The sequence below is a fragment of the Catenulispora sp. GP43 genome (assembly GCF_041260665.1).
In the GTDB taxonomy this organism is placed as follows: domain Bacteria; phylum Actinomycetota; class Actinomycetes; order Streptomycetales; family Catenulisporaceae; genus Catenulispora.
In genome coordinates, this window is record NZ_JBGCCT010000021.1 from 1 (window position 1) to 55567 (window position 55567).

55 protein-coding genes, 1 pseudogene and 1 riboswitch (1 of these 57 cut by a window edge) are annotated in these 55567 nt (G+C 71.0%); of the genes and pseudogenes, 16 read left to right on the forward strand and 40 right to left on the reverse strand.

Features of this window, described 5'->3' with window-relative positions; genetic code table 11:
* Nucleotides 1-170: 170 nt before the first annotated feature.
* From ABH926_RS34475 to ABH926_RS34490, 4 genes are all read right to left on the reverse strand, one after another.
* Nucleotides 171-974 (reverse strand): glycoside hydrolase family 75 protein, encoded by an 804-nt coding sequence (locus tag ABH926_RS34475; protein WP_370370156.1) that lies wholly within the window; start codon nucleotides 972-974, stop codon nucleotides 171-173.
* A gap of 167 nt (nucleotides 975-1141) precedes the next feature.
* Entirely contained in the window at nucleotides 1142-1573 is a 432-nt protein-coding gene (locus tag ABH926_RS34480) for a VOC family protein (RefSeq protein ID WP_370370157.1), read from the reverse strand.
* Nucleotides 1574-1607: 34 nt separating this feature from the next.
* Nucleotides 1608-2765, reverse strand: coding sequence for a 23S rRNA (adenine(2503)-C(2))-methyltransferase RlmN (rlmN, locus tag ABH926_RS34485; protein ID WP_370370158.1), 1158 nt, complete (start codon nucleotides 2763-2765; stop codon nucleotides 1608-1610).
* Between the two features lie 4 nt (nucleotides 2766-2769).
* Nucleotides 2770-3321 carry a PadR family transcriptional regulator gene (locus ABH926_RS34490; RefSeq protein WP_370370159.1) on the reverse strand — a complete coding sequence of 184 codons (552 nt, stop codon included), beginning with the start codon at nucleotides 3319-3321 and terminating at the stop codon, nucleotides 2770-2772.
* Nucleotides 3322-3410: 89 nt separating this feature from the next.
* Between ABH926_RS34490 and ABH926_RS34495 the strand changes: the two genes are divergently transcribed.
* Complete coding sequence (locus ABH926_RS34495; RefSeq protein WP_370370160.1) at nucleotides 3411-4193, forward strand: alpha/beta fold hydrolase; 783 nt, start codon at nucleotides 3411-3413, stop codon at nucleotides 4191-4193.
* Nucleotides 4194-4295: 102 nt separating this feature from the next.
* Here ABH926_RS34495 and ABH926_RS34500 read toward each other — a convergent pair whose 3' ends face one another.
* The 24 genes and pseudogenes from ABH926_RS34500 to ffh form a co-directional block, all read right to left on the reverse strand.
* The gene (locus ABH926_RS34500) at nucleotides 4296-5387 is read right to left on the reverse strand and encodes a phosphatidate cytidylyltransferase (RefSeq protein ID WP_370370161.1); all 1092 of its coding nucleotides are present in this window, start codon (nucleotides 5385-5387) and stop codon (nucleotides 4296-4298) included.
* Between the two features lie 158 nt (nucleotides 5388-5545).
* Nucleotides 5546-6067: a ribosome recycling factor gene (gene frr, locus ABH926_RS34505; protein ID WP_370370319.1), complete on the reverse strand. Its 522-nt coding sequence runs from the start codon at nucleotides 6065-6067 to the stop codon at nucleotides 5546-5548.
* A gap of 142 nt (nucleotides 6068-6209) precedes the next feature.
* Entirely contained in the window at nucleotides 6210-6974 is a 765-nt protein-coding gene (gene pyrH, locus ABH926_RS34510) for a UMP kinase (RefSeq protein WP_370370162.1), read from the reverse strand.
* Nucleotides 6975-7028: 54 nt separating this feature from the next.
* On the reverse strand, nucleotides 7029-7859 hold the full coding sequence (tsf, locus tag ABH926_RS34515) for a translation elongation factor Ts (protein ID WP_370370163.1): 831 nt from the start codon (nucleotides 7857-7859) through the stop codon (nucleotides 7029-7031).
* A 101-nt stretch (nucleotides 7860-7960) separates the two neighbouring features.
* Nucleotides 7961-8971: a 30S ribosomal protein S2 gene (gene rpsB, locus ABH926_RS34520; protein ID WP_370370164.1), complete on the reverse strand. Its 1011-nt coding sequence runs from the start codon at nucleotides 8969-8971 to the stop codon at nucleotides 7961-7963.
* Nucleotides 8972-9302: 331 nt separating this feature from the next.
* On the reverse strand, nucleotides 9303-9707 hold the full coding sequence (locus ABH926_RS34525; RefSeq protein WP_370370165.1) for a GPI anchored serine-threonine rich family protein: 405 nt from the start codon (nucleotides 9705-9707) through the stop codon (nucleotides 9303-9305).
* A gap of 125 nt (nucleotides 9708-9832) precedes the next feature.
* Entirely contained in the window at nucleotides 9833-10468 is a 636-nt protein-coding gene (locus tag ABH926_RS34530; protein WP_370370166.1) for a M23 family metallopeptidase, read from the reverse strand.
* Nucleotides 10469-10767: 299 nt separating this feature from the next.
* Nucleotides 10768-11340, reverse strand: a pseudogene (locus tag ABH926_RS34535) (TetR/AcrR family transcriptional regulator); the annotation flags it as partial.
* 113 nt (nucleotides 11341-11453) lie between these two features.
* Nucleotides 11454-12230 (reverse strand): RNA polymerase sigma factor WhiG, encoded by a 777-nt coding sequence (gene whiG, locus ABH926_RS34540; protein WP_370370320.1) that lies wholly within the window; start codon nucleotides 12228-12230, stop codon nucleotides 11454-11456.
* Between the two features lie 424 nt (nucleotides 12231-12654).
* The gene (locus ABH926_RS34545) at nucleotides 12655-13611 is read right to left on the reverse strand and encodes a tyrosine-type recombinase/integrase (RefSeq protein ID WP_370370167.1); all 957 of its coding nucleotides are present in this window, start codon (nucleotides 13609-13611) and stop codon (nucleotides 12655-12657) included.
* 276 nt (nucleotides 13612-13887) lie between these two features.
* Nucleotides 13888-15078 carry a DNA-processing protein DprA gene (gene dprA, locus ABH926_RS34550; protein WP_370370168.1) on the reverse strand — a complete coding sequence of 397 codons (1191 nt, stop codon included), beginning with the start codon at nucleotides 15076-15078 and terminating at the stop codon, nucleotides 13888-13890.
* Between the two features lie 616 nt (nucleotides 15079-15694).
* Nucleotides 15695-17248 carry a YifB family Mg chelatase-like AAA ATPase gene (locus ABH926_RS34555; protein WP_370370169.1) on the reverse strand — a complete coding sequence of 518 codons (1554 nt, stop codon included), beginning with the start codon at nucleotides 17246-17248 and terminating at the stop codon, nucleotides 15695-15697.
* Nucleotides 17245-17763: a hypothetical protein gene (locus ABH926_RS34560; protein ID WP_370370170.1), complete on the reverse strand. Its 519-nt coding sequence runs from the start codon at nucleotides 17761-17763 to the stop codon at nucleotides 17245-17247. Before ABH926_RS34560 ends, ABH926_RS34555 begins: the two co-directional genes overlap by 4 nt.
* Nucleotide 17764: 1 nt before the next feature.
* Nucleotides 17765-18238, reverse strand: coding sequence for a YraN family protein (locus ABH926_RS34565; protein WP_370370171.1), 474 nt, complete (start codon nucleotides 18236-18238; stop codon nucleotides 17765-17767).
* A 208-nt stretch (nucleotides 18239-18446) separates the two neighbouring features.
* Complete coding sequence (locus ABH926_RS34570) at nucleotides 18447-18755, reverse strand: DUF2469 domain-containing protein (protein WP_012785735.1); 309 nt, start codon at nucleotides 18753-18755, stop codon at nucleotides 18447-18449.
* 40 nt (nucleotides 18756-18795) lie between these two features.
* Nucleotides 18796-19470, reverse strand: coding sequence for a ribonuclease HII (locus tag ABH926_RS34575; protein ID WP_370370172.1), 675 nt, complete (start codon nucleotides 19468-19470; stop codon nucleotides 18796-18798).
* 115 nt (nucleotides 19471-19585) lie between these two features.
* On the reverse strand, nucleotides 19586-20941 hold the full coding sequence (gene lepB, locus ABH926_RS34580) for a signal peptidase I (protein WP_370370173.1): 1356 nt from the start codon (nucleotides 20939-20941) through the stop codon (nucleotides 19586-19588).
* 99 nt (nucleotides 20942-21040) lie between these two features.
* On the reverse strand, nucleotides 21041-21928 hold the full coding sequence (gene lepB, locus ABH926_RS34585; RefSeq protein ID WP_370370174.1) for a signal peptidase I: 888 nt from the start codon (nucleotides 21926-21928) through the stop codon (nucleotides 21041-21043).
* 191 nt (nucleotides 21929-22119) lie between these two features.
* Nucleotides 22120-22479 (reverse strand): 50S ribosomal protein L19, encoded by a 360-nt coding sequence (rplS, locus tag ABH926_RS34590; protein ID WP_370339614.1) that lies wholly within the window; start codon nucleotides 22477-22479, stop codon nucleotides 22120-22122.
* A gap of 160 nt (nucleotides 22480-22639) precedes the next feature.
* The gene (gene trmD / locus ABH926_RS34595; RefSeq protein ID WP_370370175.1) at nucleotides 22640-23458 is read right to left on the reverse strand and encodes a tRNA (guanosine(37)-N1)-methyltransferase TrmD; all 819 of its coding nucleotides are present in this window, start codon (nucleotides 23456-23458) and stop codon (nucleotides 22640-22642) included.
* A 24-nt stretch (nucleotides 23459-23482) separates the two neighbouring features.
* The gene (gene rimM, locus ABH926_RS34600) at nucleotides 23483-24004 is read right to left on the reverse strand and encodes a ribosome maturation factor RimM (RefSeq protein WP_370370321.1); all 522 of its coding nucleotides are present in this window, start codon (nucleotides 24002-24004) and stop codon (nucleotides 23483-23485) included.
* Between the two features lie 38 nt (nucleotides 24005-24042).
* A complete protein-coding gene (locus ABH926_RS34605; protein WP_012785728.1) occupies nucleotides 24043-24282 on the reverse strand; it encodes an RNA-binding protein in 240 nt (79 codons plus the stop codon).
* Nucleotides 24283-24284: 2 nt separating this feature from the next.
* Entirely contained in the window at nucleotides 24285-24764 is a 480-nt protein-coding gene (gene rpsP / locus ABH926_RS34610) for a 30S ribosomal protein S16 (RefSeq protein ID WP_370370176.1), read from the reverse strand.
* Between the two features lie 239 nt (nucleotides 24765-25003).
* Complete coding sequence (ffh, locus tag ABH926_RS34615) at nucleotides 25004-26560, reverse strand: signal recognition particle protein (RefSeq protein WP_370370177.1); 1557 nt, start codon at nucleotides 26558-26560, stop codon at nucleotides 25004-25006.
* 162 nt (nucleotides 26561-26722) lie between these two features.
* Here ffh and ABH926_RS34620 point away from each other — a divergent pair, with 162 nt between their 5' ends.
* From ABH926_RS34620 to ABH926_RS34630, 3 genes are all read left to right on the forward strand, one after another.
* A complete protein-coding gene (locus tag ABH926_RS34620; protein WP_370370178.1) occupies nucleotides 26723-27619 on the forward strand; it encodes an exonuclease domain-containing protein in 897 nt (298 codons plus the stop codon).
* A 628-nt stretch (nucleotides 27620-28247) separates the two neighbouring features.
* Nucleotides 28248-28416, forward strand: a riboswitch (cyclic di-AMP (ydaO/yuaA leader).
* A gap of 29 nt (nucleotides 28417-28445) precedes the next feature.
* The gene (locus tag ABH926_RS34625) at nucleotides 28446-29474 is read left to right on the forward strand and encodes an NlpC/P60 family protein (protein WP_370370179.1); all 1029 of its coding nucleotides are present in this window, start codon (nucleotides 28446-28448) and stop codon (nucleotides 29472-29474) included.
* 69 nt (nucleotides 29475-29543) lie between these two features.
* Nucleotides 29544-30503, forward strand: a complete 960-nt coding sequence (locus tag ABH926_RS34630) for a hypothetical protein (RefSeq protein ID WP_370370180.1) — start codon at nucleotides 29544-29546, stop codon at nucleotides 30501-30503.
* Between the two features lie 195 nt (nucleotides 30504-30698).
* Here ABH926_RS34630 and guaA read toward each other — a convergent pair whose 3' ends face one another.
* The 4 genes from guaA to ABH926_RS34650 form a co-directional block, all read right to left on the reverse strand.
* On the reverse strand, nucleotides 30699-32270 hold the full coding sequence (gene guaA, locus ABH926_RS34635) for a glutamine-hydrolyzing GMP synthase (RefSeq protein ID WP_370370181.1): 1572 nt from the start codon (nucleotides 32268-32270) through the stop codon (nucleotides 30699-30701).
* A gap of 67 nt (nucleotides 32271-32337) precedes the next feature.
* A complete protein-coding gene (locus tag ABH926_RS34640) occupies nucleotides 32338-33723 on the reverse strand; it encodes an amidase (RefSeq protein ID WP_370370182.1) in 1386 nt (461 codons plus the stop codon).
* A gap of 96 nt (nucleotides 33724-33819) precedes the next feature.
* Nucleotides 33820-34059, reverse strand: a complete 240-nt coding sequence (locus ABH926_RS34645) for a DUF397 domain-containing protein (protein ID WP_370370183.1) — start codon at nucleotides 34057-34059, stop codon at nucleotides 33820-33822.
* Between the two features lie 416 nt (nucleotides 34060-34475).
* The gene (locus tag ABH926_RS34650; protein WP_370370184.1) at nucleotides 34476-35054 is read right to left on the reverse strand and encodes an ATP-binding protein; all 579 of its coding nucleotides are present in this window, start codon (nucleotides 35052-35054) and stop codon (nucleotides 34476-34478) included.
* A gap of 303 nt (nucleotides 35055-35357) precedes the next feature.
* Here ABH926_RS34650 and ABH926_RS34655 point away from each other — a divergent pair, with 303 nt between their 5' ends.
* The 4 genes from ABH926_RS34655 to ABH926_RS34670 all read left to right on the forward strand — a co-directional run bounded on the left by ABH926_RS34655 (nucleotide 35358) and on the right by ABH926_RS34670 (nucleotide 39947).
* A complete protein-coding gene (locus tag ABH926_RS34655; RefSeq protein WP_370370185.1) occupies nucleotides 35358-36248 on the forward strand; it encodes a helix-turn-helix domain-containing protein in 891 nt (296 codons plus the stop codon).
* Between the two features lie 83 nt (nucleotides 36249-36331).
* Nucleotides 36332-38686: a hypothetical protein gene (locus ABH926_RS34660; protein WP_370370186.1), complete on the forward strand. Its 2355-nt coding sequence runs from the start codon at nucleotides 36332-36334 to the stop codon at nucleotides 38684-38686.
* A gap of 382 nt (nucleotides 38687-39068) precedes the next feature.
* Complete coding sequence (locus ABH926_RS34665) at nucleotides 39069-39308, forward strand: helix-turn-helix transcriptional regulator (RefSeq protein ID WP_370339588.1); 240 nt, start codon at nucleotides 39069-39071, stop codon at nucleotides 39306-39308.
* Between the two features lie 261 nt (nucleotides 39309-39569).
* A complete protein-coding gene (locus tag ABH926_RS34670) occupies nucleotides 39570-39947 on the forward strand; it encodes a hypothetical protein (RefSeq protein ID WP_370370187.1) in 378 nt (125 codons plus the stop codon).
* On the opposite strand, the gene ABH926_RS34675 is transcribed toward ABH926_RS34670, so the two are convergent.
* Entirely contained in the window at nucleotides 39929-41485 is a 1557-nt protein-coding gene (locus tag ABH926_RS34675; protein WP_370370188.1) for a flavin-containing monooxygenase, read from the reverse strand. The genes ABH926_RS34670 and ABH926_RS34675 overlap by 19 nt on opposite strands.
* Nucleotides 41482-42459, reverse strand: coding sequence for an alpha/beta fold hydrolase (locus ABH926_RS34680; protein ID WP_370370189.1), 978 nt, complete (start codon nucleotides 42457-42459; stop codon nucleotides 41482-41484). Before ABH926_RS34680 ends, ABH926_RS34675 begins: the two co-directional genes overlap by 4 nt.
* Nucleotides 42460-42540: 81 nt before the next feature.
* On the opposite strand from ABH926_RS34680, the gene ABH926_RS34685 reads away from it, so the two are divergent.
* On the forward strand, nucleotides 42541-43170 hold the full coding sequence (locus ABH926_RS34685; RefSeq protein WP_370370190.1) for a TetR/AcrR family transcriptional regulator: 630 nt from the start codon (nucleotides 42541-42543) through the stop codon (nucleotides 43168-43170).
* 150 nt (nucleotides 43171-43320) lie between these two features.
* Nucleotides 43321-44016: a DUF4262 domain-containing protein gene (locus ABH926_RS34690; protein ID WP_370370191.1), complete on the forward strand. Its 696-nt coding sequence runs from the start codon at nucleotides 43321-43323 to the stop codon at nucleotides 44014-44016.
* A 129-nt stretch (nucleotides 44017-44145) separates the two neighbouring features.
* On the opposite strand, the gene ABH926_RS34695 is transcribed toward ABH926_RS34690, so the two are convergent.
* Entirely contained in the window at nucleotides 44146-45012 is an 867-nt protein-coding gene (locus ABH926_RS34695) for a hypothetical protein (protein WP_370370192.1), read from the reverse strand.
* 270 nt (nucleotides 45013-45282) lie between these two features.
* On the opposite strand from ABH926_RS34695, the gene ABH926_RS34700 reads away from it, so the two are divergent.
* The gene (locus ABH926_RS34700; protein ID WP_370370193.1) at nucleotides 45283-47190 is read left to right on the forward strand and encodes a chaplin family protein; all 1908 of its coding nucleotides are present in this window, start codon (nucleotides 45283-45285) and stop codon (nucleotides 47188-47190) included.
* Between the two features lie 115 nt (nucleotides 47191-47305).
* Here ABH926_RS34700 and ABH926_RS34705 read toward each other — a convergent pair whose 3' ends face one another.
* The 3 genes from ABH926_RS34705 to clpS form a co-directional block, all read right to left on the reverse strand.
* Nucleotides 47306-47782 carry a hypothetical protein gene (locus ABH926_RS34705; RefSeq protein ID WP_370370194.1) on the reverse strand — a complete coding sequence of 159 codons (477 nt, stop codon included), beginning with the start codon at nucleotides 47780-47782 and terminating at the stop codon, nucleotides 47306-47308.
* 152 nt (nucleotides 47783-47934) lie between these two features.
* Nucleotides 47935-48489: a DUF2017 domain-containing protein gene (locus tag ABH926_RS34710; protein ID WP_370370195.1), complete on the reverse strand. Its 555-nt coding sequence runs from the start codon at nucleotides 48487-48489 to the stop codon at nucleotides 47935-47937.
* Nucleotides 48490-48513: 24 nt separating this feature from the next.
* Nucleotides 48514-48816 (reverse strand): ATP-dependent Clp protease adapter ClpS, encoded by a 303-nt coding sequence (gene clpS / locus ABH926_RS34715; RefSeq protein ID WP_370370196.1) that lies wholly within the window; start codon nucleotides 48814-48816, stop codon nucleotides 48514-48516.
* Between the two features lie 24 nt (nucleotides 48817-48840).
* Here clpS and ABH926_RS34720 point away from each other — a divergent pair, with 24 nt between their 5' ends.
* Both ABH926_RS34720 and ABH926_RS34725 read left to right on the forward strand, forming a co-directional pair.
* Nucleotides 48841-50142 (forward strand): nicotinate phosphoribosyltransferase, encoded by a 1302-nt coding sequence (locus ABH926_RS34720; RefSeq protein ID WP_370370197.1) that lies wholly within the window; start codon nucleotides 48841-48843, stop codon nucleotides 50140-50142.
* Between the two features lie 44 nt (nucleotides 50143-50186).
* Entirely contained in the window at nucleotides 50187-50762 is a 576-nt protein-coding gene (locus tag ABH926_RS34725) for a nicotinamidase (RefSeq protein WP_370370198.1), read from the forward strand.
* Nucleotides 50763-50835: 73 nt separating this feature from the next.
* Here ABH926_RS34725 and ABH926_RS34730 read toward each other — a convergent pair whose 3' ends face one another.
* Nucleotides 50836-51846, reverse strand: a complete 1011-nt coding sequence (locus ABH926_RS34730; RefSeq protein WP_370370199.1) for a DUF2510 domain-containing protein — start codon at nucleotides 51844-51846, stop codon at nucleotides 50836-50838.
* Nucleotides 51847-51979: 133 nt separating this feature from the next.
* Nucleotides 51980-53119 carry a 4-hydroxyphenylpyruvate dioxygenase gene (gene hppD, locus ABH926_RS34735; protein ID WP_370370200.1) on the reverse strand — a complete coding sequence of 380 codons (1140 nt, stop codon included), beginning with the start codon at nucleotides 53117-53119 and terminating at the stop codon, nucleotides 51980-51982.
* Nucleotides 53120-53301: 182 nt separating this feature from the next.
* On the opposite strand from hppD, the gene ABH926_RS34740 reads away from it, so the two are divergent.
* From ABH926_RS34740 to ABH926_RS34750, 3 genes are all read left to right on the forward strand, one after another.
* Nucleotides 53302-53781 carry an Lrp/AsnC family transcriptional regulator gene (locus ABH926_RS34740; RefSeq protein ID WP_370370322.1) on the forward strand — a complete coding sequence of 160 codons (480 nt, stop codon included), beginning with the start codon at nucleotides 53302-53304 and terminating at the stop codon, nucleotides 53779-53781.
* Between the two features lie 101 nt (nucleotides 53782-53882).
* Nucleotides 53883-54584 (forward strand): DUF5819 family protein, encoded by a 702-nt coding sequence (locus ABH926_RS34745; RefSeq protein ID WP_370370201.1) that lies wholly within the window; start codon nucleotides 53883-53885, stop codon nucleotides 54582-54584.
* Nucleotides 54581-55567 carry the 5' portion of an HTTM domain-containing protein gene (locus ABH926_RS34750; protein ID WP_370370202.1) on the forward strand. Its footprint extends 315 nt past the window's final position, so only the first 987 of its 1302 coding nucleotides appear in the window; its start codon is at nucleotides 54581-54583; its stop codon lies beyond the right edge, outside the window. Before ABH926_RS34745 ends, ABH926_RS34750 begins: the two co-directional genes overlap by 4 nt.

The following is a 55567-nucleotide window of genomic DNA, read 5'->3' on the forward strand; positions in this document are numbered from 1 at the left end:
GCGGGCCGGGGGGTCCTGGGTGTAGGTCTGGGGGGTGGGGGGCCGCTTCCGGGGGGGCGCGGGGGTTTCCCCCCGCGCCCCGGGGGGGGGGGGGCGGGGGGGGGGGGGGGCCCCCCCCCCCCCCGGCGCCGGGACGTGCTCGGACAGTGGGGGTTGTCCGGGACCGGCTGTCAGCCGGCCATCGCCGCGCCGAGCTGGTTCAGGGCCTTCTGGACCAGGGCCTGGGCGTTGTTGTTCAGCTGGGCGTTGGTGCCGTTCACGACCCAGCTCTTGCCGGACAGGATCACGACGGTCACGCCGTTGTCCACGCCGCCGGTGGTGCCGCTGCTCGGGATGCCGAGCAGCGAGGCCGCCTTCACGGACGCCTCGCCGAGCTCACGGGAGTCGTTGGACGAGGTGGTCTGGTCGTTGCCGGTCTGGGTGTCGCCGAAGATGGCACCGATGACCTTGCTCTTGTAGAAGACCAGCGCGAACTGCCGGCCCGATATGCCGTGCTCCTTGTAGAAGAAGTGCGGGCACGGGGTCTTCTTGTCCCAACAGTCGTCGCCGAGGACGAAGTACGGCACATGGTGCGCGGCCAACTGCTTGCCGGCGCTGTCCTGGAAGGTCGTGTCGCCCTGGTGGTCGGGATCCGGATCCGGGTCGCTGCCGTCGTCGTCGATGGCCATGCTCGAGGTGTACGTGAAGACGCCCGCCGTCGGCTGGTACACGTTGACGTTCATCGCCCGCGTCATGGTGTTGATGTGGGGCTTGGCGTTGACCTTGGTCGAGGTCGTCGAGTTCTTCTTGATGTCGGCCAGCACTTGGGCGGCCGTGTACGTGGTCGCCGGCGCGGCGGCCGCGTCCGCCGTCACGGCGTGCTGGGCCGCGGCGGCATGGGGCACCGCGGCGTGGGCGTTCGCGACGGCGAACTGGGTGGCGAGTGCGAGAGCTCCGACGGATCCCAGAGCTACGCGCATGCGGATCGATGGCATGGGGTGGGGGCCTCCATCTTTCGTCAGTAAACTTTCCTAACGAGAATCGAAGCATCCTTATCCCGGGAGCGCAATGACTTTGACAAGATCTTCTTTAGGAAATCTTCATTCAGGGCATTGACGCAGCTCAGATCCGGTGCGAGCGGTATCAAGCCGCTGAGGGAGGATCAACGCGATGAGCCAGGAGCCGCCGACCGGGCCGCCTCCGGCGCCACCACCTCGATCTCGAATCCCGCCGCGTCGGTCAGGTAGGCCGCGTAGTGCTCCGGTCCCCCGGCGTGCGGGTACACGTCGGCGAACAGCTGCTGCCAGCCGTGCGCCGGGCCCGCGGCCTGGATCCGGTCCACGGTCGTCTCGTCGGGCGCGTGCACGGCGAGGTGGTTCAGGCCGGGCCGCATCCGGTCGTACGGCAGCCCCGGCCGGACCGCAGAGGACTGCTCGATGACCAGGTACGAGTCGCCGATCCGCCAGCTGCGCCCCTCGGACCAGTTCTGGTAGAGCTCCCAGCCGAGCTCGCCGAGCAGCCAGGCCCAGGAGGCCTCGACCGCCCGCAGGTCCTCCACCCAGATCTCGACGTGATGGAATCCGATCGGCGGCATGGGCCCTCCCGGCGTTGGCGCGGTGTACGGCCCCCTACTTCACCGCTGCCGCGAGCTGGCCGCAAGCCCCGTCGATGTCCCGGCCCCGGGTGTCGCGCACCGTCACCGGCACGCCCCACTCGGTCAGCCGGCGGACGAACTCGGCCTCGTCCTGCGGCCGCGAGGCGGTCCACTTCGAGCCCGGGGTCGGGTTCAGCGGGATCAGGTTCACGTGCACCAGCTTGTTGCGGAGCATGCGGCCCAGGCGGTCGGCGCGCCAGGCCTGGTCGTTGATGTCCTTGATGAGCGCGTACTCGATGGAGACCCGGCGCTTGGTGACCGAGGCGTAGCGCCAGGCCGCGTCGAGCACCTCCGAGACGTTCCAGCGGGTGTTCACCGGGACCAGGGTGTCGCGCAGCTCGTCGTCCGGGGCGTGCAGGGAGACGGCCAGCGTCACCGGGATCGCCTCGGCGGTCAGCTTCTCGATCGCCGGGACCAGGCCGACGGTGGAGACCGTGATGTGCCGCGCGGACAGGCCCAGGCCGTCGGGCACCGGCTCGGTCAGCCGCCGCACGGCGCCGATCACCGCCTTGTAGTTGGCCAGCGGCTCGCCCATGCCCATGAACACGACGTTGGAGACCCGGCCCGGGCCGCCGGGGACCTCGCCGCGGGCCATCGCCCGGGCGCCGGCCACGACCTGCTCGACGATCTCGCCGGTGGACATGTTCCGGGTCAGGCCGGCCTGGCCGGTGGCGCAGAACGGGCAGTTCATGCCGCAGCCGGCCTGCGAGGACACGCACATCGTGGTGCGGTCGCGGTAGCGCATCAGCACCGACTCGACGGTCGCGCCGTCGAACAGGCGCCACAGGGTCTTGCGGGTGGTGCCGCTGTCGGCCGTCTGCTCACGGATCGGGGTCAGCAGCTTCGGGGTGAGGATGCCGGCCAGTTCCTCGCGCTTGGCGGCCGGGACGTCGGTCCACTCGGCCGGGTCGTCGGCGAGGTGGCCGAAGTAGTGCTTGGAGATCTGCGCCGCCCGGAAGCCCTGGTGGCCGAGGTCGGCCAGCGCCTTCTTGCGCTCGGCCGAGGTGAGGTCGGCCAGGTGGCGCGGCGGCTTGGCCCGGCGCGGGGAGGTGAACGTCAGCTCGCCGGGGCGCGGCGGCTTCGGCGCGATCGTGACGTCGACGGCGGGCGTTTCGGGAGCTTCTGCAGACATAGTTTTATAAGTTTCCCACGTTCTCGTGCCCGCTCTTGACATCCAGCTCCCCGATCGTCGCGTTCAGCCACTCCAGCTCGGTGATGCTGGTCGCACGTGCGATGCGCAGCATGCCCCGGCGGAAGGGGTCCTCGACGTCCTCGGCGCTCAGTGCGTGGTCGCCTTCGTAGAAGAAGCTGGCCGGGGCGCTCAGGAACTCCAGACGGCGGCGCAGGACCACCGCCTGCGCCGCGGGGTCGTCGAGGTGGCGCAGGAACGCCAGCAGGCAGAACCAGTGGTTCTCATCGGTGATGAAGACGTCCCCGGGCGCGGCCAGCAGACGCAGCAGCTTGGCCCGGCCGGCGTCGGTCAGCTCCAGCATGTGCCGGGGCGCGGCGACCCCGGACTCCAGCTCCTTGGTCAGCAGGCCGGCTTCCAGGAGGCGCTTGATCGCGGGGTAGAGCGTGCCGTCGGCGATCGGCCGGATGTGGCCGGTGAGCGCGGCCAGGCGCTTGCGCAGCTCGTAGCCGTGCAAGCGGGACTCGAACAGGAAACCGAGGATGGCGAACTCCAACACGGGTTGAGGATACCTCGGTGCCGATGTATCTTCATGCCCCGACACCGATATATCTCGGAGCCGATGTATTCACAGGAGAGGGCATCCCCATGACGCTGCACGCTGCCGAAGTCCGCGCCGACGGCTCCGCGATCCGCTGGACCGAACTGCCCGGGGCCGAGCCGGCCCGCGTCTACCTCCACGGCCTCGGTGGCAGCTCCAGCCACTGCTTCGCCGAGGTCGCGAGCAGCGACGGCTTGCGCGGCCGCCGTTCCCTGCTGCTGGACCTGCTCGGCCACGGCATCAGCGACCGGCCGGCCGACGCCGACTACACCGTCGAGGACCACGCCGACTGGATCGCGACCGCGCTTCGGGCGGCCGGCGTGTCCGGCGCGCAGGTCATCGCGCACAGCATGGGCGGCTCGATAGCGACCGTGCTGGCCCTCAGGCACCCGGACGTGGTGGCGAGCCTGGTCCTGATCGATTCGAACCTCGATCCGGCCCCGGAGATCCCGCGTCCCGGCTCCTCCCAGATCGCGCGTTACGGCGAGACCGTGTTCCTGCACGGAGGCGGCTATGCGGAGACGCTGGAGCGCGTGAACCCGGGATGGCGCGCGACGATGCGGCTGGCCGGCCCGGTGGCGCTGTACCGCAGCGCGGCCAGCCTGGCGAAGTTCGAGGGACGCGCGATTCTGAAGAACCTGGACATCCCGCGGGCCTACCTGTACCCGCAGGCCGACGGCCCGCTGAAGGGCGCCGACGGACTGATCGCCGCGGGGGTTCACGTCATAGCGCTGCCGGATTGCGGACACAACATCACGCTGGACAATCCGGCCGGCTTTGTTGAGGCGGTTCTCGCGGTCGAGGCGGCTTCAGCAGTACTCGCTGCTTAATAGAGATCTTCTCTAATAGCCGGCGGCCCTGTGCGATATCCCTAAAGGGAATCGCACAGGGCCGCCGCGCTACGCCGCTCTATGTAGCTCCGTATCAGAGCTCTACTTCCATCCCAGGAACAAACTCAGTAACAGCCAGGCCACCGGCACCGTGGCCAGCATCGAGTCCAGCCGGTCCATGATGCCGCCGTGGCCGGGGAGCAGGTTCCCCATGTCCTTGATCCCGAGGTCCCGCTTGATCACCGACTCGATCAGGTCGCCGAGCGTGGCCGCGGCGACCCCGGCGATGCCCAGCAGGACGCCCTGCCAGACCTTGCCGTCCAGCATCTGCGTGATGCCCACGGCGCCCACCGCGGCGGTCACGATCAGCGAGCCGGCCAGGCCCTCCCAGGTCTTCCCGGGCGAGATCTTCGGCGCCAGCTTGTGCTTGCCGAAGAAGACGCCGGTGGCGTACCCGCCGGTGTCGTTGGCGATCGGGAGCGTCAGGAACAGGATCACGCGCTTGTAGCCGTTGTCCTGGGCCAGCATCAGCACCGCGAACGAGGCCAGCATCGGGACGTAGACCAGGGTGAACAGGCCCGCGGTGGCGTCGCGCAGGAAGCCGTCCGCGCCCTCGGCCATCCGCCAGACCAGCACCGCCAGCGCGGTCATCGCCAGCACCGCGACCATCGCGGTCGGGCCGCCGAACCAGGAGCCGGCGATCATGCCCAGCCCGCCGACGGCGATCGGCGGCCAGGGCACCCGGACGTCCCGGGTGGCCATCGCCTGCGCCAGCTCGCGGACGCCTATCACCACCGCGATCGCGACGACCACCGCGAACGCGCCGCGCAGGAACAGCGTGCCGAGCAGGACGGCGCCCAGGCCCACGCCGACGCCGATGGCGGCCGGCAGGTTGCGCCCGGCCCGGCCGGAGGGCTTGCCCGGGGCGGCGCCGGCGTTGCCGGGGGTGCCGCCGCCCGCGCCACGCGCTCCGGCGCCGGAGGGGCCGGGACTGCCGGGACCGCCGGGACCACCGTCGCCGGGGCCGCCCGCGCCGGGACCGGGGCCGCCGGGACCGCCGGGACCACCAGGGCCACCAGGGCCACCAGGACCGCCGGAGCCTCGCGCACCGGCGCCGGAGCGCCCGGCGCCGCCGCCTCCCGGCCCGCCGCCGGGGGCCTGGGCCTCACCGCGCCTGGTCTGCGTGGATGCCATGCGCCCGCACCATCCCCTACTCGCCCCTCGTGAACTCCTCCGCACTCCCCGCGTGAACTCGGTGAGAAAACGCGACGGACCGGCAGCGATCATAGCCGCCGGTCCGTGCTGTACGTCGGAGCGCCTGCCTGGCTGCCAGGTGAGAGCCCTGGAAGGGCTCAGACCTCCAGCAGCTCGGATTCCTTGTGCTTGAGCATCTCGTCGATCTGCGCGGTGTGCTTCTGCGTCAGCTCGTCCAGGTGCTTCTCGGCGCGGCGCACGTCGTCCTCGCCGGCCTCGCCGTCCTTGGCCAGCTTGTCCAGGGTCTCCTTGGCGTGCCGGCGGATGTTGCGGATGGAGATCTTGGCGTCCTCGCCCTTGGCGCGGGCCACCTTGATGTACTCCTTGCGGCGCTCCTCGGTGAGCTGCGGGAACACCACGCGGATGATCTGACCGTCGTTGGTCGGGTTCACGCCCAGGTCGCTGTCCCGGATCGAGCGCTCGATGGCCCCCAGCGCCGTCTTGTCGTACGGCGAGATGACCACCATGCGCGCGTCCTGCACCTGGAAGGACGCCATCTGGCTCAGCGGCGTGGCGGCACCGTAGTACTCGGCGGTCAGCTTGCTGAACATCGCCGGGTTGGCGCGGCCGGTGCGGACCCCCGACAGATCGTCCTTGGCGACCTCGACGGCCTTGTCCATCTTCTCCTCTGCGTCGAGGAGGGTCTCATCGATCACTTGGGGGCTCCCTAGAAGTCTTCGCGCTCTGCTGTGTCCATGACAAAGCTCAAGCGCAGCTTAGTGCGTTCGCGGCCGGCGGTACCGAAACGGTGCGGGGTCGGGCTCAGTGCGCCGGTCCGATGACGGTCCCGAGCTTCTCCCCGCGGATCGCCCGCGCGATGTTGCCCGGCTGCAGGCCGAACACCACGATCGGCATGCCGTTGTCCCGGCACAGGGAGACCGAGGTGGCGTCCGCGATCTTCAGATTGCGCGCCAGGAACTCGTCGTAGGACAGCGTGTCGTACTTGACTGCGTCCGGGTTCTTGTTCGGATCGGAGTCGTACACGCCGTCGGTCCCCTGCTTGGCCATCAGGATGGACTCGGCGTGGATCTCCAGCGCGCGCTGCGCGGCGGTGGTGTCGGTGGAGAAGTACGGCATGCCGGCGCCCGCGCCGAAGATCACGACGCGGCCCTTCTCCAGATGCCGGATCGCACGGCGCGGGATGTAGGGCTCGGCGACCTGGCTCATGGTGATCGCGCTCTGCACCCGGGTGGGGATGCCGACCTTCTCCAGGAAGTCCTGCAGCGCCAGACAGTTCATGACCGTGCCCAGCATGCCCATGTAGTCCGCGCGGGAGCGCTCCATGCCGTGCTGGGACAGCTCCGCGCCGCGGAAGAAGTTGCCGCCGCCGACCACGACCGCGACCTCGACGCCGCCCTCGGAGACGACGTCCGCGATCTCCTTGGCGATGCTCTTGACGACTTCCGGGTCCACGCCGATCTGCCCGCCGCCGAATACCTCGCCGGAGAGCTTGAGCAGAACCCTGCGGTTCTTTTCGGTACGCGAAGGAACCGCCGCCGTGTCGGTTTCCTGATTGGTTTCCTTCACAGCAGCGGCTCCTTCGACGTAGCTATTCGGTGCTCTTTAGTTTTTCAGATTCCGTCAGCTACCGACGCGGAAGCGCGCGAATCGCTTGAGCGAAACGCCGGCCTCGTCGAGAACCTTGGCGACGGTCTTCTTCGGGTCCTTGGCGAAGGCCTGCTCCAGGACGACGTTCTCCTTGAAGAAGCCGTTGACGCGACCCTCGACGATCTTCGGCAGCGCGGCCTCCGGCTTGCCCTCCTCGCGGGAGGTCTCCTCGGCCAGACGGCGCTCGTTCTCCACGACGTCGGCCGGGACCTCGTCGCGGGTCAGGTAGGACGGCGAGAACGCGGCGATGTGCTGCGCGACGTCCTTGGCGACCTCGGCGTTCTCCTTGTCGAGCTCGACCAGGACGCCGATCTGGGCCGGGATGTCCGGGGAGGTCTTGTGCAGGTAGGAGGCGACGTAGCCGTCGTGGAACTGCGCGAAGCGGCGCAGCTCGATCTTCTCACCCAGCGTGGCGTTGGCCTCGTCCAGGTAGACCTGCACGGTCTTGCCCGGCTCCAGCTCGGAGGCCAGCAGCGCGGTGACGTCGGCCGGCTTGGCGTTCACGACGTGCGCGAGCACGGTGGCCGCGACGGTCTGGAACGCCTCGCCCTTGGCGACGAAGTCGGTCTCGCAGTTCAGCTCGATCAGGGTGCCGGCCACGCCGTCCACGGCGCTGGCGACCAGGCCGTTGGAGGCCGAGCGGCCCTCGCGCTTGGTGACGCCCTTCAGGCCCTTGACGCGCAGGAACTCGACAGCCTTGTCGAGGTCGCCGTCGGTCTCCTCCAGCGCCTTCTTGCAGTCCATCATGCCGGCGGCCGTCAGCTCGCGGAGCTTCTTGACGTCGGCGGCGGTGTAGTTCGCCATTGTTAGTCGTCCTTAAGTGGATCGGCGTGGATCGGCTTCTCCGGTGCGCCGGGCGGGGTCACCGCCCGGCGCACCGCGGAAATCAAACCAGTCGGACCGGTTCAGCCCTGGGCGTCCTCGGCCGGGGCGGCCGGGGTCTCCTCGGCCGGGGCCTCGGCGGCGGCCGGAGCCTCGGTCGCGGCCTCGGCAGCCGGAGCCTCAGTCGCGGCCTCGGCAGCCGGAGCCTCGGCAGCCGGAGCCTCAGCGGCGGCAGCCTCGGCAGCCGGGGCCTCGGCGGCAGCAACCGGAGCCTCGACCGGCGGCACCGTCGCGGCGTCGGCGGCCTTGGCGTCGTCCACGGCCAGCAGGTCGCGCTCCCAGTCGGCCAGCGGCTCGTCGACGGCCACGGTGCCGGCCTGCTCGCCCTCGGCGGCCTTGTTGCCGGCGCGGGACATCAGACCGTCGGCGACGGCGTCGGCGACCACGCGGGTCAGCAGGGCGACGGAGCGGATCGCGTCGTCGTTGCCCGGGATCTTGTAGTCGACCTCGTCCGGGTCGCAGTTGGTGTCCAGGATCGCCACGACCGGGATGCGAAGCTTGCGAGCCTCGCCGACGGCGATGTGCTCCTTCTTGGTGTCCACGATCCACACCGCGGACGGGACGCGGGTCATGTCCCGGATGCCGCCCAGCGTGCGCTCGAGCTTCTCCTTCTCACGGCGCATGACCAGCAGTTCCTTCTTGGTCATGCCGGAGGACGCGACGTCCTCGAAGTCGATCTCCTCCAGCTCCCGCAGGCGCTGGATACGCTTGTAGACGGTGCTGAAGTTGGTCAGCATGCCGCCCAGCCAGCGGTGGTTCACGTACGGCATGCCCACGCGCGTCGCCTGCTCGGCGATGGCTTCCTGGGCCTGCTTCTTGGTGCCGATGAACATCACCGTGCCGCCGTGCGCGACGGTCTGCTTGACGAACTCGTAGGCGCGGTCGATGTACGACAGCGACTGCTGCAGGTCGATGATGTAGATGCTGTTGCGCTCGGTGAGGATGAAACGCTTCATCTTCGGGTTCCAGCGCCGGGTCTGATGCCCGAAGTGCACGCCGCTCTCGAGGAGCTGACGCATCGTGACGACGGCCATGCCGTGTCCTCCTTGGTCGGTCTCGGTTGTCCCTGGTGACCGGCATTCACGGCGGCAAGTGCGATGACCTGTCGCCGAGCAGACCCGCGGCGCTGTACCGCTCGCCGGGCTTGCGCGGGGAGGGCGGACCGAGGCGCCTCGGGGCCGTCTCGCCTTGCGGTTGGACGGCTGCCGGACACGCGAAGTCAGCCAGAGGGGACTCCAGCTGCTGGGAGCAGTCTACCGGGCCGCGGGGAGGAGTTTTCCCACGCGACCCGGAGCCGAGCGGACACGGTGCGTGCTATTTCCCCTAAAGAGGGTCCGCTAAGGGCAGTCCGTTAGGGGCAGTCCGCTAAGAGGGCTCGGCGATGGTGAGCGCGTGACTGTAGACGGTCAGCGGATCCGCGCTGGAGATGCTGATGGCGTAGTCGCCCCCGGGCGGCACATCCGGCACCTCTATGGTGACCTTCTTCTTGGCCGGGTCCACACCACTGGCCAACGTGAAGAACGCCAGCTGCCCGAAGTTCGGCCCCGACTGGTCCCCGGTCTGCCGCACCAGCGCCACATCCAACGGCTGCCGCACGTCGCCGCGCAGATCCCAGGTCACATCGATCTCCTCGGCGGGCACCCACACCGCGTCGTCGCCGGGATAGGTGATCTCCAGCCGGTCGGCGTTCGGGAAAGCGGGCGAGGTCGGATGCATCAGCACCTCATCGACCTCGGCGTCCAACTTCCCCAGCTTCTTGCCCAGGCTCATCGGCTCAGCCTCACTTCTCGCTCACTAGCGGATCGGAATCCCGGACCGGCGTTCTCGGCCCGCGATCGACGCTAGGCGGGGCGATAGAGGAGCGCTCACCCGAATTGCGCCTTGTGAGTCTGCGCCTACCTCACCCCCCACACCGGCAACAACCGCACCGGCCCACGCTCCAGCAACCTGACGGGATCGAGGTAGCGCTCAGCGTGCCCGAACCCCCGCACCAGACCCCAGTGCAGACACGTCCGCGGTGCACAGTGACCGGCGGGCGAGTCGACGAGATGGCCGATGAGCTGACCGGCCCGCACCTTGTCCCCGACCCTCACCGCGGGATCGACCGGCTCGTAGGTGGTCCGCAACGTGTCCCGCCCCGGCGCGGTGTGGTCGATGGCGACGACGGGACGACCGAAGAGCGTCCCGGCGTAGCTGACGGTGCCCTCCCCCGCCGCCAGCACCTCCTGCCCGGGACCGCCGAGGAGGTCGACGCCACGATGACCCGCCTGCCAGCGCTTGGCCGGCGGCTGGAAGGGATGGACGATGACGGGACGGCGGGCGCCGGGAGGCGGGGTGAGCGGCCAGGTCCAGGTGCGGGCGGGGTTGGCACTGGCGCCGACGCCGGCGGAAGCAGCGGGCGGCCCCGAGGCTTTGGCGACCGGAGCGGATGCTGCGGAGAGCAGCCGCGGACCGGAATACGCGAGCGCCGGCAGCGCGACGGAGAGCGCGGTGGCGACGGCGGCGAGCGCCAGGGTTCTGCGGAGGCGCATGCGGACAGGATGGTCAGGGACGGGGGTGGTGTCACGCTGTTTGGGTGCTTTCGGGGGATTTGCGCGATAGTCAGAGCATTGGGATGCGAGCCCTGAGCTTTCTGCCCTCCGCCCTCCGCTCCCCGCTCTATGCCCGCCGCTCCCCGCTCTATGCCCGCCGCTCCCCGCTCTCCCCGCCCTTTGCTTCCTCGCCCGCGGTATCAGGTCGCCGATGTCGCGCGGCGCCGCGTGGACCCCCCGGGTTGCGGTCGCGTCTGGCCCGCCTGGGCGTTCATCGCCTGGGTGTGCCGCCGTGCCGAGCCCAGCCCGCCGAACAGGACCATCGACACAGCGGTCTCGGTGACCTCGCCGGGGTCGGCCCCGAGGCTGATGCGCTTGGCGGCGGCGTCGACCGTGCCCTGGATCAGCGACGCGGCCAGGCGCGGCTCGGGGTGGCCCAGCGCCCGCAGTACGCCGATGCCCAGGTCGAGCAGCCAGCCGTGGGCGGCCCGGATGCGGTCGCGGGCGTCGCCGTCGAGTTCCTGGCCCGACAGCGCCAGCAGCGCGCGGTGCCCCGGCTCGGAGACCAGGCCCAGCTGGCGCCGCACGTAGGCGGCGAGCTGCCGTTCGGCCGTCGTCTCGGCCGCCATCGCCGCCCGCACCTCGCCGATCCAGGCCGGGAACTCGTGCGCGACCAGCGCCTCGATCACATCGGCCCGCGATTTGAAGTACTCGTACACACTCGAGCGCGCCAAGCCGGTCGCCTTGGCCAGCGCCGGGAACGTCAACGCGGCGACCCCGCCCTCCGCCACCAGATCGCGCGCCGCCTCCAACAGGGCGCGGCGTTGCATCTCCCGGTGCTCGACGACAGTGGCGGCACGGATCCTGGGCATGCGAACTAAGGTGCCGCGTCCATACACATGTACACAACCCGGCGTTGAGCACGGTCCGACGAAGGTCCTGCTCCCGCTCCGATGCCGGCTCTACTCAGCTCTACTTTCCGGCTCTACTCCTTGGCCGACAACTTGCCCCGCAGCGTCAGCACCGCCTTGGTGTGAATCTGGCACACCCGACTCTCACTGACCCCGAGCACCTCGCCGATCTGCGCGAGCGTCATCCCCTCGAAGTAGTAGAGCGTGACAACCGTCTTGTCCCGGTCCGGCAACGAGTTCACCGCCCGTGCCAGCAAAGCCCGCGTCTCCTGCACCTCGAACAGCGCGACCGGGTCGGGCGCGTCGCCGTCCTCGAGCGTCTCCATCAGCGGAATCCGGTCCCCGGACTGCGTCGGCAGCGCCAGCAACTCGTCGAGCGCCGCGACGTTCACCAAAGACAGCTTGCTGAAGATCTGCCGCAACTCCCCCAGCCCGATCCCCAGCTCCCGCGCGATCTCGGCCTCACTCGGCGTCCGCCCGAACTCCTGCTCCAAACGCACGGAGGCCTGCTCGATCTCCCGCGCCTTCTGCCGCAACGACCGCGGAATCCAGTCGAGCGCCCGCAACTCGTCGATGATGGCGCCGCGGATCCGCGCGATGGCGTAGGTCTCGAACTTGACGTGCCGATGCGGCTCGAAACGCTCGATCGCATCGATGAGCCCGAAGATGCCGGAGGAGACGAAGTCGGCGGAGTCCAGCGCCCCGGGCAGGCCGACGCGAACGCGGCCGGCGACGTACTTCACCAGCGGGGAGTAGTGGAGGATGAGGCGCTCGCGCAGGCCCGGGTCGCCGGTGCGCTTGAAGTCGTCCCAGAGGGTGTCGAGGGCGGTGTCGGGGGTGGGTTTGGCGATGGGTGGGCTGCCGGCTGGCTCGGCGGTGGAGTTGTCGGCTGGCTTTTCGGCTGGCTTTTCGACTGGCTTGTCGGCAGGTTTGTCGGCGGCCCGGGGTTCCTGTGCTGCGGGGCGGTCTGCTTCGGTGGCGCGGGCCGGGTGGTCGGCAGGCTCGGCGCGGCCGGACCCGTCGGCTCGCTCGGCACGGTCGGCACGGTCGGCAGGTTCAGCGTGGCAGGCCCGGTCGGCATGGCTGGCACAGTCTGCGCGGTCCGTGTGCTCGCCGAGGGGGCGGTTGCCGTCGCTCGGCGGCGGCACCGTCATGCCCATGGCCCGTTCGCCCGGCGGGTGACCGGCGCGGGGCCGCGGGGCAGCCGCGTCCTGCGGCGCCGCGTCGGCGGCGCCGGGGGCCGCTGCGGGCTGCGCCTGGTCGAGGACGCTGTCCTCACGCCCGCGGGTGGGACTGGGCATACCGTGCCTTGATCCGCTCTGCCGTCACATGGGTGTAGATCTGGGTTGTTGCGAGCGTAGCGTGACCGAGGAGCTCTTGAACGTCACGAAGATCCGCGCCCCCCTCGATCAGGTGAGTCGCGGCGGTGTGGCGGAAACCGTGGGGGCCGGTGTCCGGGGTGTTGGGGGTCGCGCGCAGGCGTGCGTGGACGAGGCGGCGGACCACGGCGGGGTCGATGCGGGAGCCGCGGGCGCCGAGGAAGACCGCTTCGGTGGTGGTGTTAGTTGTGGTAGCGGCGGTGGTGACAGTTTTCTGGTTTCCCCCATTGGCCCGGGCAGCGGCCAGCACGGCGCCGCGAGCGCCGGCGGCGAGCCACGCGCGCAGCGCACGCTCCGCGGGCACGCCGAAGGGCACCGTCCGGTCGCGGCCGCCCTTGCCCGACAGGCGGGCGGTGCGCCGGGCGAAGTCCACGTCGTCCAGGTTCAGGGCGCACACCTCGGAGACGCGGGCCGCCGTGGCGTACAGGAACTCCAGGATGGCCACGTCGCGGAGTGCCAGCGGGTCCTGTGGGTGCGTCGCGGCGTCGTCGGCTGCCGTCGCCAGGGCGTCGGACATCTGGCGCTGTGAGAGCACGGCCGGCAGCGGGGAGCGCGGTTTCGGCGTCACCAGGCGGACCAGGCCGGGCGCTGAGGCCTGGCGGCCCCACGCTCGGGCTGCTGCGGTGCGGCGTGCGAGCGTTGCGCGGGCGGCTCCTGATGCCGCCGTCTCGGCGAGCCAGGACCTTGCGACGTCCAGGCCGATGCGCTCCGGTTCGGGGACGCCGGCGCGCTCGGCGAATCCGAACAGGTCCACGAGGTCGGCGATGTAGCCGCGCACCGTGTGCGGGGACAACCTGCGCGCCCGCAGATCCTCCTCGAAGCGGTCCAGGGCCGCCCGGTACGCGTCGTCCACGTCACCAGCCTACGTCGGATGACGCTCGAGGAGCAGGTCGGCAGCCCGGGCAATCGCTACGGGATCCGGCCCGCGCCAGGTGACGGCTCCGCCGCGGCGGTTCCGTCCCCGGGCGCGGCGCGCGGACGTGCGCGGTGCCGAGGTGGCGGGGTCGGGGTGTGGTCGATCGCGGCTCCTTTCTCGATGCGGGATCAGGTTCGGGTTCGGGATCGGGTTCGGGTGCTGAGTCGGTGGCGAGGTTCGTGACGAGGTTCGTGGCGAAGCCGAGAGTTGCGTTCAGGGAAGCAGGCGGGCGCACCACCCCCTCTCGTCCCGATCCACCCAGCCGGCGGCGGCAAGACGGCCCAGCGCCGCGTGCACGGCGCGTGGTTCGAGGCCGGCGGCCAGGGCGACCTCGACGGTGTCGAGCGTGCCGCGGCCGGCGATCGGCAGGGCGTCCAGCGCACGCGCCGCGATCGGGTCGAGGGAATCGCGGGGACGGCGGCGGCTGGCGTGGCTTGCCTTGGTGGGCTCGGCCAGGTCGGCACCGAGGTCGCCGAGGTGTTCGATGACTTCGGCGGCCCGGGTGACGAGCAGGGCGCCGTCGCGGATCAGCTGGTGGGTGCCTTCGGAGGCTTCGGAGGTGACCGGGCCCGGCACCGCCAGCACAGGACGGCCGAGTTCGTCGGCGAGGCGCGCCGTGACGAGGGATCCGCTGCGGGCCGCCGCTTCCACGACGACGGTTCCGAGCCCCAGCGCGGCGATCACGCGATTGCGGTCCAGGAATCGGAAGCGGCTGACGGCGGTACCCGGCGGCAGCTCGGAGAGCACCAGGCCGTCGGAGGCGATCGCGCCGATCAGCGCCTCGTGACCGGCGGGATAGACCAGGTCGATGCCGCAGGCCAGGGCCGCGACCGTCACGCCGCGGGCGGCCAGTGCGCCGCGGTGCGCTGCTCCGTCAATACCCCGCGCGGCACCTGAGATGACAGCCCAACCGCGTTCGGCCAGGCCGGCCGCGATCTCGCCCGCGACGTGCATGCCGTAGCCGGTGGCGATGCGGGCCCCGACGATCGACACCCCGCGTTTCGCGGCCGCGACCAGGTCGGCCGTGCCCAGGAACCACATGCCGAGCGGTGCCGTGTCGCCGAGGTCGTCGAGCGCCGCCGGCCACTGCTCGTCGACGGGGATGACGTACCGGGCGCCGGTCTTCTCGCCGACCGCGAGATCGGCGTCGGGATCGGCGCGGTAGCAGCGGGTCTGGAGGGTGTGGGCGCGGCTGATGAGGGCCGCACGGTCGGCGGCCGACTCCTCGTCGTGCGGCGGGAGGAGATCGGCGGCGCTCCCGGCGAGGATCGCCGAGGCGACGGTCGGGGCGCCGAAGCGCGCGACGAGGCGGCAGAGCAGGGCGTCGCCGGGCTCGGAGGCGTGATGGAGGACGAGGCGGGCACGGCGGTCGGCGGCGGTGGGGTCGTGGGGCTCGGACGTCACGAGGACGGGTTCGGGTGCGCGGCGGGAGGCGAGGGTTGCCGTGGGCTGAGGGGGTGGTGGCGGCTCGGCGACCGATTCCGGGCTGGGTTGCTCAGACGGCGCGTGGGCGGGTTCCGGCGCTGCGCTGGGCGAGCGGTTAGTGGCTGCGTAGAAGAGCGATGTCGGCGAGAGGAGGGGCTTGCTGGAGGAGGTATCCGGGGGTGGCGATGCTGCGGGCGCGTAGTAGAGCGAGGTCGGTGACAGGAGTGGGGATTCCGGGCTGTCGGAGGGTGTTGAGGTGTCGGAGGGTGTTTGGTCTGTCTGGGGTGTCGTGCTCGCGGAGAAGAGCGAGTCGGGGGCGAGAAGCGAAGGCTCGGGAGCGGATGAAGGCGCTGAGTCAGGTGGGTCAGTCGCGTCAGTCGCGTTGGCGCTCGCAGGGAACTGTGGTGCCAGCGCTAAGGGCGACGGCGAGGGCGGTGGGGCGGGTTCGGGTAGAGCTGCCGGCTCGACTACCGGCCAGGAGGGCAGGGTCGCGGTGACCGTCAGGTCGGGGCTCGCCATCGGGTTGGGGTTCGGGGCGTCGGGTGAGGCCAGGAGGGAGGTCATGGTGGGCTCCGGGGTGTCGGGGGCGGATGGATCAGGCTGCGAGTTGGCCGGGGAGGCCTTGGCGGAAGGCGAGGGCGGTGGCTACTTCGTCGGGGCCTGGGCGGGGGCGGCCGGTGAGGTCGGCGAGCGTCCAGGCCACGCGTAGGAGGCGGTCGTAGCCGCGGGCGGTGAGCGTGCCGGCTTGGTAGCGGGCTTCGATGTCGGTGAGGCTTGCGGGGGCGGGGGCGAAATCGGCGCGCAGGGCGCTGCCGGGTATTTGGGCGTTGGTGGTCCAGGGGCGGTCCGTGTAGCGGTGGACGGCTCGGGCCCGGGCTTCGAGGACGCGGTCGCGGACGTCGGCGCTGGATTCGCCGGGGAGGGCGCCGAAGAGTTCGGCGCGTCCGACGGGGTGGATGGCCAGGCGGAGGTCGATGCGGTCGAGGAACGGACCGGAGAGCTTCTGGGTGTAGCGGCGGCGGGCTTCGGGGGTGCAGGTGCAGTGGCCGCCCGCGGTCCCGGCGCGGCCGCAGGGACACGGGTTCATGGCCGCGACCAGCAGAAATCTGGCGGGGAAGACGACGGTGCCGGACGCCCGGGCGATCACGATCTCGCCGGCTTCCAGGGGTTCGCGCAGGGCTTCCAGGACGGCGCGCTGCATTTCGGCGATCTCGTCGGCGAACAGGACGCCGCGGTGGGCCCGGCTGATGGCGCCGGGGACGATGCGGCCGCTGCCTCCGCCGACCATGCCGGCGACGGTGCAGGTGTGGTGGATGCTTTGGTACGGCGGGTCGGTGATCAGGGGCTTGTCATAGGGCAGGGTGCCGGCGATCGAGTGGAGTGAGGACACCTCCAGGGCCTCGGCCTCGGCCAACGGAGGCAGGATCGAGGGCAGGCGTTCGGCCAGGAGGGTCTTGCCGGCTCCGGGCGCGCCGGCCAGGAGCAGGTGGTGCCCGCCGGCCGCGGCGACTTCGAGGGCGCGGCGGGCGTCGTGCTGGCCCAGGACGTCGGCCATGTCGGGCAGGGGACGCTGCGGGCGGAGGGGGCCGGTGCGCGGGGCGGTGTCCATCGGCAGGGGCTCGGCGTCGGGGACCTCGGTGCCTTGGAGGAACGCGACGACCTGCGCCAGGGAGCGCAGACCGTGGACTTCGAGGCCGGATATCTGGGAGGCCTCCAGCGCGTTGGGCTCCGCGACGACGACCCTGCTCAGACCGTGGTCCCGGGCGGCGAGCGCGGCGGGGAGCACGCCGCGGACCGGGCGCAGGCGGCCGTCGAGGCAGAGCTCGGCCAGGAACATGGCGCCGTCCAGGGCCAGCTGGCTGATGGTGCCGGCGGCGGCCAGGGCGGCGGCGGAGACGGCCAGGTCGAACGCCGAGCCCTGCTTGCGGACCCAGGCCGGCGACAGGCCGACCATGACGTTGCCGTCGGGCCAGTGGTGGCCGGAGTTGTAGGTGGCGGCGCGGGCCCGGTCGCGGCACTCGGACAGGACGGTGTCGCGCAGGCCGAGGATCTGGGTCTTGGTGGCGCCCCGGGTGACGTTGACCTCGACCTCGACGACGATGCCCTGGGTGCCGTTGAGGGCCACCGCGTGGGTGCGCGCGACGCTCATGGCCGGGCCGCCTGGAGACGGGCGCCGGGACAGGTGGCGATGCTGCGGCGGTGGCGGCCACGGTAGGCGGGGAGGGCGGAGGGCCCCGAGAGGGTCGGGGCCAGGCGGATCGCGGCGGCGACGAAGGCTTGGGCGACACGGTGCTGGTCGGAGGGTACGGAAGGGTCGGCGAGGCACGGGGGCGGGGGCGGGGGCGGGGTGGCGATGCAGGCGGCGATGGCGAGGTTGGTTCCGGGCCCGATGGTGATGGCGGCGGCCTCGGAAATGGAGGTGGCGGTGGAGGTCGCGAAGGCGACGGCGATGCCGGTATCGAAAGTGGCGGCGGTGGCGCTCGGGGACGAAGCGGCAGCGCTGGAACAGGCGAGCGGCGGCGTGGCGATGGCATTGGCAGTGGCGGCAGCGCTGGAGCAGACGAGCGGCGGCATGTGGGTGGCAGCGGCCGCGACCGTGGCCGTGCAAGCCGCAGCGCCGCCGGAGCAGCCGCCAGACGTCGCCGCGAAGCCGATGGCGCGCATCTCACACCGCCTGCAGGTGGTCGATGAGGGGCTCGGTGCGGCCGTCGGCGGGGAACAGGAGGCCGATGACGTCCAGGCGGATGCCGCGGACGCCGCGGGGCAGGTGCTGGCGTACTGCGGGGTCGAGGCGGTGTTCGGCCAGCCAGCGGTTGGTCAGTTTCCACAGGCGGGCTCTTTTGGCGTCGGTGACGGCGTCGAAGGGGCGGCCGCCGGTGCCGGCGCGGCGGGCTTTGACCTCGACGGTGATCAGGAGGTCGGAGGCCAGGGCGATGATGTCGAGTTCGCCGCGGACGTCGGGGCCGCGCCAGCGCCAGTTGCGGTCCAGGACGCGGTAGCCGCAGGCGGACAGGTAGGCGGCCGCCAGGTCTTCGCCCTCGCGGCCGAGTTGGCCCGGCGACAGGGTGCTGTGGTCGGCCGCTGACGGGAAGTCCGTCAGGTAGTGCTCGACCTCCAGGAATGGGGTTGTCCCGGCCACGGCTGCGCTCCTCCCGGTCTTTGGCCGGCCCGCTTTCGGGCCGCTCGTGATCGAGGGTCGCCCGGGGCGGGGGTGCTGGGCCAATGGCGGGTCGGGGGCTGTGGATAAGTCGGGGGGAAAGGGGACGCCCGTCACTCGTGTGGCCCAATGGGCCCGCGTGACGGGCGGTTTTGTTGCTTGTTCAATTAGATGTGCGGCCGGCGGTCTCTCAGTCGGTCGGGACTTCCAGGTCGCTCTTGGCCAGTTCCTCGACGTTCACGTCCTTGAAGGTGACCACCTTCACGTTCTTCACGAACCGCGCCGGCCGGTACATGTCCCACACCCAGGCGTCGGCCATGGTCACCTCGAAGTACACCTCGCCGTCGGCGGAGCGCACGGCCAGGTCGACCTGGTTGGTCAGGTAGAAGCGGCGCTCGGTCTCGACCACGTACTTGAACAGGCCGACCACGTCGCGGTACTCGCGATAGAGCTGGAGCTCCATCTCGGTCTCGTACTTCTCGAGGTCCTCAGCGCTCATGCCCACGCTCCCCTTGGTCGGTCTTCAATCACAGTCATTGTCACCCACAACGCGGGGAAACGTTCGCCACGTTGGCATATGTGAACCGGTGCTCCGCACAGGGCCCGTGCTCGGTCAACGCTGCCTGGTGGGCGGGCGTGGAGTAGCCCTTGTGGACCTCGAAGCCGTACGCCGGATAGCGCTGGGCCAACTCGGTCATCATGCCGTCCCGCACCGTCTTGGCCAGCACCGAGGCGGCGGCCACGCAGGCGGCCACCTGGTCCCCCTTCCACATGGCCAGGCTGGGGCAGGGAAGTCCGTCGACGCGGAATCCGTCGGAGAGCACATAGGCCGGGGAGACGTCCAAGCGGGCCACGGCGCGGCGCAGCGCTTCGATGTTCGCCTGGTGCAGGCCCAGGCGGTCCACCTCCGGGGCCGGTATGGCGACCCACGCATAGGACAGCGCGCGCTTCTCGATCTCCACGCGGACCCGGTCGCGGGCCTTCTCGGTGAGCAGCTTGGAGTCGGACAAGCCGGGGATGCGGCCGCCTGCCCCGGGGCGGAGGATCACAGCACCGGCCACCAGCGGCCCGGCACAGGCGCCCCGGCCGGCTTCGTCAGCGCCGGCGACCTGAGCGAACCCGGCACGCGCCAGAGCGCGCTCGTAGCCGTAGATTCCCGCGTCGGAGCGGATGGCTACGCCGCGCGGCATCGAGAGTGTGGGCGTAGTGGTCATCGTCTATAACGTACAGCGCCCCGGGGACGACAATGGCGGCCGCAGCGGGAAGTCCGTGCCGCGACCGCCATTGACCATGAGGTCAAATCACTACAAAAGTAGTGAAACTACAGCTCTAGTTGGACAGCAGGTCCAGCTTCTTCAACTTGCGACGGCGCCGCACCACGGTGATCGGGACCGCCATGGCGAAGGCCGCCACCGGCACCGCGCCGGGCGTCTCCAGCGCCTGGAAGCTCTTCTTGAACGTCGAGGGCACCGGCAGCGTGCCGAAGTGCGACGGCGGCCAGACCTTCAGCACCGCCACGCCGACCACGTTGCCCAGCGGGACGAAGCCGCCGGTCGGGCCGTTGATGTGGGCGCGGGAGTCCACGGACACCTCGCGGTGGTCGCCCATGACCCAGATCTTGCCCTGGGGCACGTGCACCTCGAAGGGCTCCATCGACGGCAGGTTGCCCGGGTACAGGTACCCCGACTCCTGCAGCGGGACGCCGTTGACGGTGACCGGCGCGCCGTTGCCGGCGCACTTGACGTCGTCGCCGCCGACGCCGATGACCCGCTTGATCAGGTCGCCGTTGTCCTCCGGCAGCAGGCCGACCGCGGTCAGGGCCTTGCTGAAGACGTTCTTCGGCTTCACCGGCTCGCTGTCCAGCCAGCCGCCCGGGTCCTGGAAGACCACGATGTCGCCGCGGTTGGGCTCGTGGCCCATCCAGTTCGTGAACCGGTTCACCAGCACGCGGTCGTTGATCTCCAGCGTGTTCTGCATCGAGCCGGAGGGGATGACGAACGCCTGGACCAGGAAAGTCTTGATGATGAAGGCCAGCACCAGGGCGATGGCCAGCAGGAACGGCAGTTCGACGATGAACGGCCGCGGCTTCTTCGGGAACGCGAAGTGCCACACCGCCACGAACGGCAGCAGGACCCACTGCCACCACGTGCGGGGCCCGGCCGGCGCGGCCGGCTCGGGGGCCGGCTGCTCGTCCTCGGGGGACGGCGAGACGCCCTCGGAGCCGCCCTGGGAGTCGGGACCCTCGGGGCCGCCGAAGCCCGAAGGACCGGAAGGACCGCCCGGACCGCCGGGATCCTCGGAACCGCCGCCGGGGCCGCCGGAACCGCCGGGACCGCTGTGCCCCGCGTAGTCCCCGTAGCCGCCTTGCCCGGCGTAGCCGCCCTGACCACTCTGACCGCTCTGGCCGTCGTAGCTACCTGGCGCGGGGTATCCGCCCTGCGCGGGGTAACCCTGACCGGCATAGCCGCCCTGCGCGGGGTATCCGCCCTGGCCCGCGTAGCCGCCGGCCGCACCGGACTGGTCGTAGCCCGACGACGGCGCGTACCCGGAGGACGCCGCGTAGCCGGCCCCCTGGTCGTGCGCCCCGTAGCCGGCACCCTGGTCGTGTGCCGCCTGGTCGGGGCGCGGGACCCCGGCCTCGCCGCGGCCGACCGGGTTGTCGGCGGTCTCCGAGCTCTCGTCCACTGTCACAGTCTGCCCTTCCGCTGACCCGCCAGGCCCGCTCCGCTTCGCTTCCGCCTGGTCCATGTCGCTGTTTCCTTCGCAGTCCCTCGAAAGTTCGGCTCAGCCAAGCGGCCGCTCCGTACCCAACCGCCTCCGTAGCCGATTGGTTACGCCCACAGGGCCCGGAAGAAGAGTGCCGCCGCGGCGACGGCGCCGCTGCAAGCCCGCCCGCAACGGCACCGCGAGCGTGAAGCCCCACAGCAGAGGCGGCGCGGTGGTCGCGCTCTGCATGGCCTGCGCAGGGTTCTTCAAGGAGAACGTAGAAGGAGTCCCCAGGCCGCTCATGCGAGTCAGCGGCCATATCCGCACGAACGCATGACCCTGCATGTCCGAATACGGCACCAGCCCCTGGGAGGGCTCCTGCAGGTGGACCCGCGAGTCCCCGGAGTCGCTCCGGTGGTCGCCGAGCACGAACACCGTGTGCGGCTGGACGGTGATCGGCCCGAACGGGGTCTGCGAGGGGTCGTCCAACTGCCCGTCGGCGCCGCGGTAGAGATAGGAGTGCTCGTCCAGCGGCACGCCGTTCACCGTCACCGGCTCTCCGACGCCCTTGCACTGCACCACGTCGCCGGGCACCCCGACCACGCGCTTGATGAGGTCCTGCTCGTTGCCCTCGGGCAGCAGTCCGACGAAGGAGAAGACCTTCTTGATCCCGCCGACGACGGCGTTGTCCTTCTTGATCTCCGAGGGGTCCAGCCAGCCGCCGGGGTCCTTGAACACCACGATCTGGCCGCGCTGCGGGGTCCAGCCGAACCACGGGGTCAGCTTGTTCACCAGGACTCGGTCGCCGGGTTCGATGGTGTGCTGCATGGACTGGGAGGGGATGAAGTAGGCCTGGACGAAGAAGGTCTTGATCACCAGGGCGAGCAACAACGCGACCCCGAAGAGGATCGGCAGTTCCTTCCACAGCTTCACCGGTTTCAGCCGGCGCCTTTGCCCCTTGGCCACCGGCCGCACCCTAGCCTGTTCGTCGTCGAGTCCGCGGGACCCGGGTCAGCACATTTGGACAGACAGGAACAGCCGTTCCCAGTCGAACAAGTTATAGGACTTGCCTGAGGATTGTGTAAACGGCTCCGGGCCACGTCCTCGTGGTGAGGACGTGGCCCGGAGCCGTGGAAGACCGTGCGGTGCGACGGGGCTCAGTGGCCCGCGACAGCCTCGCGCTTCTCCTTGATCTTCGCCTTCTTGCCGCGCAGGTCGCGCAGGTAGTACAGCTTCGCCCGACGGACGTCACCGCGGGTCACGACCTCGATCTTCTCGATGATCGGGGTGTGCAGCGGGAAGGTGCGCTCCACGCCGACGCTGAAGCTGACCTTGCGGACGGTGAAGGTCTCGCGCACGCCCGAGCCCTGGCGGCGGATGACGACGCCCTTGAACTGCTGGATGCGGGAGCGGTTGCCCTCGACGACCTTGACGTGCACGTTGACGGTGTCACCGGGACGGAACGCCGGGACGTCGATGCGCATCGACAGCTCGTCGATGGTGGACAGCTTGTCCATGATCTCTCCTCGTGGACGCCACAGGTCGGCCACGGCTTAGGTGGTGTAACCAGATTCCGGCTTGAAGACGCCGTGGGCGGGTCCCCCTGTGGCAGGGCGCGTCCGGCGGGCAGGTGGCTGTGTCTAATGAAAGGCGGGCACCTGCTCAAGCAGTACCGGCCTAGTCTGACACAGCGTCGGCGTCGAAACGAAATCCGTCGGGCGTCCACGACCAGCCCAAAGCCTCCAGCCGGGCCCGGTCCTTCTTGTCCAGCGCCGCCGGGTCCAAGGCCGCGATCAGGTCCGGGCGCATCGCAGCGGTGCGTTCCAGCGCCTGGTCCCGCCGCCAGCGCGCGATCAGCGCGTGGTTGCCGGACAGCAGCACAGGCGGAACCTCGCGGCCGTCCCAGCTTGCGGGCTTCGTATATACGGGACCCTCCAGGAGTCCCGCCATACCGCCCTCAGAGGAATGTCCAAAGGAGTCGTCCTTGGCAGACTCCGCATTGCCCAGCACCCCGGGCAGCAGCCGGCCCACCGCCTCGACCATCACCAGCACCGCGACCTCGCCGCCGGCCAGCACGTAGTCGCCGATGGAGAGCTCCTCCACGGGCATCCGCTCCGCGGCGGCCTCGATGAACCGCCGGTCGATGCCCTCATAGCGAGCCGGGGCGAACACCAGGTGCGAGGCGGTCGCGAGGTCCTCGGCGACCCGCTGGGTGAACGGCCGGCCCGACGGCGTCGGCACGATCAGCCGCGCCCCGGCCTCCCGGCCGGGCGGCACGATCTGGGTCAGGGCCTCCGACCACGGCTCGGGCTTCATCACCATGCCCGGACCGCCGCCGCACGGCGAGTCGTCCACCGTGTTGTGCCGGTCGTGGGTCCAGGTTCGCAGCTCGTGCACGCGCACGTCGAGGATCCCGGCGGCCGCCGCCTTGCCGATCAGCGAGACGTCCAGCGGCGCCAGGTACTCGGGGAAGATGGTGACGATGTCGATGCGCATATGAGATGACCGCTCTGCAGGCGGCTATTCGACGCTGTCCAGGTCCAGCAGCCCGGCCGGCGGATCGACCACGACCCGGTGCCCGGCGATGTCCACGGTCGGGACGAACTGCTTGATGAACGGGATCAGCACCTCCGGCGCGTCCGGCCGCTTGACCGCCAGCACGTCCTGCCCCGGCAGGTGCAGCAGGTCGGCGATCTCCCCCAGCACGGTCCCGTCGGCCAGCTCGACGGCCAGCCCGACCAGCTGGTGGTCGTAGAACTCCTCGGGGTCCTCGGGGGTCTCGTCCGGGTCGGCCTCGACCACCAGGATGGTGTTGCGCAGCGCCTCGACCGCGTTCCGGTCGGCCACGCCCTCGAAGGACAGCAGCAGGATGCCGCTGTGGAAGCGCATGTCGGATACCACGAGCGGACCGCGCTCGGCCGGCTCGGTCAGCAGGCGCGAGCCCGGCGCGAAGCGCAACTCGGGGTCGTCGGTGCGGACCTCGACCGTGGCCTGGCCGCGGATGCCGTGCGCACGACCGATCCGGCCGACCACGAGGCGCAGCGCCTCGGGCCGGCCGGAACCGCTCTCAGTGTCGGGGCTCACCGGTAGCCGGCCGCCTCGACCAGGTCGACGCGCAGCGAGCGGCCGCCGAGGGCGGCCATCACGGTGCGCAGCGCCCGCGCGGTGCGCCCGCCGCGGCCGATGACCTTGCCCAGGTCGTCCGGGTGCACCCGGACTTCCAGGACCTTGCCGCGGCGCTGGTCGCGCTCGCGGACCCGGACCTCATCGGGGTGCTCGACGATGCCCTTGACCAGGTGCTCCAGGGCCTCTTCCAGCATGCTCAGCCCTCGGAAGCGATCTCAGCCTCGACGGCCGGGGCCGGGGTCTCCACCGGAGCCTCGGTCGCCGGGGTCTCGTCGGCCTTCTTCTCGGCCTTGTCGGCCTTCTTCTTCGGCGTGGTGGCGCCGGTCTTCGGCTCGTCGGCGGCCTCCTTGGCGGCGGCCTCGAAGACGGCCTTGCGGTCGGCCTTGGGGGCCGCGACCTTCATCGGCGCCGGGGCGTCCAGGCCCTTGAACTTCTGCCAGTCGCCGGTGACCTTCAGGATGGCCTCGACGGCCTCGGTCGGCTGCGCGCCGACGCCCAGCCAGTACTGCGCGCGCTCGGAGGTGACCTCGATGTACGAGGGGTCCTCCTTCGGGTGGTACTTCCCGATCTCCTCGATCGCCCGGCCGTCGCGCTTGGTGCGGGCGTCGGCCACGATGATCCGGTACTGCGGGTTCCGGATCTTGCCCATGCGCTTGAGCTTGATCTTGACTGCCACGGTGTGGTGTCTCCTGCTTTGGTTGACTGCGGGTGGTGCCGCCGCGCCGCCACGTGGGGACATGGCATCGGCAGCAGCCGGATGGACTCGGCGTTGCGCAGGAGAGAGGGCCATGCGCGACCGGTACAAGCTTCCATTGTGCCAGAACGTTCCGGCTGGTTGGGACGCCCCCGGCGCCGAGGAGCACCGGGGAGTCCCGAGGCGGCGTCGCCGAGCGTGCCGGCCCCACCGCGAGGCGGTTACTGCGGCGGGAGCAGGTTCTTGAACTCGTCCGGCAGCTCGAACTGGCCGCCGCCGGCGTCGCCGCCGAACGGAGAGCCGTTGCCGTCCTTGCGGGCCTGCCGCGCGGCCTCCTCGGCCTTGGCCTTGGCGGGGTTGCCCGAGCGCGAGCGGCCCTTGGACTTGGACCGCTGGTCGGCGGCCTTGGCCTTGGCCGACTTGCGCTTGGTGCCGCCCAGGCCGCCGGCCCCGGGCAGGCCCGGCATGCCGGGCATCCCGCCCTTGGCCATCTGCGACATCATCTTCTTGGCCTCGAGGAAGCGGTCGATGAGGTTGTTGACCTCCTGGACCGTGGTGCCCGAGCCCCGGGCGATGCGCTGCCGGCGGGAGCCGTTGATGATCTTGACGTCCTCGCGCTCGCCGGGGGTCATCGACTTGATGATGGCCGCGATCCGGTCGACGTCCTTGTCGTCGATCTCGTTCAGCTGCTGCTTGATGTCCCCGACACCCGGGAGCATGCCGAGCAGCTTCTTCATGGAGCCGAGCTTCTTCAGCTGCTCCATCTGCTTCAGGAAGTCGTCGAGGGTGAACTCGTTGCGGGCCAGCTTGTTGGCCATCGCCTCGGCCTCGCGGGCGTCGAACGCCTGCTCGGCCTTCTCGATCAGGGTGAGCATGTCGCCCATGTCGAGGATGCGGCCGGCCATCCGCTCGGGGTGGAAGACGTCGAACTCGTCGAGCTTCTCCCCGGAGGAGGCGAACATCACCGGCTTGCCGGTGACCTGGCGCACCGACAGGGCGGCACCGCCGCGGGCGTCGCCGTCGAGCTTGGTCAGCACCACGCCGTCGAACCCGACGCCGTCCATGAAGGCCTGCGCGGTGGTCACCGCGTCCTGACCGATCATGGCGTCGACCACGAACAGGACCTCGTCGGGCCGGACCGCGTCGCGGATGTCGGCGGCCTGCTTCATCAGGTCGGCGTCGATGCCCAGCCGGCCCGCGGTGTCGACGATGACCACGTCGTGCAGCTTGGCCTTGGCGAACTCGATCGAGTCCTGCGCGACCTTCACCGGGTTCCCGACGCCGTTGCCGGGCTCGGGGGCGAAGACCGGCACGCCGGCGCGCTCGCCGACCACCTGGAGCTGGGTGACCGCGTTCGGCCGCTGCAGGTCCGCGGCGACCAGGATCGGGGTGTGGCCCTGGTCCTTCACCCAGCGGGCCAGCTTGCCGGCCAGCGTGGTCTTGCCGGCGCCCTGGAGGCCGGCGAGCATGATCACCGTCGGCGGGTTCTTGGCGAAGCGCAGCCGCCGGGTCTCACCGCCCAGGATGGCGATGAGCTCCTCGTTGACGATCTTGACGATCTGCTGCGCCGGGTTCAGCGCCTTGGAGACCTCGGCACCCTCGGCCCGTTCCCGGACCGCGGCGATGAACGGGCGTACGGCCTGCAGCGAGACGTCGGCCTCGAGCAGCGCCTGCCGGATCGCGCGCAGCGTGTCGTCGATGTCCTGCTGCGAGAGCCGACCCTTGCCGCGCAGGTTCTTGAACGTCGTGGCCAAACGATCGGAGAGCGTGTCGAACACGTCGTAGTCATCCTTCGCGCGGAAATCAACAGATCGGGCGGATTAGAAAAACCGCCGTAGTCCACCAGAGTAGCCGCTGACGTCGCCCAACCCGAGTCTGGCCATGTTTGTCAGAACGGTGCGCCACCATGGTGGCAACACGAGGTGAGGGAGAACAACACAGTGACTCTGGTCAACAAGTACGCGGGGACGTGCGCCGCGTGCAAGGGTCGGGTGGAAGCCGAGGCCGGTACGCGCGCCAACGTGGACGGTGCGTGGCTGACCTATCACCATGAGTGCGCCCCGGCCTGGGAGCCCCGGCCCGCCGGCCAGAGCGGCCGGAGCGAGGCCCCGGCCGTCGTCCCGCCGCAGCGCGGGTCGCACGACGGCTGGCACCGCCGCCGGCTGGCCGGCTTCGACACCGAGACCACCGGCCGCGACCCGAGGACCGTGCGCATCGTCTCGGCGGCCATCGTCACCTCCGACGGCGCCGAGAAGACCTTCCTCATCGACCCCGGCGTGGAGATCCCCGCCGAGGCCACCGCGATCCACGGCATCACCACCGCCCACGCCCGCGAGCACGGCACGGAGCCGCGCCGCACGCTCGACGAGATCGCCGACGCGCTGGCCACCGAGCTGCGCGCCGGCACCCCGCTGGTGGTGTTCAACGCCCCCTACGACCTGACGCTGCTGGAGGCCGAGCTGGCCCGCAACGGCCTGACCCCGCTGGCCTCCCGCGCCCCGGTGGCCCCGGTGATCGACCCGCTGGTCATCGACCGGCAGATGGACAAGTTCCGCAAGGGCGCGCGCACGCTGGAGGCGCAGTGCCAGTTCTACGGCGTGACCATCACCCACGCCCACGACGCGGCGGCCGACGCGCTGGCCGCGATGAACCTGGCACAGGTGATCGGCGCCAGCTACCCGGCGGTGGGGACGCTGGACGCGGTGCGGCTGCACGAGGCGCAGGCGCGCTGGAAGGCCGAGCAGGAGGCGGACCGGGCGGCGTTCCGCGAGCGGCGCGGGGAGAAGTCGTACGCCGAGCCGGAGTGGCCGACCCGGCCGCTGGCCACCTCGGCGTGACACAGAACACACCCCCACAGCAGTAGAGGCAAGCGGCGGGGGGGCCCGGGCCCCGGGGGCCCCCCCCGGGCGGGGATTAAGGCCCCGTACCAAAGCCCCGATCGCCCCCCCGCGGGCCCGCGGGCGCCGCCCCCCCCGCCCCCGCCCCCCGCCCCCCAACCCCCCCCCCCCCCCCCCCCCCCCCCCCCCCCCGGGGGGGCCCCCCCCCCCCCGCCCCCCCCCGCCGCTGTCGTCTAAACAGGCCACTGACATTCGCCGCATAGCGCCGCCGCGATCCCGGCCGGCCGCGCCGCCGAGCCGGCGAAATGCCGGACCAGCAGGCACTCTTACAGCACTTTCGCGCTTTGCACCCGTGATCCCGATCGATGATGCCGACAACACGTCGGAAAGAACCACGCGATCGACCCAGTCCGAACCAGGACAGCCCGGACTGAATCAGGACCACTAAACGCCTGGCGAAGTAAAATCCTGGTATAGCGTCCTGGGCCGATCCCTTTTGTCGTTCGGGGTCTCGCTAGGGTTACGGCCGGACCCCCGTAACCACGCCGCCCAACCTGGACGGTGGCGGGAGTTCACGCCGAATCCGGCGAAGCGCGACCCGCCGTTTCCACGGACTCCCACACGGTCCGAGGGCGGAGCGCCGATCTGGAACCGGGGACCCACAAGTCCCACCGGCCCGCATGCACTGGGGCCAAGGGGTGAATCGGTCCGCTGCGTACCCCCGCGCGGCGGCCTGCAGGGCACGCTTCTCAGCCCGAACCCGACAGCTAACCCGGTAGGCGGCAGGGAGAGAAGGAGAGTCGCCCTAGTGGCGTCCCACAAAACCGTGACCACTCACCGCGCGTCCAAGAAGACGATCACCGCCCCCCGTACCGCGGTGACGCTGGCGACCGCCACGGTCGGTTCCATCGCCCTGGTTCCGGGTCTGGCCCACGCCGACCCGACGCCGAACCTGAACGATGTCAAGAACCAGGTCAACAACCTCCACCAGCAGGCCGAGCAGGCCTCGGAGGCGTACGACCAGGCGGCCACCAACCTGGCCGCGCTGCAGAACAAGGTCAACCAGATCCAGGCCCGCATCACCGCGGAGCAGTCGCAGCTGACCAACGCGCAGTCCTCGCTGGGCAGCCTGGCCGCCGCGCAGTACCGCGCCGGCGGCGTGGACGACTCGCTGCAGCTGATGCTGTCGGCCTCCCCGGACAACTTCCTCCAGCAGGCCACCGCGAACTCCGAGGTGTCCACCCGCTCTGCCGCCTCGATGCAGACCGCGCAGGAGATCAAGCGCCAGCTGGACCAGGACAAGACCGAGGCCTCCTCGGACCTTCAGCAGCTGCAGAAGACCCGCGACGAGATGGCCCAGAACAAGACCGACATCGACGCCAAGGAAAAGCAGGCGCAGGCCCTGCTGGACTCGCTGACGCCGACCCAGCGCACCGAGTACCAGCAGCAGCAGACGCAGGCCAACCAGCAGAACGTCAAGACGCCGGCCAACCTGCCGCCGGCGCCGAACGCCCGCGCCGGGATAGCGGTCGCGTTCGCCAAGGCGCAGCTCGGCAAGCCCTACGTCTACGGCGCCGACGGCCCGAGCAGCTTCGACTGCTCCGGCCTGACGATGGCCGCCTGGGGCGCCGCCGGGGTGTCGATGTCGCACTCCTCCTCGGCGCAGGCCTATGAGTTCCCCCAGGTCAGCGAGGCCAACATCGCCGTCGGCGACCTGGTCATCTACTACGGGAGCCTGCACCACGTCGGGATATACGTCGGCAACGGCATGATCATCCACGCCGCGATGCCGGGCACGGTGATCCAGTACGCCCCGCTCCACTCGATGCCTGTGGCGATGATCGTGCGGCCGTAGTATCGTGCCGAGCCAGCCGCGGGGCGCCGACGTCACGTCGGCGCCCTTCGACGTTGTCAGGGGGACGGAATGTCAGAGTACGAAATCGGCCGGGAGGCCGAGGAGTTCCAGGAGCCGGCGACCGCCGGGGAGCAGGCCCGGGAATCGGCCGACGAGCGGGCGGACGAGCCGGCTGAGGTAGCGGCCGAGGCACTGGTCGAGGAGCCGGCCGACGAGCCGGTCGAGGAATACACCGAGCCCTACGCCGACCCGCAGGAGTGGATCAGCGAACTGGTCGCCAAGCTGGAACGCGCCGAGCAGGGCATCGGCTCCGGGCCGCGCGACGCGCTGATGGCGCGGATCAAGCTGGCGCAGGCCTATTCGGAGCTGGGCGACTCGGTGCAGGCCGCGCCGCTGGCGGTGGCGAACGTGGCGCAGGCCAGGCGGCTGTTCCCGTCGAGCGAGGGGATGCTGCGGCAGCTGCGGGAGTTCCGGGACGCGGCGTGCGAGGCCGCGGGCTGGACGGCCGCGATGATGCGGGAGTCGGACGAGGATCTGGACGCCGAGGAGCCGAGCGAGTTGGTGGCGCGGCCGGACGCGGTGCAGGCCGCCGCGCAGGCCGAGGCCGCCGAGGCCGCAGAAGCCGCCGAAGCCACAGAAACCCCGGACGACATCACGGCGGAGTACGAGATGCCGGCGCGGGAGAGTCAGACCACTGAGCCCGAGTCGGCCGGGGCGGTGATCCACGAGTTCGTACGCCGGGCTCCTGAACCGGACGCGCTGCAGTGGGCCGCCGAGGTGCAGGCCGCGCTCACGCAGCCGGCCGAGCTCGCGATCCCGACGCCGCCGGAACCGGAGTACGCCGAGGAGGTCGAGCCCGCGCTGGCCTCGGCGGACCTGGCGGATCTGAGCGACCTGGCGGATCTGGCGGCGATCGAGGAGATCATCAAGCTGCGGTACGAGTTGCGCGAGGCGCACCGGACCATCGAGCGGCTGCGGCATGTGAACCGGAAGCTGCGCGAGGCGCTGGAGTTCGACGAGGCCCCCTAGGCAGGGCCGGGCGAGACCGGCAGGGCCCAGACAGGGCCCAGACGGGGCCAAGCGGCTCGCGCGCAGCCGCACCCGAAGCCGCCGCAGCCTCAGCCTCGCCGACCCCACAGCAGCACCAGCACCGGCACCACCACACAGCCCGAAAAAGCGAGAGCCGGGTCCGAAGACCCGGCCCCGGGCGCCACCCTCAGGCGCCTACTCCCACTCGATCGTCCCCGGCGGCTTGCTGGTCACGTCCAGCACCACCCGGTTGACCTCGGCGACCTCGTTGGTGATCCGCGTGGAGATCCGCGCCAGCACCTCGTACGGCAGCCGCGACCAGTCGGCGGTCATCGCGTCCTCGCTGGAGACCGGGCGCAGCACGATCGGGTGGCCGTAGGTCCGGCCGTCGCCCTGCACGCCCACCGAGCGCACGTCGGCCAGCAGCACCACCGGGCACTGCCAGATCTCGGTGTCCAGGCCGGCCGCGGTCAGCTCCTCGCGGGCGATGGCGTCGGCCTCGCGCAGCAGGTCCAGCCGCTCCTTGGTGACCTCGCCGACGATGCGGATGCCCAGGCCCGGGCCCGGGAACGGCTGCCGGCCGACGATCCCCTCGGGCAGTCCCAGCTCCCGGCCGACCTGGCGGACTTCGTCCTTGAACAGCTTGCGCAGCGGCTCGATCAGTTCGAACAGCAGGTCCTCGGGGAGCCCGCCGACGTTGTGGTGGCTCTTGATGTTGGCCGCGCCGGTACCGCCGCCGGACTCCACGACGTCCGGGTAGAGCGTGCCCTGCACCAGGAACCGCACCGGCTCGCCGGCGTCCGCCGAGGCCTCGACGATCTCGCGCTCGGCCTGCTCGAAGACCCGGATGAACTCGCGGCCGATGATCTTGCGCTTCTCCTCGGGGTCGGACACCCCGGCCAGCGCCGACAGGAAGCGCTCCTCGGCGTCGACGACCTTCAGCTGCACGCCGGTGGCCGCCACGAAGTCCTTCTCGACCTGCTCGGCCTCGCCCTTGCGCAGCAGGCCGTGGTCGACGAACACACAGGTGAGCTGCTCGCCGATGGCCTTCTGCACGATCGCCGCGGCCACTGCGGAGTCCACGCCGCCGGACAGGCCGCAGATCGCGCGCTTGGTCCCGACCTGCTCGCGGATCGAGGCGACCTGCTCCTCGACGATGTTGCCGGTGGTCCAGTCCGGCTCGATGCCGGCGCCCTTGTAGAGGAAGTTCTCCAGCAGCAGCTGCCCGAACTGCGAGTGCAGGACCTCGGGGTGGTGCTGGACGCCGTAGAGCCGCTTCTCGTCGTCCTCGAACGCGGCGACCGGGGTCTTGGCCGTGGTGCCGGTCACGCGGAAGCCCTCGGGGGCGGCCACGACCGCGTCTCCGTGCGACATCCACACCGGCTGCTCGGCGTGCGAGCCCTGGAACAGCGTGGAGTCGGTGTCGGTGACCGCCAGCGCGGTGCGGCCGTACTCCCGGCCGCCGGTCTGCTCGACCACGCCGCCCAGCGCGCGCGCCATCGCCTGGAAGCCGTAGCAGATGCCCAGGGTCGGAACCCCGGCGCGGAACAGTTCCGCACCGACGTTCGGCGCGCCCTCGGCGTAGACCGAGGACGGCCCGCCGGAGAGGATCACCGCCTTGGGCTTCTTGGCCAGGATCTCGGCGACCGTCGCGGTGTGCGGCACGATCTCGCTGTAGACGTGGGCTTCGCGGACCCGGCGCGCGATGAGCTGCGCGTACTGGGCCCCGAAGTCGATGACAAGAACGGTGTCGGCAGGCTGCTCCATGATGGGCCAAGTCTATCGGGCGGGGACGACCGCTCAGGTCACGCCGGTGATCACGCGCGAGGCACCGTCAGCCGCCGACGACCCCCGCCGGCGCCGTGCGCGGCCAGGGCCGCACCGCCTCCAGGTGCGCCGCGAGCCCCAGCAGCAGCGCCTCCCGCCCCGGACGCGCGGCGAACTGCACGCCGATCGGCAGCCCGCAGCTGTGCGTCGCGGCCGGGACGTTCATCGCCGGCCATCCGGCCAGGTTCCACGGCGGGCACAGCCCGGCGTAGGAGGTGTTCGCCACAAAGGTGGACAGCAGCCCGCGCCGGCCCCATCGAAGCGCTTCCGGCGGCGGCCTGAGCAAGGTCGGGGTCAGCACCACGTCCGCCTCACCGAGGAACCGGTCGGCGTCGCGGTCCCGCCACTTGCGCCGGGTCCGGGCCCCGGTCAGCCCGACCTTGGCCAGGGTCCGGCCGGCCGAGGCCATCCGGCGGGTGGCGCGGTCCAGGGCGTGCCGGTCGTACTCCTCGGCGTCCATGGCGGCGGCCGCGTACCAGGTCTGCACCGCGCCGAAGCCGAGGTACTGCGGGTAGCCGCGGGCTTCGACGATCGTGTGCCCGGCCTCCTCCAGCACCTTGGCCACGCTTTCGACGGTGTCCTTGTGCTCCCGGTCGACGCGGTAGCCCCGCGAGGTCGGCGCCGTCGACACCGCGATCCGCAGTCCGGCCGGCCGGTTGTCCGGCGCGGCGGCCAGGGCGGGATCGCCGGCCATCACCGACAGCATCAGGGCCGCGTCCTCGACGGTGGTGGCCAGCGGGCCGTTCTCGGCCAGGCCCCACCAGGAGTCGCGGCCGAGTCCGGAGGGGACGGTGCCCAAGCCGGGCTTGAAGCCGAACAGGCCGCAGCACGCCGCCGGCCCGCGGATCGAGCCCAGACCGTCGTTGCCGTGCGCGACCGGCACGAGCCCGGCGGCCACCGCCGCGGCCGCGCCGCCGGAGGAGCCGCCCGGCGTCCGGGTCGGGTCCCAGGGGTTGCGCGCCATGCCCAGCGCGCTGTCGGTCATCGCGACCAGCGACAGCTCGGGGGTGTGGGTGAGGCCGACCACGACGGCGCCGGCGGCGCGGAGCCGCGCCACCACGGGATGGTCCTCCGGCTCCGGGGGACGGTCCGCGGTCGCGGCCGTGCCGTGCCGGCACTGCTCGTCGGCGACCGCGACGTTGTCCTTCACCGCGACCGGTACTCCGGCCAGCGGGAGATCCGCCAAGTCGGGGCGTGCGGCCACCTCGTCGGCCTCGGACAGCGCCGCGTCATGCCGGACTTTGCGGAACGCCCCGATCCGGGGGTCCGCGGCGGCTATGCGGTCCAGGGCTTCCTGGACGGCACCGCGCACACTGCTCTTTCCCTGACGGACGGCCGCCGCGATCTCGGCGGCCGTCCGCGGTTCCACACCGCTTCCGGTCCAGCCAGCCATCCCTGCATCATCGCGCCGTAAGCGGGCGAGGCAAAGAGGACCGTCCACAGTTGCCGGAAGCGGGTCGCACTATCTGTCGCGCAGCTCCCGCCGGCCTCAGCCGAGCAGGTCGTCGAACTCGCCGTCCTTGATCCCGTTGATCATGGCCTCGATCTCGGCCCGGGTGTACAGCAGCGCCGGGCCCTGCGGGTCGCGGGAGTTCCGCACCGCGACCGAGCCGTCACCCATGCCCGCGAACTCCACGCAGTTGCCCTGCGAGTTGGAGTAGCTGCTCTTGCGCCACGCGGCGGCGACCTTGGTGGCCGGCATGCCGTTGTAGGCCTCGAACTCGCTCATCTCGTGTTTCCCCTTACATGTACGGTGAGAAGGGTTGATCCACTGCACGTGCATCCGCGCGGGAATCAGCATTCGCTGATGCATGGCAGTAAACGGATGCTAGCGGTAGTGCTGGCGCACGCGCAGAGGTTTCGAGTGTGAAACGTTCAAAGAGCGGGTAAAGGTTCTCCCCGCAGGTTCAAGGCATGCGTTCGGAGTGGGTTCGATACCAGATCGATATACATTCGAGCCCTGCGACCGACAACCAATACCCGCTGGTGCCGACCGTAATCGGGGCCGGACCGAAAGTGAGTGCGACCACGGAAAGCGGTTACTGCGTCACGCTTGTGAGCACCCGTCCGCAACGGTCAGCAACGCGGCTGTAAAGCCGATGGGAATCCTTGTCTGAAGCCTCGTACGAAGACGGGCCCGGGCCTTCAGCAGGCGAGCTCGAACAGCGCCCACACGACTTTCCCGGACGGCTCGGCCGCCCCGGGCGCACGGAAACGGCGCCAGCCCCAGTCGTCGGCCAGCGCCTCCACGAGGTACATGCCCCGCCCGGACTCGTCCAGGCCCCATAAGCCGTCGGCCGCCCGGGCCGGCGTGGGTGCCACCGGCGAGGCGGCCGAGGGGTCGGCGACGGCGAAGAGCACGCGCTCCACGCCCGCTTCGCCGGCTCCGGTGTCACAGGGCTCGTGGACCAGACACAGCGATATCAGGTCGGACTCGTCACTCATCCGTCCCGGGAGCACCGCTTCATAGGCGTGCACGAGAGCGTTGGTCACGAGTTCGGAGACCACGATGCCCAGATTCTCGAGCAAGGTGGCGAAACGCTCGGGCTGTCCGCGCCAGTCCTCCGCGACGTCCCGCACGAAGCGCCGGGCCGCCGAGACCGACTCGGCCCGCGCCGGGAGCACGCAATGCCGCGTCGACACGCTGCGCCCCACGGCCTGGTACCCGATGCAAACCGGCAGGTCGGCATGGAGCAGGGAGTAGGCGTAACCAGACGCGACCATCGGGTCTCCCGTCACGTGCCGGCCGTTTCCTCGGCGGCACATGCAATCGCAGCGTTTTCCTATGCATAAGGCGGATGCACGTGCATGCTACAGCGTAGACGGCGCGCGCAGGGTCTCGGATGGGCAAAGACTTCGCCTATTTGATTCAGGGTCCTGTGGCACGCTGCCGGGAGTCCCGACAGCGGGAACGACCTAGGCTCGCGGTGTTCACAAGCGGACGCCCGAGTGGCACAATCGGCAGCTGATCCACCGCCCGGCACCTGCGAAACGCAGGGTCTGGGCCTCAGATGGAGCGAGGAAGCAATGAGTGGGCCCCACACCGCTGATCCCGAGTCCGAGCCGCCGCGCTCGGGCGGCGCGACGGTGCGCCGGATCATGCTCGGCTCGCAACTGCGGCGCCTGCGCGAGGCCGCGGGGATCACCCGGGAAACCGCCGGCTGGGAGATCCGCTCGTCGGAGTCCAAGATCAGCCGTCTGGAACTGGGCCGGGTCGGCTTCAAGATGCGCGACGTGGAGGACCTGCTGACGCTCTACGGCGTCACCGATCCCGGCGCCCGCGAACCGTTCCTGTCGATGGCCAAGGCCGCGAACGCGACCACCTGGTGGCACGGCTACCACGACGTCCTGCCGAGCTGGTTCGCCGGCTACATCGGCCTGGAGGAGTCGGCCTCGCTGATCCGCACCTACGAGGTGCAGTACATACCGGGCCTGCTGCAGACCGCTGATTACATGCGTGCGGTGATGGCCGGCCGCGGTGTCTACGACAGCGACTCCGAGCGCCGCGTCCAGGTCCGGCTGGAGCGCCAGAACGTGCTGCTGCGCGAGCAGGACGCGCCGCGGCTGTGGGCCGTGGTCGACGAGGCCGCGCTGCGCCGTCCGGTCGGCAGCCCGGAGATCATGCGCCAGCAGCTGTCCCACCTGCTGGAGATGATGGAGCGCCCGAACGTCACGGTGCAGGTGCTGCCCTTCCAGTCCGGCGCGCACGCCGCCGAGGCCGGGGCGTTCACCATCCTGCGCTTCGCCGAGCCGGACCTGCCCGACGTGGTCTACCTGGAGCACCTGGCGGGCGCGCTCTACCTGGACAAACGCGATGACGTCGACGTCTACCTGCAGGTGATAGAGCGGATCAGCGTGACCGCGCTGACCCCGGCGCTCACCGCCGAGGCGCTGGCCAAGCTGATCAAGGACTTCTGAGGCTGCCCGGAAGGCTGCCGGCTTCTTAAGGTTCTTAATCAGGTATCTGTACTCGAACATCCAAAACGGATACGTTCGTAGCCATGCCTGACAGGGGAGACGAACGGGGGCGTGGCGGCACACGGACACTGGTGACCGGCATTCTGGCCGGCACCGAATGGCTCCCCGCCACCAACCCGCAGGAGGCGACTCAGACCGCCCGCGACGCCCGGGATCTGGCAGTGCGGCTGCGGCCGGTGCTGTCCAAGCTGGCGCAGGCCCCGCGCGGCGGACGCCGCCGCGATCTGGAGTGGCTGCCGGCCGTCGAGCAGCTGGCCGTGGACGCGCAGTACTTCGCCTCGTGGTGGCTGCCGAGGCTTGAGGGCAAGTCGGCGCAGTCCTGGCCGTCGTGGTCCGCCGACGGATACGCGGACTGGGTGAAACGGCTCGACGCGCAGCGTCTGCGGACCCTGGAGATGGTCGAGGGAACGGCCCCGGTGACGCGGATCGCGTCGGTCACGCAACTGCGGCGCGGCAAGAGCCAGGCCGCGGAGCCCGAGACAGAGGCCGTGGAAGCCCCGCAGAGCCCGCCGCCCGGCGTCGAGAGCGCCGGGGAGCCCCACTCCCCCGCGCGCCATGCCCGAGGCGCGTCGTACACCGCTGAGGCCGCTGTGGCCGCCGAGACCGCTGAGGCCGCCGGCAGGGGCGAGGAGGAGCGCTCGGCGCGGATCACGCCGTTGCGCGGGCCCGGCGCGGCCCTCGTGGACGCGGCGCTCATGGACATGGCCGAGTCTGACCGGTCGGCCGACGAGACGCACATATCGAGGGCGACGCCGGTTTCGGCTCCTGACACGCGCGCTCCGGCGGAGCCGGAACTGCCGCGGGTGCCGCGGACGCCGCCGAATCAAGGCCCGGTCAGCGACGACCCGGACACCACGCACATCCAGCGGCCGCCGGTGGACAGTGTGCCGGCCCGATTCGACGATCTGGCCTCGGGAGCCGCAGGAGCCGCAGAAACGTCGGCCGCCTCGGACGGCTTGGACGCTGCCGCGCCGCGCGTGCCGCGGACCCCGCCGAATCAGGGCCCGCTCGATACCCATACCGACGCCGATGCCGATGCCGACGCGGGCGTCGGTGCGGACATCCTGCAGATCCCCCGGACCCCGCCCAACAGCGGCCCCGCGGGCGCCGGCGCCGACGGGCCGCGCGCCCCGCGCGCGCCGATCGTCAGCCTGGTCGGCGACGACGACGGGCCGCGGGTCCCCCGGACGCCGCCGAACTCCGGTCCAGCTGACGACGCCCTGGCCGCCGAGGACGACGCGGACGCGACGCACATCTCGCTGGCTCCGGTGGCTCCGGTGGCTCCCGTGGCTCCCGTGGCTCCGGCCGCTCGGAAGAGCCCGGCGACTCCGAAAAGCCCGGGCACGGCTGCTCCGAAAACCCCTGGGGCTCCGAAAGCCCCGGCCGCTCCGGCCGCGCTCGCGACCGGCGCGGAAGAGCAGACGCGGCCGTTGTTCCGTCCCGAGCCGCCGCCCGCCCCGCCGCCGTCGATCTCCGCGGCTCCCGCCCCGGCGGCGGCCGCCCTGGCTTCGTCCTCGGCCGGTTCGGCGGGCGCGGGCAGCGGTTCCGGCGGCAGCGTCGGCCTCGGCCTGTTCGACTCCGACGTCTCCGGCTACGACGAGTTCGAGAACTTCCAGCCCGGCGACGACCTTCCGCCGCCGGTGTTCCCGCTGACCGAGCCGGTCGAGCCGGTGGACCGCGGGCGCATCGTGCGGTACGCGGCGGCCGCTGTGGTGCTGGCTGCGTTGTGCGTGGTGGCCTTCGTCGGGCTCACACAGAAGAACTCGAACACCAAGACCGCCGTCTCGACGCCGGCGAAGAGCTCCAGCAGTCCGTCCTCGGCCGCGACCAGTGGCGCCTCGCCGAGTTCGGCCGCCCCCGGGGCCGTGACGGCGCCGACCGCGACTGACACTCCCCCGGCCTCCTCGACCGCCCCGAAGCCGCCGACGAGCTCCGCACCGAAGCCGAGCGCGCCTTCGAGCACGGCCCCGCAGACCAGTTCCGCGCCGCACAGCTCGGCGGCTCCTCCGCCCCCGCCGCAGAGCACGCACCAGCAGCCCCCGTCCGGCGGCGGTGTCAGGTCCCTGAATGTTTCGTCACTGGCCCCGGACGCGACCGGGAGCTTCAACTACGTCGCGCACGTACACGTCACGACGAGCGGGACCGGGTCGGTGACGGTCACCGTGACGTTCGCCGGGACGTCGTCCTCCGGCTCGCCGGGGTCCACCGGGGCGCAGAGCGAGTCGTTCACGCTGTCGGGCAAGACGTCGTACGACATCGATCCGCAGTTGGACGTGCACGGCATGTGCACGGGATCCGGCGAACAACCGTACATCGACGCGGTCGCGAGCGCGTCGGGAGCGAGTTCGTCGGTGGCTTACTCCAGCTCACCATGCTGAAATCGGGCCGTTATGGGAGAACCCCTACCGCGCCTTGAAGCGTCACCCTATAGTTCAGTGCATGGGCCAGGATGGGGGGATTGGCCTTCTGACCTTTGTGTCGGAGTTGGCCGATCGCACCGCCGGGGTCGACGTGCGGGCGCTGAGAAGCACGCCGGAAGACTCTGTGCGGACGGGGTCGACCGGGGTCGCTGACGTGTCCCGGGCCGAAGATCGGCGACGTTGCGGCCACCTCCCCCTGGACCACGCCCCACGCCGCCCGCACGCACCACGCGGACGGTGAACACGACGCCCTTCCGGCGTTCGCACCGGCCCCGAACCGGCCGGCCGCGCGCCTTTGGGCCGTCAGAGCAACATCCATCGCAACAGGGGGGAAACACCAATGAGCACCACGACCGTCGGCACCCAGCGCACCGCCTCGCTCGACCGCCTCACGGCGCGCGAGATGGAGATCGCCCGGCTCGTCCGGGACGGACGCACCAACCGTCAGATCGCCCGCGCCCTGGGGCTGTCCACCAAGACCGTCGAGGCGCACCTGTCGCGCATCTTCGCCAAGCTCTCGATCCCGTCCCGGACGGTGCTCGCGGTGCTGGTGACGACTGGAGAGCGCGCGGCAGCCTGATCCCGGGGCCGCAGAAGGGCCGCCGTGAGGCGGTGCGGGCGGCGGCTCCGAGATGATGAACGCCCTCTGGCACGGTGCGCGTCGGTACGGTTCGCGCACCGGGCCGGGGGCGTTCTGGGTTCGCCGGTTCGCCGTTCGCCGGACGTAGAGTGTTCAGGGTCGGTGGCGGTCTGCGGGGAGGACATACCGATGGCTATAGCGTGCCGCTGTCTGAGGACTGAATTCCGCGCCGATCTACGCGCGAAAGGAATAGGGGCCGCAGTGCCCTGGAAGACCCGGGTGCTGTTGTACCTGGGCGCGGAGTACATCACGTACTGCTCGTACGACGCCGTCCAGGGCGTCGGCCACGGCCTGGGCGTGCTGGTGTGGGCTCTCTACATGCTCGTCTTCGGGATCGTGCTCTACGGCCCTCTGACAGCGCTGGCGGTCGTCGTCGACCGGTTCGTCCTGGCCCGGACCAGGAGCCGATGGGCCGCGCTGACCATGATCGCCCTGGCCCCGTGGCCGACGTGGTTGTTCGGCGCGGACAGCGAGACACTCCTGATCCAGCTGCCCGCTCAGCTCCTCTTCGGCTTCACGGTGTCCCTGCTTGAGTTCCAGCACCGGACGGCCGTCGCCGCTCACCGCCCGAACTCGTAGGCCCCCGCGTTCGGCTTCCGCGTCCGCAGCCAGTAGCGCCACGTGAAGCCCGGCCAGATCGTCGTGTTGCGGCCGTTCTCGTCGAGGTACCAGCTCTGGCAGCCGCCGGCGCTCCAGACCTGGGTGGTCAGGGCGCGCTGCAGGCCGGCGTTGAAGCGGCTCTGCGCCCGCGCGGTCGGGGCGACCGTCGTCGCGCGGCGCTCGTCGGCCAGGGCCAGGAGCTTCATCAGGTACTCGGCCTGGGCCTCGATCATGAAGATGATCGAGTTGTGGCCGAGGCCGGTGTTGGGGCCCACGAGGATGAACATGTTGGGGAAGCCCGCGACGGTCATGCCGTAGTACGCCGCCATGCCGTCGGCCCAGTCCTGCTTCAGGCTGCGGCCGGCGGGGCCGCGCATGTCGATCGTGTCGAAGGCGTCGGTGACGTGGAAACCGGTGCCGTAGATGATCGCGTCGGCCTCGTGCTCGGTGCCGTCCGCGGCGATCACCGCGTTCTTGCGGACCTCGCGGATTCCCTGGTCGACGAGCGTGACGTGGTCGCGGGCGAGCGCCGGGTAGAAGTCGTTGGAGATCAGGACGCGCTTGCAGCCCATCGTGTAGTCGGGCTTGAGGCGGCGTGCGAGGTCGGGGTCGCGGATCTGGCGCTTGCGGTGCGCGTTGGCCACGCCCTCGGCGGCCTTCATGAGCTTCGGGTTCACGAAGCCCATGGCCCGCGACTCGGCGGTCAGGTAGATCAGGGTCCGGTGGGCGCGCTGGAAACCGGGCACGTTCCGGTACAGCGCCTTGGTCACACCGGAGATGTGCCGGTCGCGCTTCGGCATGATCCAGGCCGGGGTGCGCTGGAACAGCACCACCGAGGCCGCCTGCCGTGCCACCCGGGGCAGGAACTGGATCGCCGAGGCGCCGGTGCCGATCACGGCCACGCGCTTGCCAGCCAGGTCCACGTCGTGCCGCCACTCGGCGGAGTGCCACGCGGGACCGTCGAAGTCGCCGACGCCGGGCACGTTCGGGAGCAGCGGACGGTGCAGCGGTCCCATGCCCAGAACTACATACGAGGCGCGAATCTCAGTGTGGGCACCAGATTCGGAATTCCGGGCCCCGATCTTGACCCGCCACTCCTTCGCCGCCTCGTCCCACTCCCCGCCGTCGAACCGCACCCCGAAGTACAGGTGCTTCTCAAGCCGGTACTCGCGCACGCAGTGCCGCAGATAGTCCAGGATCTCCGGCTGGCGCGCGAACATCCGGCTCCACTTGGGGTTCAGCTCGAACGAGAACGAGTAGAGGTGCGACTGGATGTCGCAGGCCGCTCCCGGATACGTGTTCTCCCGCCAGGTCCCGCCGACGTCGTCGCCCTTCTCCAGGATCACGAAGTCGTCGCGCCCCGCCTGCTTCAGCCTGATCGCCATGCACAGCCCGGCGAACCCCGAGCCGACGATCACGTACTTCGCCCGGACCGGCACCTGCCGGGCCGGACGGCCGCCGGTGATCGGCTCCTCCGACAGTTCCATCGGGTCCGTTTCCTCGGCCACGCGTGTCATGCCGCGCTCTCCTCACGCGCCCGCGCCGCCGCGACCAGCTGGATCAGCAGCGAGCTCACCACCTGGGGACGTTCCATGGGCAGCATATGCCCGGTCCCCGGGGCCACGGTCAGCCGCGCGCCGGGAATGGCGTCGGCGAGCCGGCGGGCGTGCGAGGCCGGGGTGAGCTTGTCCTTCGAGGACGCGAGGATCTCCACCTGCGCACCGGCCAGGTTCTTCAGCGCGGCGCGCTTGTCGTGCACCATCAGCGCGGGGAAGAAGCCGGCGAGCGTCGCGCTCGGGCACGTCTTCAGGATCTCGTTGCACTCCACGATCGCCGCGCGCGGCGCCTTGCGTCCGAACAGCAGCCAGCGCGTCTGCGCCACCGCGAGGAGCGAGTCTGTGGACTGCTTCGCCCGGAACGCGTCGGCTTTGCCCGGCTTGGCGGCGATCTTCCGCAGGGTGTTGATGATCGTGTTCCGCACCGGCTTGGCGACCACTTCGGGGAAGCCGAGCGTGAGCCGCGAGAGGCCGCCGCTGGAGGTGTTGGTCAGCAGCACGCCGGCCACCCGGCCGCCGGGCTGGAACAGGTCGGGCCGCTGGTCGGCCAGCGCCATCACGGTCATGCCGCCCATCGAGTGCCCGGCCAGGACCACCGGCCCGGCCGGGACCAGCTGGTCCAGCACGGCGGCCAGGTCGCGGCCGAGCTGGTCGACCGAGGGGCCGGGGCCGAAGCGCCCGGCGTCGGCGCCGGAGACGCCGGACAGCCAGGCCTCGCCCTGCGTCGAGCGTCCGTGTCCGCGCTGGTCGTAGCGCAGGATCCGGACGTCCCCGCCCTCGGCCAGCGCCTCGGCCTGGGCCCGCCAGGAGCGGGTGGACAGCGTCCAGCCGTGCGCCAGGACGAGGGTGACCGGCGCGTCGGGGGCGCCGTCCTCCTGGACGTTCAGCTCGGCGCCGTCGAAGGCGGTGACGGTGTGGAATCGCGGATCGGCCATGCTCCCCTGCCCCTGCTCGCCGGTACTTACCGGCCGGTAGCTTACTGAGAGTAGGTTCGGAAGTCGATAGAGTCCGGGACCATGAACGACGCCCCGCGCCGCAAGCGCGTGCCCCGCGCCGAGCGCGAGCTGCAGATCCTGGCCGCCGCCGAGGAGGTCTTCGCCGAGCGCGGGTTCCAGAACACGTCGATGGACGAGGTGTCGCTGCGTGTCGGGGTCTCCAAGCCGATGCTGTACGAGTACTTCACCTCCAAGGAGGGACTGCTGCTGGCGTGCGTGGCGCGGATCCGCGCGGACCTGCACAGTGTGACGCTCAACGCCGTGGCCGCCGCCGAGCCGAAGGGTCCGCGGGCGGTGCTGGAGGCCGGGCTGGAGGCGTACTTCGACTTCGCCGACCGGCACGGCCGGGCCTGGGCCGTGCTACTGAACGAGTCGGTGATCGTCGCCGGCCCCGCCGAGGAGGCGATCGAGGCGATCCGCGGCCAGCAGACCCGGCTGCTGGAGGAGGTGCTCGGGCACTGGCTGCCCGGGGCGTCCCCGACCCGGCTGGCGATCATGGCGCACGCGCTGGTCGGCGCCGGCGAGCGGGTCGCGCGCTGGCGGCTGCGGGACGGCTCGGGCATCGGGCCGCGGGAGACGGCGGTCCTGCTGGCCGACGCGTTCTGGCCGGGTTTCGCCGAGATCGAGGCGGCGGCGAAGCCACGGTCGTGAGGGCCGGCGGGGCCCGGGGCGGCGCCCGGCCGACAGCTCATAAACCCAGCGTGACCAGGCGAGCACCGTAGGAGAAACGTTCGTCCGAAAGGTGAACTCTGGGCGTCCTGGATAGGTACTCTCATGCACTCATCGCATATCGTGAACATCATGGCGGAGAGTCCCGGCCACGGCGGTCCTGCGGAACCGACGGGCGAACACGAAGACCGGCGTCGCGTGACGGCCGACATCCCGCCGTGCCATTGCGTGATCTGCGACAGCGAGACCGCGATGAGCCAGACCCTCACCGCGGCCGAGAACGAGCACTTCGCCGACGACGACAACCTGGCCGACGAGGAGGAGGACGCGGTCCGCGCCCTGGTCCCCGGCTGGTTCGGCGAAGCGGCCGCGCACGTCCGCCGCACCGGCTGGACCTCGATCGGCATCATGCCCGGCACCCGCACCCCCGGATGGGCCTTCTCGGTGGGGCTGTGGCACAGCTACCGCGCCCCCGAGGTCTCGCTGTTCGGCCTGCTGCTGCCGGACATGCAGCAGCGCGTGAACCGCGCCGGCCGGCTGATCCGCGACAACAAGCCGTTCGGGTACGACATCGAGATCGACGGCATCCTGGACGCCCAGCCGGTGGTCGCCAAGCGCGTGCACCCGGGCTGGTACCCGACGCTGTTCGGGTTCGCGGTGGGGTTCTACCGCGGGGCGGTTCCGCCGTTCGTGCAGCTGGTCTGGCCGGACAGCCACGGGCTGTTCCCGTGGCAGCCCGGATGCGGCCTGCGGTGCCGGACGGTGCAGCCGCAGCTGTGGCTGCCGCCGGAGCTGCACCCCGACGGGCCCTGGCAGAACCCGCGCTGAGGGACTGACCTTCCGCCTTCCGGGCCACGGAGGCAGCCCGCGTATGCCCCGCGCTGCCCCGCCCCACCCCGACCAGGGACCTGAGCGGCAGCCGCCAGCCCTGGCCGGGCCGACAGCCGCCGGCCCCGGCTACGCCGAAGCAGCCGCTTCCTTCTCCTCCCGCTCGGCCACCAGCTTCGCCACGCCGCCCCCGGCGGCCAGCTCGGCGGCCCGCGACAGCAGCGTGAGGAGGCGCTCGGCGCGCTCGCGGGTCAGGCCGCGGTAGGCGCGGGAGGCCAGTTCGTCGGTGACCTCCTCGGCCTGTTCGCGGAACAGGCGCATCGCGTCGTCCGGGTGGGGGTAGGGCAGCGGCCAGCGGAAGAACTTCGCGCCGCCTTCGCCGAGGGGGCCGGTGATGATCGCTTCCAGGGGCTCCAGGCCGGCCATCTGGACCGCTGTTATGTGCAGGCCGCCGCGCTGCTCGCGCATGACCATCGACCAGTGGACCACGCGGTGGCGGGCTGCGGTCGGCTCGGGCATCGCGCCCCAGGCCGCGGCCAGCGGGGACAGGCCGGTCTCGGAGGTGGTGGCGATCTCGCGGAGGGTGTCGGCCAGTTCGTGGGCCTCGTCCTCCGGGAAGGCGGCCAGGTACTCGTCGGCCCACATGCGCTGCACGTCGCGGTAGCGGTCCACCTGGCGGTCCAGCGGGGGGCTCTGCTTCGGGTCGCGGGCCGTGGTCCAGCTCGGGACCGCCAGCTCGGCCGGGAAGAAGCCGACGACCGCGTGGACCACCTCCGGGGCGACCGGTCCCAGGACCCCGATCCGGCCGCCGAAGTAGAACGGCCAGCCCTTCATCCCCAGGTCCTTGGCCGCGGTGCGGGCCGCCTGGGAGGACATGTAGTCGCCGCCGAGGGCCGTCAGCGCGGCCTTGGCCTCGACCGCGGTGCTCAGGGCCAGCTCGCGGATCTGTATCGGACCAAAAAGCGGTGCCGGATCGATTGTCGGATCAGCCGTCATGGACAGCGATTCTCCCCTTCGGCCGCTCGAGCTTACAAACCGCCTCGCACTGATGCTCTGACCAGGGCGTCGTCCGGGGGTCCGGGCATAGATCGCACAGAACGACTATTCATCCGCCCGGAGCACGGCGGCGTGACGCGGTGCCGCGACGCGCGTTTTCGCGTGGACGGGCTTTGTCGGCGTACCGCCGCATCTCCCAGCTTCACCGGAAACACAGCTTCACCGAAAACACAGATCCACCCGAACCCCACCTGAAGAATGAGGACTGGCATGCACGACGTGACCAAGCGCGGACTCGCGCTCGCGGTCGCGACCGGCGGCCTGCTGATCACTGGAGCCGCTCCGGCGCTCTCGGCGGTGTCCACGCACCCCGAGAACCCGGACCACGTCGGGGAGAAGAGCCAGCCGACGGGCGCCTCTTCGCACCACGCGGCCATCCCGGTCAGCGCTCCGCGGGTCAAGCAGTACACCGGGCGGCACAAGGCCGACAAGGCCGCCAAGCCCGCCACCGCCGCGCCGCACCACACAGCCGCGCACCACGACGGCACGCCGCATCCCACGGCCGCGCCGCACCACACCGCAGCCCCGCACCACACCGCCCCGCACCACGCGGCGGCAGCGCACCACCCCGCCGGGCCCGACCACGCCACCCCGGCGCACCACAACGGTGCCCCGGCGCACGGCTCCCACGGCTCCCACGCCGCCCCCGGCATGGCCGCGCCCGCGACCGCGCCGCACGGCTACGGCCGCGACGACGACGCCGACGGAGCCCAGGCCCAGTCCGCGGTCCTCGGCAGCCCCGGTCTGCTGTCCGGCAACAGCATCGAGGTCCCGGTCGACGCGCCGGTCAACATCTGCGGCCTGGTCGTGACCGTCCTCGGCGGCGGCGACAGCGCCGAGGGCAACCACTGCGTCAACGGCCCGGGCACGGCCGGCGGCCCGAGCAGCTCGGCCTCCGCCGTGGCCTCCGGCTCGCCCGGGGCCCTGTCGAACAACGTCGTGCAGGTCCCGGTGTCGCTGCCGGCGAACATCTGCGGCGACACCGTGACCGCGGTCGGCGGCCACGACTCGGCCGAGGACATCCTGTGCGCCAACGAGGGCGGCCAGACCTCCTCGACCGCCAGGGCCGTCGCGACCGACTCGCCGGGCCTGGCGAGCGGGAACGTCGTCCAGGTCCCGGTCGACGCGCCGCTGAACCTGTGCGGGATCACGGCCAACGTGGTCGGCGTCTACGACACCGCGGCCGGGAACACCTGCGTCAACGGCGGCCACGTCCGTGAGCACGGGCACGAATACGGCCACGGGAACGGCTACGAGCCGATGCACCGCTCGACGGACGCCCCGGACACGCACCGCCAGTCCCTGGGCGCCGGCGCGCAGGCCGCGACCGCGAACTCCTCCGGCGCGGTCACCGGCAACATCGTCCAGGTGCCGATCGAGGCGCCGCTCAACGCCTGCGGCGACTCGGTGAGCGTGGTCGGCGTGTTCAACTCAGCGCTGGACAACCACTGCGTGAACGACACCGCGGGCGGCGCGGGCGCCGTGGGGCGGGCCGCCGGCAACAACGGCCTGGCCGCCGGCAACGTCGCCCAGCTGCCGATCGACATCCCGACCGAGGTCTGCGGGGTGGTGGCGGCCGTCGGCGGCTACCACGACACCGCCGCCGACAACACCTGCGCGAACACCGGCGCCACCGGCACCGTGTCGAGCGGGAACACCGCCGGCGAGACCGGGATCATCTCGGGCAACGTCGCGCAGGGCAGCGTGAACGCCCCGATCCAGGCCTGCGGCACCACCGTGGGCGCGGGGTACGCCAACAGCGGCACCGAGGACAACGGCTGCTCGAACGGCCCGGTGCCCACGCCGCCGACCAGCTGTCCGCCGCCGCCCCCGCAGCAGTGCTTCCCGCCGCCTCCGCCGCCGGTGTGCCCCCCGCCGCCGTGCTTCCCGCCGCCCCCGCCGGTGTTCCCGCCGCCGCCCCCGCCGCCGGGCCACCACCATCACCACCACGAGCACAAGCACCACCACTGTGGTGGTGGTGGTCACCACGAGGAGATGTGCGAGCTGCCGCACACCGGCACCGACGTCCTCGACTACGGCGCGATCGGCGCCGGAGCCCTGGTGCTCGGCGCCGGGGCGATGTTCGCCGCCCGCCGCAAGTCCGGCTCGGCGAGCTAGCACTAGAGCCGACAACGGAGCGGGGCCCCTGGGATTCCAGGGGCCCCGCTCCGTTTCCGAATGAGTGGCTCCGAGAGCTGATTCACACCGGCACCGCCGAGTTCTTCCGCCGATATCAGACCTTCCCCGATAGCACCGCCCCCAGATACCCCTCGACGTCGCCCTCGGCCTTGGCCCCCAGCATGGTCCGGGTCCAGGCGCGCCGCTCGTGGTCGATCACCGCGAGCTCCCACACGCAGCCGGCCTGCCGAGCCGGGCACCGCGCGATCTCCGCGGGTTCCGAGAACCGGGCCGAGTACGCGGCCGTCGACAGCAGACAGCCGTACGCCCACCACCCGACCACGTACGAATAAGCGTTCGTCGACCGGTGCGCGATCACGAACCCGACCCCGTAGCGCCCGCCGCCGGTCCCGGGCCGGGGCAGCGCCTCCACGGCGGCCTTGTGCGCGCCCTCCTGAGCGGCGTCGTCGAGCTCTCCTCCGGGCGACGCGGACAGCCCGTGGAGCTTCACGCGCCAGTCGTCGATCTGGAGCAGGCCGAGCGGCCGCACCCTCCGGGGGGTGTACGGGACCCCTCCGAGTGCCTCTGTCATGAGCCAGGATGCTGGCACACCTCGAGAAACGACTCAATGCTCTGCGCCGGGTTTCACTCGGTGCGGTGGGGGGTGCCCTCGGAACGGGACCGGGAGTCCGCGATCCGAGACGCCGGCCGGCCGTCCGGCGAGCCGGCGCGCGGAGGGCCGGATCAGCCCATCAGGGCTTCGACCAGCCACTCCACCACCGCGCCGAGCCAGTGGTACATGACCACTATCTCGTAGCGGTCGTCCTGCTCGTCGATGCGCTCGAACGGGTTGTCGTCGTCGTCCTCGATCTCCAGCCAGACCGCGAGGACCAGGCGGATGTCGTTCACCGCGCCGAGCCAGGCGCGGGCCTGGTCGCCGTCCAGGGACAGCTTGTCGCCGCCCTGGTAGTCCTGGAGCGTCTCCAGCACCAGGCGGGCCGTGGCGCGCTTGCCCTCGCGCAGGTCGGGCTCGGTGAGCCGACGGAACTCGCTGGCCTCGTCGGCGTCGCCGTAGGCGTCGGGGAACAGCCGGGCCAGGGCCGGGTTGTCCGGCTTCTTCACCGGTCCTTCCGCGATGCCCAGGGCGGCGACCAGCGGGTCCGGCTCCGAGCCCAGCGGGTCCTCCTCGTCCAGCAGCGCGAGCTGGCCGGTCAGCAGGAACCGCAGCACGCCGGCCTGGCCGTCGGTGAACACGCCGACGATCCGCCCGGAGCGGTGGGCCTGGAAGGGCTTGAGCACGTGGGGGTCCCCGATCCTGGTCGTTCAGCCGTCCTGGCGCTGCACGGTCGCCCACAGGCCGTAGCCGTGCATCGCGGCCACGTCCTTCTCCATCTGCTCGCGGCCGCCGCTGGACACTATCGCCTTGCCGAGGTTGTGCACCTCCTGCATCAACCGCTCGGCCTTGCCCTTGCTGTATCCGAAGTAGGTCATGAACACATAAGTGACATAACTCATCAGGTTCACAGGGTCGTTCCAGACCACAGTGACCCACATCGGGTCCTGCACCGGAGCCGCCCGGGTCTCCTCCGTGGCCTCCGGATCGACCTCCACCGGCGCGACACTCATCCCACCAGACTACGCTGATAGATCGTGAACAGCACCGCGCTCCTCACGGACCACTATGAGCTCACCATGCTGGAGGGCGCCCTGCGCAGCGGGGCCGCCCACCGACGCTCGGTGTTCGAGGTCTTCGCCCGCCGGCTGCCCGACGGCCGCCGCTACGGCGTCACCGCCGGCACCGGCCGCCTCCTGGACGCGCTGGAGGAATTCCGCTTCGACGCCGCCATCTGCGACTTCCTGCACTCCTCCGGCGTCGTGGACGAGCCCACCCGGGACTGGCTGTCCGGCTACCGCTTCACCGGCGACGTCTACGGCTACGCCGAGGGAGAGTGCTACTTCCCCGGCTCGCCGCTGCTGATCGTGGAGTCCACGTTCGCCGAGGCGGTGCTGCTGGAGACGCTGGTGCTGTCGGTGCTGAACCACGACAGCGCGATCGCCTCGGCGGCCTCCCGCATGACCTCGGCCGCGATGGGCCGGCCCTGTCTGGAGATGGGCTCGCGGCGCACCCACGAGCAGGCCGCGGTGGCCGCCGCCCGCGCGGCGTACCTGGCCGGCTTCGCGGCGTCCTCCAACCTGGAGGCCCGCCGCCGCTTCGGCGTCCCGACGACCGGCACCTCCGCGCACGCCTTCGTGCTGCTGCACGACAGCGAGCGCGACGCGTTCAGCGTCCAGGTCGAGGCGCTGGGCCGGGGCACGACGCTGCTGGTCGACACCTACGACGTGGCCGAGGCGGTGCGGACCGCGGTCGAGGTCGCCGGCCCCGACCTCGGCGCGGTCCGCCTGGACTCCGGCGACCTGCTGTGGATGGCGCACCGGGTGCGCAAGCAGCTCGACGAGCTCGGCGCCAAGCGGACCAAGATCGTGGTCACCTCGGACCTGGACGAGTACCAGATCGCCGCGCTGGCCGCGGCCCCGGTGGACTCCTACGGCGTGGGCACCAACCTGGTGACCGGCTCCGGCGCGCCGACCGCGGGCCTGGTCTACAAGCTGGTGGCGCGCGGCGCGGGCGTGGAGGCGGACGCGCCGATGGTCCCGGTGGCGAAGAAGTCCTCGGAGAAGGCCACCCGCGGCGGCCGCAAGTACGCCTGGCGCCGCATCGGCTCCGACGGCGTGGCGCAGGAGGAGGTCATCGGCACCGGCGCGGTTCCCGAGGCACTGAAGTCCGAGGGCCGCGATCTGCTGATGCAGTACGTCGCCAAGGGCGAGGTCATCGTGCGCCCGGACCTGGCCGAGATCCGCGAGCGCCACGAGGCCTCGCGCGCCGAGCTGCCACCGTGGTCCACGCAGCTCTCGCGCGGCGAGCCGGCGATCCCTACGGTGTACCCGAGCTAGCAGCGCCCTACGAAGCCGACGAAGCCCGACGAAGGAAGCCGACCATGACGCGCGCACTGATAGTCGTCGACGTCCAGAACGACTTTTGCGAAGGCGGCTCGCTGCCGGTCTCCGGCGGCTCGGCCGTCGCGGCGGGCGTGAGCGCCCTGCTGGCCGCACCGGACCGCGGCGGCTTCGAGCACGTGGTCGCCACCCGCGACTGGCACACCGACCCGGGCTCGCACTTCGCCGCCGAGCCGGACTACGTCGCCAGCTGGCCGGTGCACTGCGTGGCCGGCACCAAGGGCGCGGAGTTCCACCCGGACTTCGACCGCACGCACGTCGACGAGGTCTTCTCCAAGGGCGCGTTCCAGGCCGCGTACAGCGGCTTCGAGGGCGTGGACGGCTCGGACACGACGCTCGGCGACTGGCTGCGCGCCCGCGGCGTGGACGCGGTGGACGTGGTCGGGATCGCCACCGACTACTGCGTGCGCGCCACGGCGCTGGACGCGGTGAAGCTGGGCCTTGCGACCCGCCTGCGCTCGGACCTGGTGGCCGGGGTGGCCGAGGCCTCGACCGCTTCGGCGCTGGCGGAGATGCGCGGCGCGGGGGTCGAGATCGTGCCGGCGGCGCGGAGCTGACCGCTGGTGGCGGCGAGGCCGGGGGCCAGGCCGGGGCGACAGGATCTCAGGACCCGGCCGCCCTCCGCAGCTTCTACCGCGCGCGCCGCCGCTTCAGCCGCATCGTGTACAGCACCGCCACGACCAGCAGCACCGCGACCATCCCGCCGAGGTAGGCCTCGGAGGTGCTGTCCAGCACGTTCATCTTCGTCGGCACGGTGATCCGCGCGGCGAGCTTGTCCTCCCGGTCCTGGACCGACTGCCGCAACAAGTACGCCAGCGGCACGATGCCCACCGCCGAGATCAGCAGCACCGCCAGGGTGTGCCCGACGCGCTCAAGCGGGCCGGTCTTCACCACCACCTTCGGGGCCTGCTTCTTCGGGCCCCGCGGGGTGTCGAACTCGGTGCGCGAGGCGCCGGGGACCTTGTCGCCCGGCTTGGGGCCGGTGGTGATCTCGGGGCCGTCGAAGGGCTTGCCGTCCGCGCGCAGCAGGCGGATGCGCAATGCCTGGTTCGCCGCGGACATCTGGGCGGGGGTCTGCTTCGGCGGGGCCATCATGCCCGGCACGCCGGTGATGGAGATGCCCATGCCAGAAGCGCTGGCCACCTGGGCGGCCGGGGGCGGCGTCGATCCGCCGGCCGCGACCTGGAATCCGGGCATCACGGGCGGTGCCTGGCGCGGGGGCTCGGGGATCGCGTCGTCGAAGCTCGGCTCGGCCGGCGACCGGGGCGGCGCGAAGGGGGACGCCGTGGGCTTGGCGTCGTCGAAGCTCACCTCGGACAGCGGACGCGGCGGCGCGAAGGCCGGGGTCTTCGACAGCGAGGCGGTGGAGGTGTCCGAGGACGCGGCCAGCGTCTCGGCGACCGGGCCGCCGACACCCTCGTCGTCCATCGGGGGGAAGGCGAGCGTCGTACTGGCCAGCCGCGGCGCCGGGGACGCCGCCTCGGAGCCCGCGGCTCCCACAGCCCCTTCCGAGTCCGCGCCGCCGGTCTTGTTCGGCATCGGCTTGCTGGTCCCCGGGACCCACTTCGAACCGTCCCAATACCGGATGTATCCGGGGACTGAAGGGTCGGGGTAATAGCCGGGACGCGGTGAACTCTCCACGATCAACGAGCCTAGAACACCGCCGCCCAAACCTGTACGGGTGCCGGGATTCCTTACGCAACCTTGAGGAATCGCCGACACCCGCACGATGACCAGCTACTACGTCCTTTGCAGTAGACGCGGCCCGCCTGGGCTACAGGTTGCCGCGGCGCTCCTGCTCGCGCTCGATGGCCTCGAACAGGGCCTTGAAGTTCCCCTTGCCGAAGCCCTGGCTGCCGTGCCGCTCGATCAGCTCGAAGAACACGGTCGGGCGGTCCTGCACCGGCTTGGTGAAGATCTGGAGCAGGTAGCCCTCCTCGTCGCGGTCGACGAGGATCTTGCGCTTCTGCAGCTCCTCGACCGGGACGCGGACGGTGCCGATGCGGGCCCGCAGCTCCTCGTCCTCGTAGTAGGAGTCCGGGGTCTCCAGGAACTCCACGCCGGCGGCGCGCATCGCGTCCACGGTGGCCAGGATGTCGCCGGTGTTCAGCGCGATGTGCTGCACGCCGGGGCCGCCGTAGAACTCCAGGTACTCGTCGATCTGCGACTTCTTCTTCGCGATCGCCGGCTCGTTCAGCGGGAACTTCACCTTGCGGGTGCCGTCGGCGACGACCTTCGACATCAGCGCCGAGTAGTCGGTGGCGATGTCGTCGCCGACGAACTCGGCCATGTTCGTGAAGCCCATGACCTTGTGGTAGAACTCCACCCATTCGTCCATCTTGCCCAGCTCGACGTTGCCGACGCAGTGGTCGATCGCCTGGAAGATGCGGGCGTTCGGCTCGACCAACGGCGCGCGCTCGACGTAGCCGGGGGCGTAGACGCCGTTGTAGCGCGAGCGGTCCACCAGCGAGTGGCGGGTGTCGCCATAGGCCGCGATCGCGGCCCGGACCAGGACGCCGTGCTCGTCCTCGATCTCGTGCGGCTTCTCCAGGCCGGTGGCGCCGTGCGCGACCGCGTACTCGTAGGCCGCGTAGACGTCCGGGACGGCGATCGCCAGGTCCGTGACACCGTCGCCGTGCTCGGCGACGTGCCGCGCGATGTCGGTGCCCGGACGGACCGAACCCTTCAGCACGAAGCGCGCGCTGCCGGACTCCAGCACATACGACACCCGGTCGGTGCGGCCGGTCTCGGGGCCGGAATAGGCGACCACCTTCATGCCGAAGGCGGTGGAGTAAAAGTGGGCGGCCTGCTTGGCGTTGCCGACGGCGAACACGACGGCGTCCATCCCCTTGACCGGGAACGGGTCCTTGGCGGCGGTGGCGGAGGCGGTGCTGGCAGCAGCGGTTTCGGTCATGGTCCCAGCTTCGATCCGCAGATCAAAGTGCGCAACGCGAGGTCTGAGCGCTATACAATCTGCTCAGCCGGATCCCGCAAGCTGCATCAATTCTGTACAGTGTGACCAGCGACACATCACCGCAAACCCGACTTGGAAGGTAAGCCACCGATATGTCCATGCCTGAACCGGCACCCGCGGCGATGCCGATCGACGGCCTCGACGCCCGGCTGCTCGCCCTGCTGACCGAGGAGCCGCGGATCGGCATCCTGGAGGCGTCGCGGCGGCTCGGCGTGGCCCGCGGGACCGTGCAGGCCCGCCTGGACCGGTTGCAGGCCCGGGGCGTGGTGCGCGGCTTCGGGCCGGTGATCGACCCGGCGGCGCTGGGCTACGCGGTGACCGCGTTCGCGACGCTGGAGATCCGGCAGGGCCGCGGGCAGCAGGTCCGCGAGCACCTGGCGGCGATCCCGGAGCTGTTGGAGATGCACACGATCACCGGCGCCGGCGACATGCTCTGCCGCATCGTCGCGCGGTCGAACGCGGACATGCAGCGGGTGATCGACAAGCTGGTCTCCTTCGAGGGGATCCAGCGGACCTCGACGGTGATCGCGATGGCGAACCCGGTTCCTTACCGGGTACTCCCGCTCACCGAAGCGTGCGCCACCGAGCGCTCCGAGGGGTAAGGATTGCTCCAGGGGTTTCTCAGGAGTCGCATTAGGTCACGGACGTCACGACTTGCAAAAACGGTGCTACCGAGGGTCCGGCGATCCGTTAGGTTTGCTGCGTGTCCGCGCCCATCGAGGAACCCGCCGCGCCCGTGCCGAACCCTCCTCGACAGGCTCCCCGGCCGTGGTGGTCCCGGGCACTCCTGGGCGTCGCGACCCTCGGCATCGCGCTGCTCGCGCTCTACCACCTGGGCATCACGTTCCTGACGAACTCGCCGACGAACACGGTCAGCACGAAGTTCGCCACCCCCATCGCCAAATGGGTCTACCCGTGGTTCGAGCAGAACTGGCGGCTGTTCGCGCCGAACCCGATGTCGCAGAACTTCACGGTCGAGGCCAGGGTCTCCACCGACTGCTACAGCAGCGTCACACCCTGGTACAACCTGTCGCAGATGGACTATGACACCATCTTGCACAACCCGTTCCCGGGCCACACCGAACAGAACGAACTGCGCCGGGCCTGGACCGACGGCTACGCGGCGACCCACGACGGCTCCGACGTCTCCACCTCCGACCGCGGCGACATGATGCGGCAGTACCTGGTGAACATCGCGCTCCAGCGGATCGATCCGCGCAGCGCCAAGGACGGCGTCCCCCCGGGCAGGATAACGAACATCGAGTTCCGGGTGACCACCACCGACATCGCGCCGGCCGCGACGCCGAACCAGGTGATGCCGGCGACGGTGCACATCATCCCGTGGCGGCAGGTCTCCCCCGACGCGGTCTCCTACGGGTGCCCGAACGGGAGCGTGGCGCCGTGACCTCGGACGTGAACGACACGGATCTGGACGACACCGACGTGAACAACACGGCCGACGACACCGTCGACGCCGCCGGGAACGTCCTCGACACCGTGGAGATGGCCGTGGCGGTGGCCGCCGCCGGGCCCACGCGGTTCCGGCACCAGCCGCTGACCTGGATCGGCGCCAGGGCCCGCAATTCCTTCACGTTCCTCACGACGCACGCCATCGCGCTCTACGGCACCGCGGTCCTGCGCATGGGCTACGGCTCGCTCTACCTGATCTTCCTGCTGCACGAGTACCCGAAGCACGACGCGCTGTGGGGCCCGAACGCGCCCTGGACCCCGGCGCTGAACCAGCAGTTCGCCAACGACCCCGGCCTGGACTGGTTCGCGGTCGACCGCTGGTGGTACACGTTCCTCGGCCACGGCGGCAAGACCTGGTTCGAGTTCTGGTACCACGTCGCGATCCTGGTCTGCCTGCTTTTCGTGCTGGGCTGGCGGACCCGCGTCACGTCGATCTGCTTCGCGCTCACCATCATGGCGTTCACCGGCCGCGACGTGTTCCTGACCGACGGCGGCGACAACATCATGGGGCTGATGGCCATCTACCTGGCCTTCAGCCGCTGCGGCGCGCGCTGGTCGCTGGACTCCCGGCGCCGCCGGCGCCAGGCCGCCAAGCGCGAGGCCCGCGGCATCCCCGAGTTCAGCTGGCCGGGCACCCCGGGCTGGCAGGCGGTCGCCGAGCTGGACCGGACCCGCGAGGAGATCGTCACCTTCCTGCACAACGCCGCGGTGCTGGTGATCGCGGCGCAGATCTGCGTGGTCTACGCCGCGGCCGGCCTGTACAAATCGCAGGGCTCGTACTGGCAGAACGGGACGGCGCTGTACTACACGCTGCACCTGGACTGGTTCCGGCCGTGGCCCGGACTGTCGAACTTCTTGGCCGCCCAGAGCGTCACGATCGCGATCGTGGCGTACCTGACGGTGTTCGTGCAGATCGCG

What these genes read in the sequence shown, in the direction of transcription:
- ABH926_RS34645 (WP_370370183.1), bottom strand. Translation starts at nt 34,059, where the DNA reads ATGAGCGAGTTCGAGGCCTACAACGGCATGCCGGCCACCAAGGTCGCC.
- ABH926_RS34605 (WP_012785728.1), bottom strand. Translation starts at nt 24,282, where the DNA reads ATGCTGGAAGAGGCCCTGGAGCACCTGGTCAAGGGCATCGTCGAGCAC.
- ABH926_RS34530 (WP_370370166.1), bottom strand. Translation starts at nt 10,468, where the DNA reads ATGCGCCTCCGCAGAACCCTGGCGCTCGCCGCCGTCGCCACCGCGCTC.
- rlmN (WP_370370158.1), bottom strand. Translation starts at nt 2,765, where the DNA reads ATGTCTGCAGAAGCTCCCGAAACGCCCGCCGTCGACGTCACGATCGCG.
- ABH926_RS34630 (WP_370370180.1), top strand. Translation starts at nt 29,544, where the DNA reads ATGTCAGAGTACGAAATCGGCCGGGAGGCCGAGGAGTTCCAGGAGCCG.
- clpS (WP_370370196.1), bottom strand. Translation starts at nt 48,816, where the DNA reads ATGAGTGTCGCGCCGGTGGAGGTCGATCCGGAGGCCACGGAGGAGACC.
- guaA (WP_370370181.1), bottom strand. Translation starts at nt 32,270, where the DNA reads ATGGAGCAGCCTGCCGACACCGTTCTTGTCATCGACTTCGGGGCCCAG.
- trmD (WP_370370175.1), bottom strand. Translation starts at nt 23,458, where the DNA reads ATGCGCATCGACATCGTCACCATCTTCCCCGAGTACCTGGCGCCGCTG.
- ABH926_RS34525 (WP_370370165.1), bottom strand. Translation starts at nt 9,707, where the DNA reads ATGAGCCTGGGCAAGAAGCTGGGGAAGTTGGACGCCGAGGTCGATGAG.
- ABH926_RS34725 (WP_370370198.1), top strand. Translation starts at nt 50,187, where the DNA reads ATGACGCGCGCACTGATAGTCGTCGACGTCCAGAACGACTTTTGCGAA.
- ABH926_RS34665 (WP_370339588.1), top strand. Translation starts at nt 39,069, where the DNA reads ATGAGCACCACGACCGTCGGCACCCAGCGCACCGCCTCGCTCGACCGC.
- ABH926_RS34680 (WP_370370189.1), bottom strand. Translation starts at nt 42,459, where the DNA reads ATGGCCGATCCGCGATTCCACACCGTCACCGCCTTCGACGGCGCCGAG.
- ABH926_RS34685 (WP_370370190.1), top strand. Translation starts at nt 42,541, where the DNA reads ATGAACGACGCCCCGCGCCGCAAGCGCGTGCCCCGCGCCGAGCGCGAG.
- ABH926_RS34650 (WP_370370184.1), bottom strand. Translation starts at nt 35,054, where the DNA reads ATGGTCGCGTCTGGTTACGCCTACTCCCTGCTCCATGCCGACCTGCCG.
- ABH926_RS34500 (WP_370370161.1), bottom strand. Translation starts at nt 5,387, where the DNA reads ATGGCATCCACGCAGACCAGGCGCGGTGAGGCCCAGGCCCCCGGCGGC.
- ABH926_RS34570 (WP_012785735.1), bottom strand. Translation starts at nt 18,755, where the DNA reads ATGAGCGCTGAGGACCTCGAGAAGTACGAGACCGAGATGGAGCTCCAG.
- ABH926_RS34640 (WP_370370182.1), bottom strand. Translation starts at nt 33,723, where the DNA reads ATGGCTGGCTGGACCGGAAGCGGTGTGGAACCGCGGACGGCCGCCGAG.
- ABH926_RS34700 (WP_370370193.1), top strand. Translation starts at nt 45,283, where the DNA reads ATGCACGACGTGACCAAGCGCGGACTCGCGCTCGCGGTCGCGACCGGC.
- rpsB (WP_370370164.1), bottom strand. Translation starts at nt 8,971, where the DNA reads ATGGCCGTCGTCACGATGCGTCAGCTCCTCGAGAGCGGCGTGCACTTC.
- ABH926_RS34690 (WP_370370191.1), top strand. Translation starts at nt 43,321, where the DNA reads ATGGCGGAGAGTCCCGGCCACGGCGGTCCTGCGGAACCGACGGGCGAA.
- ABH926_RS34480 (WP_370370157.1), bottom strand. Translation starts at nt 1,573, where the DNA reads ATGCCGCCGATCGGATTCCATCACGTCGAGATCTGGGTGGAGGACCTG.
- ABH926_RS34575 (WP_370370172.1), bottom strand. Translation starts at nt 19,470, where the DNA reads ATGACCACTACGCCCACACTCTCGATGCCGCGCGGCGTAGCCATCCGC.
- frr (WP_370370319.1), bottom strand. Translation starts at nt 6,067, where the DNA reads ATGGACAAGGCCGTCGAGGTCGCCAAGGACGATCTGTCGGGGGTCCGC.
- tsf (WP_370370163.1), bottom strand. Translation starts at nt 7,859, where the DNA reads ATGGCGAACTACACCGCCGCCGACGTCAAGAAGCTCCGCGAGCTGACG.
- ABH926_RS34555 (WP_370370169.1), bottom strand. Translation starts at nt 17,248, where the DNA reads ATGAGCGTCGCGCGCACCCACGCGGTGGCCCTCAACGGCACCCAGGGC.
- ABH926_RS34675 (WP_370370188.1), bottom strand. Translation starts at nt 41,485, where the DNA reads ATGACACGCGTGGCCGAGGAAACGGACCCGATGGAACTGTCGGAGGAG.
- ABH926_RS34705 (WP_370370194.1), bottom strand. Translation starts at nt 47,782, where the DNA reads ATGACAGAGGCACTCGGAGGGGTCCCGTACACCCCCCGGAGGGTGCGG.
- ABH926_RS34560 (WP_370370170.1), bottom strand. Translation starts at nt 17,763, where the DNA reads ATGCGCGCCATCGGCTTCGCGGCGACGTCTGGCGGCTGCTCCGGCGGC.
- ABH926_RS34655 (WP_370370185.1), top strand. Translation starts at nt 35,358, where the DNA reads ATGAGTGGGCCCCACACCGCTGATCCCGAGTCCGAGCCGCCGCGCTCG.
- ABH926_RS34660 (WP_370370186.1), top strand. Translation starts at nt 36,332, where the DNA reads ATGCCTGACAGGGGAGACGAACGGGGGCGTGGCGGCACACGGACACTG.
- ABH926_RS34495 (WP_370370160.1), top strand. Translation starts at nt 3,411, where the DNA reads ATGACGCTGCACGCTGCCGAAGTCCGCGCCGACGGCTCCGCGATCCGC.
- rplS (WP_370339614.1), bottom strand. Translation starts at nt 22,479, where the DNA reads ATGGACAAGCTGTCCACCATCGACGAGCTGTCGATGCGCATCGACGTC.
- ABH926_RS34740 (WP_370370322.1), top strand. Translation starts at nt 53,302, where the DNA reads ATGCCGATCGACGGCCTCGACGCCCGGCTGCTCGCCCTGCTGACCGAG.
- ABH926_RS34695 (WP_370370192.1), bottom strand. Translation starts at nt 45,012, where the DNA reads ATGACGGCTGATCCGACAATCGATCCGGCACCGCTTTTTGGTCCGATA.
- ABH926_RS34475 (WP_370370156.1), bottom strand. Translation starts at nt 974, where the DNA reads ATGCCATCGATCCGCATGCGCGTAGCTCTGGGATCCGTCGGAGCTCTC.
- hppD (WP_370370200.1), bottom strand. Translation starts at nt 53,119, where the DNA reads ATGACCGAAACCGCTGCTGCCAGCACCGCCTCCGCCACCGCCGCCAAG.